Here is a 57671-nt window from a genome sequence, read left to right on the forward strand (position 1 = left end):
GCAGCATCACTTGAGTTGCCTGCTCCACTGGTACAGCTATCATCCCTCATATAGTCCGTAACTGGGCGCTGTCCTGAACCTTCGCCAACCCCGTTAACGTCTTGACCCCAAAGTAAAAATTCAATAGCGTGGTAGCCGGTTGTCACATTAGCCTCACTACCACCGATTTCATTCATCTCAGCAAGCAGCTCAGGAGTAATGTCTTTTGTATCCTGCTTAATACTACCGACAGTAATACTGTCAGAATTTATGATATTGTCTACACTATTGTATTCTCCAGCATAACCTTCTGAGACATAGTCAATCAGAGCTTCATCAAGTGGCCATGCATTCACTTGACCTTCCCAACCATCTACACTTTGAATCTCACGCTTATCATTAGCGCTTACAAAACCTTCATCAAAACGGAATACCTCAGTTTGCGAGTATGGGCTGCGAGCTTCTTTATAAACTTTTTTAGACATAGCTAAATTTTCTTCAGTTGGCTCTTTGACAAACTTATTGACAGCTTCTTGTAATCGTTTGGCTTCGCTCAATGAATCCTCATAAGCGGCTTGTGCCATATTAGCGTAGCTAGTGACTAATTTTTCAGCAGGTTTGCCTGTAAGCTCGCCGTCAGCTACTTGAGTGTTTGCTGCTTGAGTTTCGGCCGAAGTCATCTCTTCTTTTGTCGTGTCTTCTTCTGACTTAGCGCATCCTGTTATGACCAATGAACCAATAACGATAGCGGTTAGAGCTTTTGAAAGTTTAGTTTTGAACATAGTGCATGCTTTATCTGAGGACATAATAGATTCTCAATTTTGTGAATTTATATTATAAACGTGTTACTGCTTATTACAGATTATAATGCTATTGATAACTATTATCAATAGCATTCATTCTTATTCATACCTGTATCTTTTAATAATAACTATTGATTTCAACGTTATTTAAAGAGTCTAAGATTAATCCTTCATATAAAATCAAAAAGAGCCAGCATATTATTGCTGACTCTTAAACATATACCCTGACAATAAAACCAACTAACGGTTTAGTTATCTAATTAGTTCACGCTCTTAGGAGCATTAATTTGAATTTCAACACGGCGGTTTTGTTGTCTTCCTGATTCAGTGCTATTAGCAGCTACTGGACGAGTCTCGCCATAACCATATATACGAATACGATTACCTGATACCCCTTGGCGTACTAGATAGTTTGCAACTGACTGAGCCCGGCGCTGAGATAAATCTTGGTTATATGCTGCATCACCAGTACTATCGGTATGGCCCATAACATCTAAAGTTGTTTTATCATATTCAACCATAGTTGCAGCAAGCTTGTTAAGGGTATTATTAAATGATGGGTTAATGTAAGTACTATCATGAGCGAAAGTAATATTACCTGGCATAACCAAGTCAATGTTACCAGCAGAATCACGCTCAACAGTCACGCCAGTACCTTCCATTTGCTGCTGAAGTTTTTTCTGCTGATTTTCCATATAAACGCCTACTGCACCGCCCAGTGCAGCGCCAATCGCAGCATCGCGACCAGTATGATCGCCGCCAGTAGCTTTAGAGATACCTGCACCAGCGGCAGCGCCAGCCAATGCGCCTAGAGCACCTTTATGTAAAGTTTGTTGTCCTGTTGCAGGATCAGTGGCACAACCAGCAAGCGTAAGACCAGAAGCAAGAGTAGCAATCATTAATGCATTTTTCATAATATTTCCTCAAGGTTAATCAATAAGTTTTTTATCTATCGACTATTCACTGCTCATCTTAATCTAACTCATTAAACAATATTTAATTTATAAAACGTTGTCTGCAATGAATGTACGACAATAATTATAATAGAAAGTTTTGCTTAATAAAGTTAGCAAATGTTTCAAGATTATTATGCGGTTTTAAACCTTCACCTGTGTAATAATTTGTGGTTTTGCTGTATAGCGTATATTTAGAGAGTAATGGATTTAGTCACAATAATAAGGTTTTAAGACCACATATATCATAGATCAATCAGAAGTTTAAAAAAACCTAAAATAGAATGAAATATAACCCTTCTTATTTGGAAATTTTCCTGTCATCATCTTTAATAAAAACCTACTATCTTATTAGACGTTATCTATTATTGCATTATAGCTTACTGATTAATAGAGAGTTAAGTTTAGAGTATAGGTTGCTTGCATAATACAGATTAGAAATATCTGTGTCTTATGGGTGTTTTAGTCCTAAGTAAATCCTAAACGATCAGATATAAGACATAGGTAGATTGAGATTGATACCTACTTTAACAGCACAGCATTAACAGGACTGCATTGATTTAAAGGCTCATGAATAACAAGTTAAATATATCAGATTTCTGATACTAGCTTAGTTAAAATAGTGGCATAAGCTTGTCGTAATATCTGTAACCCGTTGTCAGGAAACTGTAGACTGGTTTACAATCGTAAACTGTTAAAAGCGTTTTAGCTTACCTTATTCTTACTTCTTTGTTCTTACTTCCTTGGCATTTTTTAATAACTTGGCATTTTTTAATAAATTGGTACATCTTATGAAAATAAAAAAAATATATCAACGCTTACACGAAAAATCTCCATTGCTGGGTAAAATGAGTTCTTTTACGACTGCAGCTGCCTTGATTGGGGCAAATACACTGACTGTCGGTTTCCCTCTATGGCTATTAGGCATAACAAAAGTAGCCACCGGTTCAAGTGTTGCGGATAGCTCAGTTATCAAAATCGCTAAACACTGGATCGCCACTAACAACAACTTGATTGACAATGTACTACCTGAGCGGGATTGGCGTATTGACTTGCCTGAAGGACTTGAAAAAGATAAACAGTATCTACTTATTAGTAACCATCTATCTTGGGTGGATACCAGTATCGTCCAATACATCAGTCAAGACCGTTTACCCCTTACTCGGTTCTTTACTAAATATAATTTGATTTATATCCCATTTATTGGACAGGCCTTCTATTTTTTAGATTTTCCTATGATGAAGCGCCATACTAAAGAAGAAATTGCTAAAAACCCTGAATTAAAAAACCGCGATATTTTAGAAGCCAAACGTGCCTGCGAGCTCCTCAAAAATAAACCCTTTGCTTTACTTAATTATTTAGAAGGTACTCGTTTTACTCCCGCTAAACGTGATGCTCAAAAATCGCCCTACAAGAATCTTCTTAAACCAAAAGCAGGCGGTATCTCACTGGCTATTCAAGCGCTAGGTCCTCAGATTGATGGTATTCTAGACTTGACCATTGTTTATCCTGACGGCAGCCCTTCTTATGCTGATTTGTGGAAAGGCGATATAAAGCGCCTTGGCGTACATATGAAACGCATTGATATTCCACAAGAACTATTTAATGCGATTGAAGATGGCGATTATAATAATGATGAGGCCATTAAGCAGACTATGTATGATTGGTTAGATGAGATTTGGCGCCAAAAAGACGAACAAATTTCTCTAATGCTTGCGGAATTTGAGAATAACAGTAAAGGAATTGGCTAAGATAAAAACCCTCAGGGCACCAACACAGACTATTAACGTAAATATATCGCCCCAACTTTAGAAAGCCGAATTATTGATCATTGCGTGGTATTCTAGTAAAAATAAATTAACAGCATATAATAACCGTCGCATCTTGAGAATGTCATACGCTTTCGCTAACATGGTGTACCTCAAAATATCTAGAGAAGCCTACTGCGATGCGTTCATCAAAAAAATCAACGACTAACAACAGCCGAATTACCGAAAAAGAGTTTATACGTTTGCAAGGTGTTGCTAGCAAAAGCCTGCCTACAGACTCCCCTCAGGTACCTAAATCAACCAGCAAGTTAGAACTGACTTATGATATTACCATGCTCATCATTATCGTGATTGATTTGGCAATTATTGGTATTGATTTAGTGCTAATGAGTAATTTTGCAAACCAAATGGCTAACTGGTTAGGTGTGACGCATCATTTAACTTACTACACCCAAGAGATTCACATCCCACTACGTATTTTAGGCAGTTTTTTTACCATTTTCTTAATAACTGAATTAGCCATTCGCTGGTTACTCTCTATACTAAAAAAAGAGTACATGCGCTGGTTCTTTTTTCCTTTTGTGCACTGGTATGAAGTATTAGGCTGTTTTCCTCAATTGCGTGCCTTACGTTTGCTTCGAGCCCTCTTTATTGGTCGAAAGCTGTATCAAATGGGCTATCAAGTATTGCCAGAAAAGTGGATTACTACTGGCAAATTTTACTATGGACTTATACTTGAAGAGCTTTCAGATCGGGTTATTTTGACTGCGACAGGTAACCTCCGCCATCAACTGGCAGGCGGTGACACTCGCCAACGTTTGATGGAAAAAACGCTGAATAAAAATCGCCCTGCCATTCAGGCTATGATATCCTCAATGCTTAAGCAAGAATTGGTCCCTAAGCTTAAGCAAGTAGCTCATGGTCCTGTGGCTCAAGAGCTATCGAGCCATGTCGGTGCTTCTGTTCATGATGCTCTAGCCAATACACCTGAGCTGCGCCGTTATTTAAGAATGATACCCATTGCTGGTAAACTGATTGAAAATGAACTACATGCCATTGGCGAGCATGTTGGAGAAAACCTAGTAAGCTCTTTAACCTATCGCCTTACTCAAACTGAAACATTAGACTCACTTATTGACGCCATTGCTGAAGCGATATCAGAAATTGACCTTCATAACTCCGAACTTGAATTATTAATGACTAACATTGTTGATGATAGTTTGAACGCGTTTGAGGAGCAGGTAAAAATACAACAATGGAAACACCAACAATTTTTGCATTTATAATAGTGCTATTAATCAATTATAATCACTAACAGCTGTAAATAATTTATAACCCGTTATTTGAGCTATATATCATTAAAATAATCTCATAAGATAATAATATAATACCGTAGCAACTTGTTACCACGCATGTTTTATAACTAAGAAAAAAGCATAACAATAAGACTCTGAACAACTATACACTTAACAGATGATATAAAAACTTTATCGTTATTCCTCAAGGATTTGCTATGACTGCCTCTACCGATGCCAACACCCCTGCGTTAACTTTATATGGCAAAATGCTTACCTTTACCCGCATAAAATTGACCACAGCTGACCTTGAAAAAATCTCGACACAACTTGAATTAACGCTAGGCAACAAAACTAGCAAAATCCCAGTAGTCATTGATAGTGATATAGAGCAAGACTTACCTGCTTTAGTAGACTTATTTTGGTCTTGGGGATTGCAGCCAATTGGTGTCGTCACTGGCGTACTGGACGAAGCCGCTAAAGCACAAAAACTGGCTATCTTCCCCAGCGATGGTAAAAGAATTGAACGTATTATCCCAGCAAAACAGGCCATACAAACGAAGCCTGTCGACCAATTGCAAAACGATGATACGTTAGTTCAGGAACAAGCTAATGCTGAGCCTATTATAGGGTCTGATAGAGTAACCAGTATGATTTACGATCAAATGGTACGCTCAGGGCAAAGTATAAATCATGTGGGCGGGGATCTTATTTTAACCAATAGTGTTAATGACGGTGCCGAAGTTATTACTGACAATAGCCTACATGTCTATGGGCGCGCTCAAGGGCGCTTGGTTGCAGGTGCAACAGGAGACAAAGACGCACGTATTTTCTGCCAACGTTTCAACCCGTCACTCGTATCTGTGGCAGGTACCTATTGCTTGCATGATAGTATCCCTACAGAGATGCTGGACAAACCTGTTCAGGTTAGCTTTAAAGAAGAAGTGGGCTTAGTTTTTGAAATTATGAGCAACACTTAAATAATGGATAGGTAGGATCGACAAACTAATTTTAAAGACTATTTTTGGCTTTAATGACTATGTAAGAAGTATTATGTAAGAAGTATTATCAAAAGCTAAACTGTTACTTTAGTAACAACTATGGTAATCTAGCCATATTAAAATTTGACTTACCTAGTATACTTGTGCTTCTGTTTTTACAATTCTGAAATAAGCAGTCCACTCGGGCTAACGTAAGTATAACGTTTCTAAAAGACTTAACTTTGTCAGACTCGCAAGAGCTATTTTTATAGTTTATGCACTCGATTAAATTGTTGAGTTAACTTTTAGATTTTATAAAAACTTAAACATTGGTAAATAGCTATGGGCAAAGTTTCTGTCCATTATATAGATTTATAGGAGTATGCCATTGTGGCAAAGATCGTTGTAATTACCTCTGGTAAAGGTGGCGTCGGTAAGACGACGACCAGTGCTTCATTTGCCGCAGGGTTAGCATTGCGGGGTTACAAAACTGTTGTTATTGACTTTGATGTTGGTCTACGTAATTTAGACTTGCTAATGGGTTGCGAAAACCGCATTGTTTATGACTTTGTAGATGTTATTTCTGGAAATGCACGCCTGTCTCAAGCCTTGGTAAAAGACAAGCAGTTGGATAATTTGTTTATATTACCAGCGAGCCAAACTCGAGATAAAGATGCATTGACCGATGAAGGTGTTGCTGAAATTATGGACGAACTGTCTAAACAGTTTGACTATATTATTTGCGATTCACCAGCCGGTATTGAGCGTGGGGCACAGTTGGCAATGTACCATGCTGATGAAGCTATTATCGTAACAAATCCTGAGATTTCATCGGTTCGAGATTCAGACCGTATTATAGGTGTATTACAAAGCCGCACTAAAAAAGTCATCGAAGGAACAGGAACAGTCCGTGAACATTTAGTCATTAACCGCTATAATCCTGAGCGCGCTGCTGCTAATGAGATGATGGATATTGACACAATCTCCAATGATATCTTAAAAGTTCCACTACTTGGCGTGGTACCTGAGAGTAATACTGTACTTGAAGCGTCAAACCAAGGCGAGCCCGTCATTCACTCGTCCGACTCAATTGCTGGCCAATGTTATGATGACATTGTGGCTCGCTTTTTGGGCGAAGAAAGAGAGTTACGTCATATTGATGTTAAGAAGAAAAGCTTCTTACAACGCTGGTTTGGAGGTTAAGATGTCAAGAAAAAAAGGATTTTGGAGTAATTGGTTCGGTACCGAAAATAAAAGTACGGGCAGTGCAAATACTGCGACTGAAAGACTAAAAGTTATTGTCGCAAGCGAAAATAGACTTAACTCTCGCTTAACGACAGATCGTATCGAGAAGATGAAACGAGAGATATTAGATGTGGTTAATAAATATGTAAATGGCGTACAAATTGATGATGTTAATATAAATCATCGCCATGAAGATAATCTAGATGTACTCGAGATGAATATTAATCTTCCTGAAAAGCCTTAACTTTTACCGTTAACCCCAGCTACCGTAAGCAGATTTAATTAATAAAAAAGCCCTAAATATTTAGGGCTTTTTTATTAATTATTCTAGTGTTGCATCAGCGCGTTTAATCAAAACCTGTCTATTTAATTACTTCATTCTAGCTATCATGTTATCTTTTTGAATAAACTGATGAAATAGCGCGCCTACTATGTGAATCGCTGTAAATATCAATAGAGCTGGCCAAAAGACATCCGTATGCAAATTATTAAAAAAGCGCGCTTGAGACCGGTCCGTTTCTACCATAGGAGGTATTTCGAATAAACCAAACATATCGATGCCGTGCCCACCATACCATGACATCAAGATACCAGCGATGGGCATCGCAAACAACAAGATATAAAGTACAAAGTGCGTTAAATGTGCTATCGCTTTCTGCCAAATAGGCATTGGCACTGGAGAAGGTGTTTTGGAGAACATTCGATTAATGACTCTGGCAATCATCCAAAATAATAAGCTGACACCAAACGCTTTGTGTAATAACAAATAAGTTGAACCTTCCGTATTACTATCTAGCACGTGCATTACCCAAGTTAACACAAGTAAGATCACACTTCCCCAATGAAAGAGCCTAGCCAAACTAGACCACTTCTCTACTGAGTGGGGTTTAGAAAAACCACTATGACCATTATGCTTAGAGGAAAAATTTGACATAATATACCTATAGATATGATAACTAGCTTACGTTGTCGATTATATTAGGGTTTAGCCCACTTATAGCTACTAAGATAGTCGCTTAGAACGTCTAAATCAGGCACACTATAAACCCTACCATCAATCTCAATCATTTGGAAAATAAAAGAAATATTATTTGAAATATCAAAGTTATAAGTATTTTCTGGCTTCTCTAAATCTAAAGAGGACGAAGTTGGGTTAATACTTAAATCTTCATAATAATCAATATCTTTAGCATCTGAGATCTTGACCTGCTGTTGGTTAAGTTCACCATGAATGAGTAGGGCAATTCTATGGTTAACAGTCTCTCCTTCAAGTATTACCACCTTATTGGGTCGCTGATCGGCTGAGAGAAGTGAATAAGCGGCAATGTTCTGATCTTGCCATACAATGATATCCTGAATTTCAGTGAATTTATCAACATGAATAATGAGTACTGAAGGCAAAACCCAGTCCGGTCGATTCTTAACAGGAATAAAAGTGACATCAAGCTGACCTTTATCAACAGTTAACATGCTGAGGGTTTCAAATCTATGCTTATCGATTTGCTTCATTATTGGCTCAATACCTCTAATTCCAAAAAATGCACTGTCAAAACAAGCTCTTTAGACTGGCATTCTTAATAACTTGGTTAAAATAAATCTACCGCCAACCCACTATTTTACATAAAAAGCGAGTATACACTCTATAAATTTAGCAGTTATGACAAAGTTAAAATATTTTTCGGAAAGATGGTTCCTTATTTTAATGTGAATTGACTACGTACTCAGTGACACGACTGGCTAATTGTTCTGGTGTTCCAACAAATTGTGTATAACCAGAGTCTATTACAGCTTGAGGTTGACTATTACAGACACTACTGGCAGGATCTTGAGCCCATACTTGGCTGTTATTAGCGTGAACATGTGGTAAATATTGCGTGCAATCATCACTCATTCCAGAAAATATAATACCTATCAGCTCTTCCCCAAAAACATCACTAATATTTTTGAGTATCCCGCCAATATCTGGCTTAAATCTCCCTTCCCATGTGTCTTGAGTGAAAATAACCCGCCCCGTTGAGTCGCAAACTACTTTCTGGAGAATAGGGACAATCAGACACTGCCCTGCTTGCATAGTTTGAGAAGTACTCACCACTTGACAACGCCAATTATTATGCCTATTCAAGATTCGCGGCAACGTATGAATCATATTATGGTTAAAGTGATGGGCCAAAATGATCGTTATCGGGAGATCAGGGGATAAATGATCCAAGAAGTCTCTAACAGCAGCTGTGCCACCCAATGAAGCACCTAGATAAACGACATAACGCCAAGGGTTAGGCTTTTCATAATACACCCTATGACTACGCAGTTCAGGAATACCTAACATAGTTGCTAGCTTACGTCTAAGCTTTCGTTGCCATTTACCATAAAGTTGTGCTTCATTTAAATACGGTGCTTTATCAAAGCCAACCAATATGGTTTTATCCAATGCGCCATTATCGGCAAGCTGTTGATGTAAATGTTCATCATATTGGCTATCTACTAGCCATACATCGGCTTTAGCATTAAGATGTTTTTCACTAACTTCACTCGGTAAAATGCAGTCTATAAGCGTGAAGCCAAGACTTGAAACCGTATCACAAAAAGCAAGCCTTTGCTGTTGTACCTCTGAGATTACCATGACCTGTATATCAGATAATTCTTTCATATTACTGATCACTACACTCTCCTACAACATCGATAATGCCATTAATAACATTAATTAGCTTTGTATCTTCAAAGGGTTTGCCCATATAGCCATTTACGCCAATCTCTATTGCTTTTTGTTTATGTTTATCACCTGTGCGTGAGGTAATCATAATAATAGGAAGATTCTTTAACTGACTGTCTTGACGTATATGAGTCGCTACTTCAAAGCCATCCATTCTTGGCATCTCAATATCAAGTAACATAAGGTCTGGCTTTATGCTTTTACTTTGTAGCATCTCTATTGCATCTAAACCATCACGAGCAACATGAGTATCAAAACCCTGACGCTCAAGCAGGCGTGAGGTAACTTTACGTACGGTAACTGAATCATCAACAATGAGTATTTGTGGCCTACCTTTAGTGTTTTCTTTTATATTGTGCGCTGTACTTGCTTGACGTATCGGTGCGTTACGCATCAGTGCTAAAGCATCTAAGATGAGCATGACTGAACCATCACCCATGATAGTTGCAGCTGATAAAGCACTAATATGCGTTAGCTGGCGACCCAATGGCTTAACAACTACTTCTATACGAGAACCAATAACCTCATCTACTTGAATCGCAAGATTTTGACCAGTTTGGTTGTTAATAATGATAATAGGTAAGCTAATATTGGTATTTACTGTGGCCACATTCAACGAAACACCTGAAAGCATTTCATCCAAGTACCTTAAGCGATAATATCTCCCAGATATTTTAAAAGTATGATGCTCTGATTGATAAAACTCTATTAAAGCTTCGGCATTGACACGCTCAACACGCTCAATCTGCATTAATGGAATGGCATAATACTGATCGGCAACTCGTACCCTTAAAGCATCGGAAATAGCGACGGTTAGGGGAACACGCATAGAGAAAACGGACCCCCTATTGCGTTTTGAGTTAACAGATACTGTGCCGCCAAGCTGACGTATTTCACTCCTAACCACATCCATTCCAACGCCACGTCCTGATATTTGGGTAAGTTTATTCGTAGTTGTTAAGCCAGCATTAAAGACATATTGCATCACATCAAGTTCGGTTAATGTGTCATCTTTCTCATCAATAAGTCCTTGACTAATAGCTTTGGCTCGTACGGCTTCGATATCTATACCGCTGCCATCATCACTAAGTTTTATGACCACCTCACTACCATCACGTGTGACTTCCAAAATAATACGACCTTTTCTTAATTTACCAAGAGTTTCTCTTATCTCTGGTAGCTCTATTCCGTGATCTACTGCATTTCTTAACATATGTTCAAGAGGCGATGTAATGCGCTCTAGAATGATTCTATCCATCTCATCATCTGCATTAATAACTTCCAACTCTACTTCTTTTCCAAGCTCCTTAGCGGTTTGACGGACAATACGTTGCAATCGAGGTATTAAGCGAGAAAACGGCACCATTCTTGAGCTCATCAGCGCATCTTGCAAATCAGTGTGTGTACGTGACAACTGTAATAATAAATCTTCAGCGTTACGCGTTTTATCACGCATCGTGTTTTTTAAATCTAACAAGTCAGAAGCTGATTCAGATAGCGATTTGGATAATTGGTTAAATGACGAATACTGATCCATTTCTAGAGGATCAAACGCTTCATTATCAAGCAAGTCTTTATCATTAATTTGTGACAATATCTGTGCTTCAAGCTCAATATCCATTCTTCTAAGTTGATCTGCGAGACGGCGTACCGTTATTGCCATCTCATCAACCGTGTTATTTAAACTTGCTATATTCATATCAATTCGGGCACGGTTAATGGCAGACTCACCAGATAAATTTATCATGTGTTCCATTAAACCTGAAGATACTCGAGTCATCTCGTTGTTATATTTGGGCTTATTATCTGGCTTACCAAAATTACCTGATGAGGATGGGATTGTACTTATATCGTGCTGAGTCGAACGAGACGAACGCCATGTCTCATAGTTGTTTGTTGCCTCAATATAATAATGTAGTGATGATTTTGGCACGTTTAATATGATGTCAGGATCCTTATAGAAGCACTTTAAACCTTCTATCAACTCAGATGGTGTAGGTGGATTGACACCTTTTCTGAGTAATAATATGGCTTGAGTTAACCAATCTTGACAAGCTAGCAGTAGCCGAGTTATGTATGTAGTAGCCAGATTATTTTGTGTTAATAAACTCTCTAATACGGTTTCCATGTGGTGCGTAAGATCTGCAACACCGTTTGCTGATACCATACGGGCGCCACCTTTCATGGTGTGGAATTCGCGTTGCAACTCTTTTAATGCTGCTTTGTTATTTGGGTCTTTGTAAAATGACTGCATATGTTGGGTACTGCTATCAATAAGCTCCTGTGCTTCTTCCAAAAAAATCGACAAAATATCAGAGTCTGGCTCATTGCCATGCCAAGACTCTAATTTAAGACGATTAAAATCAAGTTGAACGGTGGTTTGATCGTTTAAGTAACCTTTATTATCTAAACGGGCTAGCTTACTTAAGCTTTCAGAATGCTCTTCTGATGTTAAGTCCTTACTACTTATGTTCGCAGACTGCTCATTTAAAAGAGCACTGTTTTGAATCGGAAGCGCTACTGTTTTAGCATCTTTAGTCTGTGTAATCTTTGGAGGGCATAGAGCAAAATTCTCGTCAATCTCTTTAGATTTTGCCAAGCTTCGCAACTGGTCAACAGTGTGGTTTGCATAATAAGAGTTCCCAGTTAATAGCACCTGTTGCACTTGCGAGGTGAGTATATCTTGAACACCTTGCATTACCTCTACCCACTGACGAGAAGGCTGAATATGCCCTTTTAAGAAATTTTCATAAAGGGTTTCAGCTTCGTGCGCTAAATCAGCAATACTACGAATACCCGCCATACGCGCACCGCCTTTAATCGTATGCAGATGACGTTGCAAGACTTCAAGCAATTCTACGTCTGTTGGTGTTTGTGACCACGCGCTGAATATAGCACTGATTTCGTCATCAATCTCTTGTGCTTCTTCTAAAAAAAATGCTAATAGTTCGGGTTCAGTTCCGATTTGCTCAAACTCAATATCTTCTAATTGCCTAGGGGTTGCGCTTAACTCGGTAGATGAGACCTGTTTTTCCTGATCCTGTTGACAGTCTAAATCAACACTATTCTTTAAATTGGAGCTGTCATAATCCGCCCTATCTATCAAACATATATGTTCGCCTTTCTCGTCACTTTTTTTTTCAGTTAACTCATTATTGACCAATGCCTTTACTGGCTCATCAACTGTGGAATCAACCTCATAATTGGCCATAACGGTTTGATAGTCGAATTGGCTTTGCAAATTTTTACTGAATGCATTAGCGCAAGCTATCCACAATGGCATTTTTTCAGGATAGTTATCTGTACCGTGTTCAAAAGCCGATATCATAGCAGGATAACTTTCTAATACGTCTTCGACCAATAACTGCATATCAGACGTCGGTTCGATGGTGTTATCTAAAATACGATTAAGCATATTTTCTATCGCCCAAGCGACTTCTGCAGAGTAGTTAGCACCCACCATCCGCCCTGAGCCTTTTAAAGTGTGAAACCCACGCCTTACCTCTATAAGGTATCTCCTATCGTGAGCCCCCTTCCATTCATTGAATTGGGGTATAATCTCGTCCAATACTTCACCGGCCTCTTCAACAAAAATATCTTTAATATCTTGGTCGGCGTCGCTTGTATCTTTTGCAATAATGGCATTGGCCAAATAGGGTAGCAACACGTCTGGCAGATTCGGCTCATTTCGCTCATTATTTGACTCATAAGCTTGATTTAATTGAACATCATGAGCACTAGTACCCTTAGATTGTTGTACGCGGTCTCTACCCTCATTTTCAATAGATTTGTCCTTCATAAAAATCAAAGAGTCATTACTTTGAGTTGCCATAAACTCAGCATTATTAGGGTTGAGTTCGCCTACACCCTCATTGATAGGGCGACCTTTTAGTAGATTTTTCGCTTTGAATATAACCAAAGCCGTATCTATTGAGGCAGGTCGCTGATTTGCAAAGTCGTTGACTAGAATTTGGACATGTGTACGACTTTCCCCAATAAAACCTATCATCTCTTCGGTAACCGATATTGTCTTATCTAATATACGGTTGAGCATACTTTCAACAACACATGCAATGTCGCCGGCGCTATGAGCGCCTACCATACGTCCTGAATTTTCAAGAGTATGAAATCCACGTCGGATTTGGCTCAGAGCTTCTGTATCTTCTGGATCAGCTTGCCATTCTGGTAAATACTTATCTAGTGCTTCAAGAACCTCCTTAGCTTCCTCTACAAAAACATCACGGATAACCTCATCCATATCAAATGTGTCTTCTTTAAGGGAGTCTTTTAGGGCATTTAGCGATTCTGATTCTTGAGGTGTAGTAGACACAACATGAGTAGTTGCATCATTTAAGGTAATCTCTCCATTATCATCATAATGAATAACATTTTTGTTTTCTTGTAATCGCTGAACCTTTAAAGTCGCCCAATCGCCTTTTTCAATATCTGGGTCATCAATTAGCTGAATAACAAGAGATTCTGCTACAATCATGCGATCACTAATTAGCTTTAATAGTTGGCTATCAAAGGTGTGCAGAGCCAGAAAGTCCATAAACAATTCAAGCAGAGCCAATGAGTCAGTTATGTTTTCGGCAAGAACCCATGTAATACGATTAAGGTCATAAGTGAATATGTTCTCAAATAAACGCTTTAAACGAACAACTATTGCTATCAGGTCATCACTGAGCATCACGCTAAATAACTGACGTAACTTAGCGAGTGATTCTGTGTTGTTTAATAATTGAGCGTCATGATGGTATAAATAGTCGCGATAGGCATTTTTTATATTATCAAGTGCAATACGTGCTTCATAAAGTGACGGCGTACTAACAACATCAGTAATAGACGCTTTATTTTGATTGGCTGGTAAAGAGGCGGGCTCTGTTAAATCAGTGTTAAGACGGGTACCTTTAATGACACTACTATTAGTTATAGATATGTTAGTTATAGATATGTTATCTAGATAGTTTATGTTTTTATCTTTCTTTTTATATAAAGGGGGCGAGTAACTGGCTATTTGCTGATCAACCTTCAAATCAATCATCTTATACATGTTTTCGATTGTGCTATACAGACTGTGTAGCGCCTCTGTTGCAATTGAATTAGAGGCATCGTTAGCAGGATGACAACATTGATCTATAATCTCCTCTACCTGCTGCGATAGCTGTCTCCATCCTCGACTCATTAGTTGTGATTGCACATCTTTCAACACTACCTCAACGTCTTGCCGCGACTCCAGCTGCTCTATAGCGAGATTGATCAGTAGCATAACTCGTGGTAATAATGCATGGTCATGTTCAGTCCCATTATTAATGCTGGCTAATACATGCTCAGCCTGTTTGGTCACTGAACTTAAACTTGAAAGATGGATATAAATATCAATTAGGCAAGTTTCAGCATCTTTATGACTTACCGAATGACTTACCAAATTAGGACTTGCCAAATAGTCATCTGTTACAATACTGGTCTTCCCACTTACACCACATTGAGCACAAATCAAATTATCCAAGTTTGCCAATACCTGTGTGTAAGCAGATACTGGAACATTATTTACCGGTAAGCTCGCTAACCATTGCTTAACAACATACCACAACTTGGCACGATCTGTAGCATTCCGGGCATACGCATCATTTATTAAGTAGTGAACTACTTTTTGCAAATAAGTAAGACATACCTCAAATCTGTCATCATTTTGACTACCCCTACTAAACAAACTATTCAGCGAATAACGCCATGCGGTTAGCAGCATGCTACACTTTTTAGAAGATAACTTGACGTTTTCAATATCTTCTGGCAATTCAATATATTTATATAGATAGCATGAATTAACTGTTTGGTATGGCACGTCATCCATAAACGTTGAGGATAATGGCTGCTGGTTTGGTACAGCCGCCTCATTCTCTATTACCAATCGATGATCTTGGCTCACAAGCCATACATGATTAGCAACTAATAAGTCTTGCAATTTTTTTTGATGCTCTACAATTAATGTTTTATGATAAGACCCCGTTTGCACAAAAAAGGTTAGCTCATTCAGTAACAGATTGCTGGCGTACAATGATTTATAAATATATTGCGACGATAGTTGCTCTTTTCCGATAGCCTTGAATGTCGATTCAATCATCAGTGCTAAATTAGCAAACGTAGCCAGCCGAGCTACTTTAAAGGTATCATAAAGCCTGTGATATTCATCAGCTACTAAAGCTAGCTCATGGACGTCCAAGGAAAGCTTCAGCTTATTATGGAGTGTCATTAGCTGCTCTTTTAATACTGGGAACAACCACTCTGTTGTAACCAATAAATTAAGCTGATTAGTCATTATATTTTCCTAGTCATATACTACTTAATAGGTAATCAAGCTGCACCGCTTGTTATCTAAGGCATTTCCAAACATGAACATGCAAATTATGCTAATGCTATGTAAATCCGAATACCAAGTTATAAAAAAAGACATTATTCTCTCAATAGTACCTCATCAGTATGATCCAATTTAAAGCCTGATACAGACTCTTGCAAAGAAGATGCCATTTCGTTAAGCTGACCCACCGAACGAGCAGTCGCTAGTGTTCCTGAAGACGTTTGTGAGGTAATATCTTGAATGACATTCATCGTCTTAGAGATATGACCGGCAGATGAGGCCTGTAGCTGTGCAGCATTGGAGATGTTTTGAATTAACTCTGCTAAAACATTTGAAACAGTTTGCACCTCTTGTAACGCTTCACCTGCATCTTTAGCTAAGCGAGCCCCTCTAACCACTTCTGTTGTCGTTGACTCCATAGAGATAACGGCGGCATTCGTATCAGCCTGAATGGTTTTAACCAGTGACTCAATCTGTTTGGTAGCATTAGCTGAGCGTTCCGCTAACCGCTGTACCTCATCAGCAACTACAGCAAAACCACGTCCAGCCTCTCCAGCCATTGATGCCTGAATGGCCGCATTTAGCGCTAAGATATTGGTTTGATCTGCAATGTCAGTAATCAAGCCAACGATGTCCCCAACTTCCTGTGATGACTCTCCTAACCGCTTAATTCGCTTAGATGTTTCTTGAATCTGCTCACGAATATTGTCCATACCTTCAATGGAACGCTGAACTACCTCTGCACCATTATGAGCAATGGCAACAGAACGCTGAGCAACAATGGCTGATTCCGTCGCATTAGAGGAAACCTGTTCAATCGATACCGCCATCTCATTAATAGCAGCAGACACGCCAGCTATTTCTTGGGCCTGATGCTCAGATGCTTCAGCAAGCTCAACGGCAGTAAGTTGAGTTTGTTCAGAAGACTGAGCAACTCTTATGGCCGTTTTATTGATAGCCAAGACGAGTTGCCGCAGTTGATCAATGGCAAAGTTTACGGATTCTGCAATTGCTCCAGTGAAGTCCTCAGACACCGTTGCACTAATCGTCAAATCACCTTCTGCTAAGTCTTCTAGTTCACTTAAAAGCCTGACAATGGCCGCTTCATTTTGCTCATTCTCTTCTTGGATTTTACGCGCCCGCTCAGATTCAATCTCCATATTTTGGCGTTGTCGTAGTGTCTCTTTCTCAATCAATAATCGCTGAGTTTCGCCTCTTACTCTATATAGCTGGTATAAGGCAAAAAGAGCACCAATAAAACTTAATAAAAACAATACCGCGGGGATAACAACTTCTGAATGGGAAAATAGATTAACATTGGCAACTACGCTATTTAACGAAAAAATGAGAGCTATTAAGATAGTAAATGCCAATATGGACAATGCCCCTAAGGTATAAAACCATTTTTTATGCTCGCCATCAACTTCAAAAAGTGTTCTTCTTTCTTGGGCATGGTCAGTATTTATTGCAGGTGTTTTAGCTGCATTATTCATGGGAGGGTATCCTCAAAAGAAATAACTTAATGCCTTTATATAGGCTATCAAGCTGATGTATTTGTTCTCAGCCTTATTTTTCAATCTAATAATGGCTAACTAAATCGCTGCCTCTAAGTATCGAGCATCTTTGGTTAACAAACTGGGCAAAAAAACGGCCCACTCTTCACCCTCTTTTAAAAACTTACCATGGTTATACGGTAAAAAAGGCGAGTCCGAAGGTAAAGATTCAGCCACATAATCACTACGATCAAACTGTTTAATGCCTAACACTTTATCGATCAGAATGCCTGAAAAAATCTCAGGCTGATCTATAACTAAAACTTTGCGATGTCTTAGTCTAATAGCTGAAGGCTCAAGGTTCAAAAATTGAGTTAAATCGGATAAAGGCAATAAACGACCTCGAACATTTGCAATCCCAACTAACCAAGATTGAGATAGTGGGATTTGGGTTATTGCTATTGGCATCGCAAGCACTTCAGCTACCTCACCAATTGGGGCAACGAAACACTGCCCGGCAACCTCAAAGCCCACACCTAGCCACTGTGCATGGTTTAAATTGTGATGACCACTCTTACGCGACTCAGCGAGATCTGCAAGACGTAATAATTCAATAAACCCTCTTGAAGCCAAGGCGTTACTCCACAATAAAAATACAACTGTTATGACAACTTCGTATTTAATGACTTATATAATTTGACCAAAACATACCGTTCGACCAAAACCAAAACATAGTTAAGTGGCTTTAGGGATATTGTTACTTAAACAGTACTGCATTTCTCATTCACTAAACTGTATTTTTCATTTATTGATACTGCTGTATGGCTTCAAATAACTCATCCTTACTGAAGGGCTTGGTTAGATATTCGTCAGAACCGACAATTCGGCCACGCGCTTTGTCGAATAACCCATCTTTAGAAGACAGCATAATCACTGGCTTATCAGAATATTTTGGATTATTTTTAATAAGTGCGCAGGTTTGATAGCCATCTAAACGTGGCATCATAATATCTACAAAAATAATATCTGGATTGTGATCAGCTATTTTTGCTAAAGCATCAAAGCCATCAACCGCAGTAACCACCTTGCATCCTACTTTTTGTAGTAATGTCTCTGCCGTACGTCGAATTGTTTTAGAGTCATCAATGATCATGACTTTAAGACCGTCAAAATTAATGTCCATTCGGGTTTCCCTATCATTTAAATGCTTTGATGCTTAAGTGTTAGTATTTATGGAATGTTTTTAACATATCTTATACTATTTATCTAGAAAAAATAAGGCGCAATGCCTTGAACAAAGGACTTATAAGGTACCAACGGTATTTAGACTGCTACACAGCATTTAAAGGCCTAGTCATAAAGTTATGTTAATTTCAAAAATCAGCTTTTCAAACTGACTAGACCTATTGTCATCAAGGTTTTGAATCGCCTCTTCAAGACCCTTATGATTTGCTTAGTTAATTAGAAGTTAAATTAGTTACTTGTATGAGTTATTTGAATACTTAATTGACTTTAGCCCAACTATTTAATGTTCTCATTACATGTCTTTATTAGATTTAGTCTCACTCAATATATATCACATTTAATACTGTAAAATTTCACTGACACGTTTATACTAAAGGTTATAATTAATGTCACAATGAACACTGTCAAAAGCAACGGCACAAAATAGAGATGTCTTATACCAATCCAACATCCTAAACCTAGTAACATCAATAGAAAGGGATCTTTTTACTACCCTACCTATCTTCTATCTTTGCTATAAAATATAGGTTACAAAATCTAATCAATAGGGTTTAGCGTAACATTAGCCAAAAATAGTAACAAACAGTGTCTTGTTAGTATGGCTACTAATTAGGCATTATAAACCATACAGTCAGTCAAATTCGGCTGTCATATAGTTATTCTAAATAAATCGATAAAGGATTAATGCTGTGTTGACTACTTTGCCCACAATTTATCATTTGATAATATTGTCTCGGCATCCGTTAGAATTAACGATAAATACAGTGATAGAACTAATCAGCATTTTATACCTCGAAAAATGAAAATTTAAGGTTTCTTATGAGCAAGCAAATATTATTAATTGAAGATGATCCTGACTTAGCTGAACTTATCAGCGACTATTTATCGATGAACTACTATGAGGTTCATCATGCCCTGACAGGTACTGAAGGACTTGAAATTTTAGATACTAAAGAGCGTGGCATCGACCTCATTATTCTAGATTTGATGTTGCCTGATATGGATGGTATGCAGGTATGTCAGCACATTCGTGGCAGCAAAAACAACAACACCAATAAAGTTCCCATTATTATGTTGACAGCTAAAGGGGATACAACTGACCGTGTATTAGGGCTTGAGATGGGAGCTGACGATTACCTAGCTAAACCTTTTGAGCCACGTGAGTTACTGGCACGTATCCGTGCAGTGCTACGCCGTCATGAACAGCCAAACCAAGCCGATGGTGAATCCGACAGTCTGACTTTTGGACGTTTAAGCGTGTTTCCAGATAGTCATGAAGTCACTATTGATGATAAGCCTGTTCGATTAACGACTCACCAGTTCCAGCTTCTGCACTACTTTGCGACTCATTCAGGCAAAGTACTAAACCGTGAGCAACTATGGCAAGCAATGCCAAACGACGATAGCTCAGACAACATCGACCGAGCCATTGATGTGCACATTTCAAGATTACGTGCATTAATAGAAGACAACCCTCGCCAGCCCAAACGTATTATTACGGTACGCGGTGTAGGCTATCAGTTTGCTACTGATCAAGTGTAATACCTATTAATATGAAGGTTAACATCGCTTATAATGATGCTTCTGTGAGCATTAATGTGGCAGCATGCTAATATGACTATGCAGCGGTTTGGTCTTAAAACAGTATTTAGTAAACTATTTGCCAGTGTCATGATGACACTGGTTTTGTTTGCTGTGTCTATGATTGCCTTAACTCACTTAGTCCATGATAACTCAGCGAATACACGTTGGCAGGTACTAGCCACACAAATCGTTAGACAAATAGACCCCTTTGTTGATGAATTAGATAATGCCATCACTATGAACGAGCGCTTACAAGCTCGTTTTATGCTCGCCGTTATCAAAAAAAGCCTAGATATTTTTGATGAATCTCTACAAGCTAAAATGGGTTTATACGATCGTCACGGCAAACTGCTTGTTCAAACTGATGATAGTGACTTACCCACAATGTTGCCCAAAGATCCCGCTTGGGTACTTCGCATGTTGCCTACTTTTTCTCCAACTGAGCAAGTAAGTGTGCAGTCTATGGGCGACCGCGGTTATATTCTGCTCTACGAACCCCGAGACCCGCCAAAGCGTTCAGAGATATCAGCTATGCTGAACCTATTTACTGGAACCTTGGCATTATTAGTTATTATGACTGGCGTACTTTGGTGGATAGCTCGCTCCATGACATGGCGAATCAATAAGATGAGCGGTCAAATGGCGCAGTTAGGTGAAGGTGATTTTAGCGTTCGAGTACCTGCTAATGGTACTGATGAAATTGCAAGCTTAGCTAAAGGGTTTAACCAAGCGGCGCAGAAAATAGAGCAATTAATTAATGCCAATAATCTTTTATTAGCACATGCATCTCATGAATTACGCACCCCTATTACACGCATTCGCTTGCAGATTGAAATGATGGAGATGTTAGTAAAGCAATTACCAACAGAGTCTCAAGAAAAATTTCACAAACGTGCACAAGCGGTCAATCGTGATTTAACCGGCTTGAACGACTTAGTAGAGAGCATCTTGCTTGTCAGTCGTCTTGATGCTGGTCATGTTGCACAGCAAAGCGAGCGTTTTGACTTATATGAATTAGTCAATCAGGAATGTCAGCATTATCCAGAAGCTAAGCTTTATGGTCAGTCTATTGTTTTAGAAGGTCAACCAAAGCTACTCATTCACCTCATTCGAAACTTATTGAATAATGCCATGATCCACGGCACGCCGCCCATAGAAGTGCATTTATACGGGGCAGTCAGCGAATCAGAGGCACTAATACCGCCTAAGCACTTGATTGAGGCAATGGATGCCCTTACTCTCACATCAAATAGCTTAGCAATTGAACCTGCCGCCGGAAACGCTGATGGAAGCGATAGCGATAACCAAAGGGCTAATGACGCTCCTACTTCAAAAATAAACAGTCAAAGCGATAGCCAGAGCGTAATCAACACACCCACTAAAGAGAGTGGCTCGTCTCTAACATCCGAAGACACCTCTTATGTTGAGAATAATGGAAAAGTTATTGCAGATTCTGACCCTAAGATCGATAAGGATAAAAAGTCTGCAGTGACCCCTCAAATAGGAGAAGGCGATTTCGCAAAAGAAAGCAAGAAAAATGACAGCTCATTTACCAAGCGCTTGCGTCGCCCTAAACCTGCTAAGCTTGAGCAAGCGGTCGCACCAAACTTTGCCGTGATTGCCGTCATTGATCACGGTAAAGGCATCCCTTTAAACAAACGTGCCGAGATCTTCAGCCCATTTGTACGGCTGCAACAGCATAACAAAGGCTCTGGATTAGGATTGTCGCTTGTATCCCAAATTGTAGAGGCGCACCATGGAAATATTCTTACTGACACCTACAATGGTCAAACCCGTTTTCTTGTGATACTACCTACTAAAAACAAGTCAAAAGCTTAGCGCGATCTCTAATACATTACTCAACAGGCCATACATAATGGTATCTTGCTATGGCCTATCATTACCTCCTATCAAAATCTTCTGGGTTATTTAACAAAGCTATTCAAAACTTATTTTACATAGGCTCAACACACTATTTAGCCGATAAAATAAAAAATATCGCTTATTGCTCTAAAGTTTGCATTGAGTGATTTCCCATTTCTGACTTTTTCTTTACCGGTATAGCTGGGATAAATTGTTCAGAATCTGGAGAAACTCCCTTGTCGACATGCTTATTCTTTAAAGAAGCAGCCACTTCAGGCGGCATATAGTTTTCATCGTGCTTCGCTAATACCTCACTGGCAACAAAAACATCTCCCTGCATTTTTCCAGTGGCAACCACCCCTGAATTTTCAGCGAATAAATCTGGCAAAATGCCTTGGTAAGTAACAGGGACAGTGGCACCAAAGTCAGTAATCTCAAACTGTACTTTTAAATCATTGTTTGGATCACGTTTAACACTATCTTGAACAACCATACCACCTGCACGAATTCGTTTATTTTGTGGTGCTTCTCCAGACGCAATTGCAGTTGGATCATAATAGTAGTCGGTTTGTTGATCAATCGCATAAATAACTAACACGACGGCAATGATAGCGCCTGCCAATGTGGCAGCGACCCAAATAAGTTTTTTACGGCGAACAGCATTCATAGGATTGCCTATAATATATAAAAATTGGTTTAATTAGTGAGTTAACTGCGGGTCGACTTTTGACGTTGTTGTTGCCGTGCTTGCTGAATATTCAACGTTTTTATTAAACGACGACGCTGCATTACGCTATGTATAATAAAACCGATAACAACAACAAAAGTAAGCCCCCACGTGCTCCACACGTAAATACCATGCTCTCCCATGGCGATAAATTCTTGAACACTATAAAAATAGGGCTGCACTGCTCTCTCCTATAATTAGACGTTAAGCGGGTTAAATACGTCAGATTTACAACCTCTCGTATGCCATAGCTTTTACATCTTTCAAATACAATGTAACTTTAAAATGATCTAGCTATGACCTTATTCAAACTCGCTTATTCTGTTTTTTGGTGTCCTCTGTTATCTCTGTTCATATTAGCTGTTAGAGTTGTTTAATAGACATTTAGAGAACCTTTAGCAGATTTTAGGTTTGTTTTATCATTGCATACGATTCAAAATACTCACTGATGGTAATGACATATCTCATTGACCAAAGGGATGGCGTTTTCTAACGAAATTGACGCACATATTCTTTTACCCATGCTTTATTCTGATCACGATTTAAAATCAAAGTATTGGTTCGATAGATAGCTAAGGCCGCAACCAATATATAGGTACCGAGTATCATCAGTAATAGGGGCGCTAGCATATCTAGAGACATCTTTGGCGCTTCGGTAATTGTAATGGTTGCACCTTGATGTAAGGTATTCCACCAATTAACAGAATATTTAATAATAGGCAAATTAACCGCACCTACCACTGATAAAATTGCTGCCGCTTTACCTCGGTTAGGCGTATGCTCAAAAGCAGCAAATAAAGCCATGACACCCGCATATAAAAAAGCCAGAATTAACATCGATGTTAATCTCGCGTCCCACACCCAAAAGGTTCCCCATGTGGGTTTAGCCCAGATAGAACCCGTAATTAAGCTTAAGACGCACAACAGAAAACCGATAGGTGCAAGCGCTTGGGCAACTAAATTAGCTGTTTTGATTTTCCATACCAAAAATATCACCCCTAATATTGCCATCGCAAAATAGATAGATAATGCAGCACCAGCTGCTGGTACATGAATGAAGATAATACGGTAACTGTTACCTTGTAAATAGTCTGGTGGAGCAAAACCTAGCCCCCAAATACTACCCATAGTAATAAGTATTGCCGATAATCCAGCTAACCACTTAACCCAAGGCGAAAAAATGCGAAAAAACTCGCGTGTGCCTACGGTTATCAAAAAACCTTGCCACAAGCGAGATAAAAAGCTGGGTTTTGACGTCGGTTTGGCATTTGGCATAATAAACGACCTTGTAAGCCAGAATACAATAGTTAGGTTATAGAGACGCTTTAAGTGCACCTTCTAAGATGCCAGCAATAAGATAAAAATTAAGGTAATTAAACCCGTTATCATCGTGAACCATTGTTGTAATAATCTACCTAATACACGCTTAGAAGTTTCTCTTAAGCTTTGTAGGTAAACTATTATAGCAAAAAAAGCACCTAGTTAAGCCATGACATCTTAAGCGTCATGGCAATTACCCAAGGCATAATAATAATTGAGGCAATACTACCCGCAGCAAGTAATGCGAAAACAGGCAAGCCATTTAATTCTGACGCATATAAATCCACTGCCCCCGTCGCAAATATCAAAACGGGCAATTGCATTGGTAAGGCAATAAGTGGCACCATTACTGCACCATTTTTTAGAGATAACGTTAGACTACTTGCAATTGCGGAGAGCATGAGTAACATTGGACTACCCACTATGATTGACATCAATAATACTGCGGCATTACCCCAAGAAAGACCAAATAGTGGCACGGCAAGCAAACTTAATACTGCCACCAAGCCACTACTAAAAATCCAATGAATGGTCAACCTTACTAATACCCAAATAGGCAGCGATGCCTTGGATACCACAAGCTGAGCCAAGGTACCATTATCAAAAGTCGGTTTAAATAGATCCTCAACACCCATTATTAAGGATAATAAAGCAGCTATCCATACCGCAGGCACGGCTAAACGCTGTAACAATTGTGGCTCACTACCAACCGCTAATGGAAATAAAGTAATAATGACTAAAAATAGCACTAATGGATATAGCCACTGTACAGCACCTTGTTGTTTAACTTGCCATTCACGCCGCCATAATTGCCGTGTTCCAATACCTATGTGATGATGCTGAGAGGTGCCCAAAGATGTTTGCTCTGTCATTTTGAGACCTCTCGCCTGTTATTTAAGCTCTCATTTACCTTCTTATTTACTTTATCAGCGTTATTTAATGGCTCATTGATATTTACCTGCTGACGGGTATGATGAGTTATGACAGTTGGACTATTGCAAAGATCGCTATTTGTGCTCTGCTCTAAATCTTCATTACCCTTGTATGGCATATAGTCTTCATCTAACATATATTCAGGCACAAAATCAGACAAATTTAATTGTTTAGTCGCGATATTAACCTGTTGATGGCTGGTCATAAACACAGCCCCACCTAAGTTTGCAAACTGCTGCAAGCGTTGCCCCATTCTATCTACCATACTCACATCTAAGGCAGTAAAGGGTTCATCAAGTAACCAGATAGGAGTGTGTTGCGGGGTCATTAAATAAAGGCGGGCTAGCGTTACTCGGCGAGTTTGGCCTGCTGACAGCTGATTGCTACTCATATGCTCAAATCCAGTTAAACCTACCCAATCTAAAGCATCATTGATCTCATCTCTGCTAGGACTAATTCCGTAAAGATTCAACAAAAAAGTAAGGTTTTGAGAGACTGTCAGACTTGGATGTATGCCCAATTGATGAGAAACATATAACGGCGCATTGGGCATCTGTTCAATACCTTGATAAAACACTTTACCCTCAATCAGCGGTAATAAGCCTACTAACTGCATCATCAATGTTGTTTTACCTGTGCCATTTGCACCAATTAGATGGCATATATCTCCAGAGTTTAGACACAAATTTACCTTCTGACAAAGCGGAAAGTCGCCACGTTGTACAGTCAACTCTCTTAGCTCTAATATACAACCCTCATCAGGCTTACCAGCCTCAGAATTATTGAGTTTACTGGATCTTTGGTCAATTTGTTTAAGTGTCAGTGGCATTTTTTGGTTTACCATACATATTTATCAAGCGGTATAAGAAAGGAGACTTAAAGAGCAGATCCCCATAATCTACAGCTGCGAGATGACAGCTTGCATTCACTGGCTTTTTTTTGTGACTTATCCACTATTGCAATATGTTTTAACGACGTCATATAAGTGAATAGCACATTGAAAGTAATAGTATAACAAACCCCGACCCATAACTAACCTATTGTCCTATTATGAGTTCAAATAAACCGAAAACACTATGGCAACGTTTGAAAAAAATATTTACTATTAACCAAAAAAAGACGGTTAAGAAGGCCTCCTCTTACTCTGATGCTTCTTCTCGCTCTAAGACCTCTAACTCGTCTGATCCACTCTCAGCATTAGTAGAGATACAGAAGGCAGACAATGATTCACAAGTGAACCAGGGTCGCTTTTTTTTGAATAAACAGGATGATGTTAGCCAGCCTACACCCCTATCCCGTCAATCGGCTACTCAGAAAATAGCCTCAGAATCAGTAAATTTTAACCCTGACACCTCAAGCAATTTAATTCACAATCAAAAACAACGTAAACCCTCTCAGCAGCCCATTACCGACGCTGTTTTAGAGTTTTTAGAGACCAATAACCTATCGTATCATTATCATAAACCGACTAGCCAACAGACTCGGCAGCGTGACGATGACTTCATAGCTGATTCCCTAACGAATGATACAAACCAAAATACAGCACAAGACAGCCACTCACGCCGTCATAATGTGCACCATATTTCGATGGCGATGAAACATTATAGCGAGCCAACCAACAACCAGTCTGGTCATAATTTTCAGCTCGAAAATGAGGATGATTCTCATAGCAGCGCCAGTATTATGGAGTGGGGATGCGTCATTCGTATTCATGAACATACCCAACTACTCGCTATGTACGGTATTTTGCCATTTCATTTGCCCAAGTCACATTTAAGTGCTGGATTAACACTGGCAGCACAGATTAACTATGACATGATGTTAGGGAATGTTGAGATCGACATTCGCGATGGCGAAATTCGCTTTAAAAATGCTTTAGATTTGGAGCCCATTATCGATACCAACGAGGGGAGCATTCCACCTAAGGTTATTAATTTCTTATTAAAAGGCGTCATAGCGATGACCTCGTCGTTCTCGCCTCTATTTAGTGAGCTGGTTATGAGTGATGCCGCAAAGTTTGAATTGGAAAATACCCTTGAGCAGCTGTATAAAGCACAAAAAGAACATACTTTTTATATGGTAACCGATACTATACAGTAACCCATACAACCTGATTGTTTCTTAGGCCACACCATAATACAGTTGTCTTGCAACTGTATTTGTAAAAACGAACTGTATTGATAACGCTATACTCTTTATAACTATTCTCTTTAAAACTATACTCCTTGAAATCCTATTGCCGAAAGCCCTATTCCCAAACCCTATGCTAAAAGTCGCCTACTCGCCTATTTATAAATATAACGTACCTGAAAATCATCGTTTTCCAATGCAAAAATATACCCTTATTCCAGAACGTTTAATCAGAGAAGGTACGCTCACAGAAGATAACTTTTTTGCTCCCAAAAGGCTGAGTGAAGCAGAGATATTAACCACCCATACTTCAGAATATTGGGATAAGCTTAAGCACCAAACACTCACTCGTAAAGAAGCCAGAGCCATTGGTTTTGAGATGACGCCTGAGTTGGTCAACCGAGGCCGTTATATTGCGCATGCCACCTATGAGTGTGCGCTGTTTGCAAAAGAGTATGGCGTGTCATTAAATATAGCAGGCGGTACACATCATGCCTTTGCTGATCACGGTGAGGGGTTTTGCGTGTTCAATGATGTTTGTATTGCAAGCAATCTTCTACTGGCGCGCGGAGAAGCCCATAAAATACTGATAGTGGATTTAGATGTTCATCAAGGTAATGGTAACGCCTCTATCATGGCGCAAGAGCCAAGAGTGTTTGTCTTTAGTATGCATGGGGATAAAAATTATCCGTTTCGTAAACCGCCTTCTGACTTAGATATTGCTTTACCGAATGATACCGATGACGAAACCTATTTGAATACATTAAAACAGACGTTACCCCGACTTCTCAAGCAACATCAGCCCGATATGATATTTTATCAATCCGCAGTCGATGTGTTAAAAACGGATAAGCTCGGTAAGTTGGCACTGACCTTAGCGGGGTGTAAGAGACGTGATGAATTTGTGTTGAATCAAGCAAAAACCCATAATATTCCCATTGCAGTGGTCATGGGTGGCGGTTATTCAGCAGATATTGAGGATGTCATCGAAGCTCATTGCAATACCTTTAGATTGGCTAAAGCAATTTTTTCGAAATAGAGTAAGAATGAACTGAGTAAGTAAAAATTGAGTCATCAAATAGCGTCTATTTAACATATTCCCCGCTCAGCATACGCTCCACTAAGCATAAAAAGGGCTGTATCATTGATATACAACTTTGCCATACACTATTTTTGAATACAAAGCCTTTATAAACAACCGCTTTATACATAATCCTGCCATTAAGTAATCGCAGGCCATAAGTCGCAATTAAGGCAGACAAATGGCTAAACAATATTAGAGAATATTTGCTAATAAAACAGGCTGTAAAAAAACCGCATAGCGCTTATTTAACGATCCAATACAGAGGGATCATGCAAGGCCATGATGCTGGAAAAATCTTTATCACCGTGCTCTTCCATATGCGCTTTATATACTTCAGTTGCACGCGCTCCCATTGGTAATTTTGCACCTGATGCTTGCGCAACCTGTAACGCTAAATTTAAATCTTTGTACATATTAGCACTCGAGAAACCATTCATATAATTACGATTCGATGGAACACCCACTGACATCACTTCTGGATATGGGTTATAAACTTCTATCGCCCAATTGCGACCAGAGTTGTGAATCATAATATCGGTCAAAACGGCAGGATTAACACCGTTTTTCTGACCTAAATTTAACGTTTCAGCAGCGCCGCTCATCATAATACCGAGCATCATGTTATTACAAATCTTAGCCGCTTGACCTGCACCGCTAGGCCCTGCATGATGAACTTTGGTGCCCATACACATCAAAATAGGCTTAACTTTAGCATATAAAGCATCATTGCCGCCCACTAAGAAGGTTAGCTTAGCAACTCTTGCACCGCCAATACTGCCTGATACCGGAGCATCCACATAATCAATCCCTAGCTTATTGGCTTGTGCGGCTAAACTTTTGGCCTGCTCAACTGCAATCGTGCTACAGTCAATCACTAAGGTACCTTTTGAAAGCTGTTCAAACACCCCTTTATTTGGGTTGTTATTATCCTCGGTATCTGTACCTAAATAAAGTGCTTGAACATGTTCGCTGGCACTCAGCATACTGACAACCATATTGGCACCTGATAAAGCCTCTTCAAGTGAAGATACCACTGTCACACCTGTTTTTGCCACAGAATCCCTAACGACACTTGATATATCATATGCTCGAACATCATGGCCACGCTTGACGAGGTTCTGCACCATAGGTGCGCCCATATTACCCAAGCCAATAAATACAATTTTTGCTTTAGCCATTTGTCATCTCCCTACGACAGCAACTTACCTATTTTTAATTTTATGATCATTCAATCATCATATTAACTCAGCTCATTTTAAGATAAGCATTAGAAGCCAACCTCTCAATTTACTTTAGAACCTATATTTATAAGCTAAAGTTAGGGGGTTTTTAGAATAAAATAAGTCAATACGAGGCATTATCGAGTTAAAAGCTCGGGTTGAATAGTCACTTTATTTAATCCAATTTTAACGAAGTAGTGGCTTATTTTAGGCGAAAATAGCCAATTAGCGGTTATAAATACAAATTCTTACTTCTACTGCCCTACCGTAACATATATCGCAATGCTAGTAATTAAATAGTCATTAAAATTTTGGCATATGCGCTCAAGTAATTAAAAATAATCGTAATCAACATAGTCCGAAGCTCAATGAGGCAATACTGGAGCCTGAGTAGGGTCTGTCGTTAACCAGTGATTACCTAAGAAAATCTAAACAGTTAAGCAGGCAACATAAAGCATTTAGCATTTAGCTCTACTTATCGTATCAGCAGGACATTCAGTCAAAATAAGGTAGAGCATGGTAAAGGGGTAATGAGGCATAAATAGCTCACAGATGGAATGCTATTACTTAACGAGGGCGCCATCTCAGCCAAATCTCATGTGCGATGAAAAACATAATAGCAAGTAGAAAAGGTAGGATGTAGTACAGTATCCGAAATACCAGTAATACAGCAAGTAGATAAGCTTTATCCACTTGTGGCAAGGAGGCAATCATCGTCAACTCAAACACCCCTAAACCGCCGGGGACATGACTTAAAATTGCTAATATCATAGACTGTACAAAGGCAGAAAACACCGTTAGATAACCAATGCCGACACCGTGTGGTAACAACATATACAAAACAAAAGCCACACTCGCCAAATCAATAATTGAGATAACAATTTGCTTGACTAGCATCCCCGCAGGGGGTAAGTCAAACCGCCAACCCTTAATTTTAACGTGCCGACCTGCCGTTCCTGACCACGCCACAATACTAACTACTAATAACAATAACCCAATCCCTAATCCGCGAATTGCTCCTGCATCACGAAAAACTCTAGGCACACTAACAGACATTTCGGCCATTTGAACATCAATTTGACTCATCATAATCACAGTCGCCTGTGGATTTATGGCTAAAGATAGAGCCACTAAGGTTGTAATACCAAAGGTAAATGCCATAGATACCAGCCATACCACATTGGCAATGTTCTCAGCTTTAATATTATTGGCCCGATACATTCTAAAGCGCACACCGGACGCCGACAATACTGCCAATCCAATGGTATGCCCAATGGCGTATGCGACAAATGAGGTTAAGGCAACTTTACGAAACGGTAAAGTTATTTTCATATGTTTGAAGGCAATCGCATCGTATAAGGTCAATATCAAATAACCAAAAGCGACGATGAGGGTAGCAAGAAATATATCTGTGTTAGGAATTTGTTCTAGCGCTGATAATACGTCAAAAAACTTAATACTCTGCGTTAATCCATATAAGGTCTTGATAGCCAGTATAAATATCGCCAAAGTGACTAAAAATAGTGCACTTCGCAATAAAATAACTTTAGGGGTCAAGACTGTTTTTAGGTTTAATGACATATTTTTAGTTTAAACAACACTCAGGCTTTATCATACCCGATTTTGCAGTAAACTGCGCTATTCGTTTTTACGGAATAAGCATTAATTTAAGATAAGGCAGCTGATTTAAACATGACATAATACACGAATCAAAAGCCTTTAAGCTAGGGCATGCCCTGTTATTAGAAAAAAACTTTAAAACATAGTATGATTGCTGTTCGAAAATTTTAAACACGAAAGTGTAAACCAAAAAAAACGAGCCAATGGCTCGTTTCTTTTTGACTGATTTAGAGTCGTTTCAATAAATTGATATGACTCTAAGTTGTCTGGCTATTAGATAGCTGTGATACCGTGGGCTTGTGGGCCTTTAGCACCTTGAGTTACTGTGAACTCAACTTCTTGGCCTTCCGCTAAGGTTTTGAAACCTGAGCTAGCGATTTCGCTATAATGAGCAAAAACGTCTGCGCCAGTTTCTGGAGCGATAAAGCCAAAACCTTTAGCTTCGTTAAACCACTTTACTGTACCTTTAATAGTATCTGACATATATATATCCTAATTTTAAAACATGATGGTCATATTGACCGGTAACGCTTGGAGCTACTGAACGGTAAATCTTAAAACGAAGGATTAATGCTAATACTACGAGGTAATGATTTGCTGCAGGACTTCTCTTAAGCAGGAGCACAGTATATGCTGGGTTTAGGATTAACGCAAGCTTTATTTTTAAATAACTTTAATGGTTTTAAATTTTTGGTAGAATAATATTCTATAGTTATCCTCACTGCTTACTGTCGAAGGCCTGGAATAAATAAAATAGTGAGTAGTTCCATTGAATTGTCCCTCCTATTGACAGTAAAGGTATGTTCATGGAATATTGACTAAATTAGTTAAAGTCATCATTGCCTTTTAATACATACCAACCAGACATACTAAAGGCAGGTTAAATTCAACTCTGTATTGCTTAGATACTATTTGTTTTACTTACTAGATACTATTTTTTTTAAATACTATTTTTCTAGATGCTATTTTGCTATACACGACTTGGCGACTTAGCTATACACGAGCTGCATTTGTCATATATTATAGAAACGAGTCTTTAATAGGACTTACCGCCTCTCCTACTCCAATCCTTTTTTATTCATTTATAGGTATCACTATGAACTATCAACATATTCTGTTAGTTACTGACCTACGTGCAGATGCTGATATCGTCGCTAGAAAAACCAAATACATTCATTCGCGTCAAGATAACGCTCATCTTTCTGTACTACATATCGTAAAAGACACCGTTGTTGGGTTTGGTTATGAAATGGTGCCTGCTGCGAGTCTTTACGATGAAATAGACGATGAACGTTGTGAAAATGCGAAAACTAAAATGGTCAAGTTTTTACAGCGCAATGGCTTGGATGCAGATAGTCAGGAAGTAACGACTGCTATTTCGAGTAGTGAAGGTATTATTACCTACTGCACAAAAAACAATGTAGATTTAATCATCATTGGTCGACATGAGCGTCATGGCTTGTCTGCTTGGATTAACGGGGCAACAGTCGATAATATTATGCCTAATGTACCTTGTGATGTGTTGGTTGTTAAACTTGATAAACCTGTAAAAGACTAAATTAGCAAATAGCTCATAATTAGTGCGTAGCGTGGCTTATAATACTTCAATAAATAAAGTTTATTGTCCGCTTCCTGCTATTAATTGCTCAACATTAGCAATGAATAGCCTTTTAGGTCTTTACTCAATCTTTTTGTTCGGTACTCATAGCATTGGGGAAGTCAGGCATCAGGGAAGCGCCATAAATAAACACCCACGCTTAAGCATACCAAAGCGACCATCCATGCCACCCAAATATACTTATCGGGTATGGTAAAGAAGAGCATGGTGCCTGAGATAGTCATCATTATACACGCCAGCCATTTCGCTTGGCGTGGCACTGCTCGATGATCCTCCCAATCTCGGACATATTTTCCCATATATCCATGATTAATCAACCAAAGATAAAAGCGTTTAGACCCCCTAGCCCAACAAGCCGCGGCCAGCAAAATGAATGGCGCCGTTGGCATGACTGGCAATACAGCACCGATAACGCCTAAAATAAAAAATAAAAATCCCAATACTAAATATATCCAGCGCATGTGCGCGTATTTGGAAGGGTTAATCTTGCCAGTGTATTGAGTTTTGTTGGGTTCGGTCATAAGTCCTCAGGATTAAATTCAAACTTAAATAGCGCTCTTTAATATATTGGCAAAATCTACAATATATAAAATCGAACACTGCTGCACTTTCTTTTTTCTATAAATATGCTGAAAGGCTCAAGCAGCACTGTTATACATTCTAAGCAAATCTTTGAGATTGACCCTATCTATATTAAAAGTTATTATTTAGAACAGATACCTCAAATAGACACTACTGTAAGAAACTCTTAACAAGATTTCTATCAAGCAGTTGACTTTGATTTTATCGTCATTAGGGTCTACTACTTATTAGTGTGGCCTACTGGCGCTATATGCAACTAAAGACTCGATAAGCCTCTTCTCTTAACCCTACTTAATAATAAAAGATAGACTGATGAATAAATTTAATATACTAACAGTAAGTATTATCATAGCAGCACTTAGTTTGACTGGCTGTGGTGGCGATGACTCAAGTAATGCCAAAATCAACCCTGATATTGGTACTCCCAATGATGGTACTCCGGATGATACAGTAGATTCTAAAGGCATATCATTGGAAGGTCAGGTCACTAATAACTCGGGGAATCCGCTAGCTGGTGCCACTATAAAATTTGGTAATAAGACGTTAACCACCGATAATAACGGTGGTTATTCCACAATTCTAGATGCTGACGACGACAATGACAATATAGTGGTACTGGTTAAAAAAGCGGGGTATTTAACCACGGCACGAGAGATAGCTGCGACTAAAGAGGGCGCTTACAAACTCGATATACAGCTGTCAGCAGATCAAGTAACGACTGCTTTTGTGGCTAGCACAGGTATCGATAATTTACCTGTGTCAGGCGCTAAAGTAACTATTCCTGCTAACAGTGTAGTGGATGCTGATGGCAACCCCTATTCTGGAACCGTTAACATTGCCGCTAACTACTACAATCCAGACTCTATCGAGGGTGCGCAAGCATTTGCCCAGCCTTTTGCAGGTCAGAATGCTGATGGTAGTAATGAGACAAGCTTAGTCACTGTTGGTGTCATTGATGTTAAATTGACTAACCCAAGTACAGGTGCAGAGTTAGACCTTAAAGATGGCGCAAAAGCAACGCTAGAGTTCCCTGAAGCTTCAACGGATCAAGATTTAGAGGCTATACCATTATGGTATTACGATGAAGACAAACTAATCTGGGTTAAAGATGGTGTCGCAACGCGTCAAGCAGACGGTAGTTATACCGGCAAAGTATCTCACTTTACTTTATGGAACCTAGATATTCCAGTGGGCCTATACCCTGCTTTGGTCGAAGGGTGCTTTATTGACCATGACACTAAAAAACGTAGAACTGCAGGAGTGTTCGCTACTATTAAAGGTCGGGGTTTTAAAAACTCTGGCAGTATTGACGCTAAGGGTAACTTTAGCGTGCAAGTGCCTATGAACACACCTCTAACCTTAGTACCTGCCTTTGACAACAACAGCTTTAATGCTATTAAAATCCCTGCTCTAGCTCAGAATGCCGTATATAAAATTAATGACGGTAATTGTATTGAGGCTACTAAAACCAGTTATGATAGCTTCTTCACTATCACAAATGACTTTATGTCATCACTACCTGCTGCGCCTATAGTTGTCACACCCGATCCAAAGCCTATTACACCTAAAACCCCATTCCGACCACCATTAGAACAAAATAAAGAGGGTATCATTGGATATGCTTTTGAGATTGATACAGACTCTGATTCTAAGCTTGAAAATGTATATTTTAATACGTTTCGTGCATTAACTGACAGTGTTGCCTATTACCTTGAGTCTTTATATACAACAGTCAACTCCGAAAACATCGCCGAAGATACTTCATATGATGGTCAAATACTTACCCGTCAGGGCTTGAGTCAAGAAAGCTCAGTATCTGTTGTCGATAATAACAAGATTGAATATCAAATACTGGGTACAACCGTTAGAGGCAACCAACTTGTACATACTCTAGATAACGGCTTCAGAAGCGTACTTACCTTTAACGATAAGTCGCTATCTGGTCTAAAAATTGGTGATGTATTATCTTACAATACTGATATAGAAGACTTTCCTAACTCTATTGTTACTACTTTAAACAACTTGCCTTTTTCCAAAGGTACTTTCAGTGGCAATGCCAGTTGCAAGGTTATACGTTCTATAAATAATAATATGGATCACATCTCCTTCTCTGAGCCTGAATACAATAGTGATTTTGATAAAGAAGCCAGCCTCTTAGATATTAACCCCATTAAAGGTACATGGGCAGGTATCCCTTGGGCTGCTGGCAGAGAAGCGGATGATGACGGCATATTTGAAGCCATCGTTGAATCTAATGGCTTAGTATATAGTGGCGAATATACGAAGAGTGGGTTTGAAAATCTGAGTGTTGAGGATCAAAACACTTGTGCTTACTATAACGAAGCGGCTAAAGATCAAATTCTAGATGCCTTGCGTACCGCCTATCCCACCCTTTAACCCTCTTTAAACAGTCTTACTTATTAAACCAACCGCCCATAGCATAGTATGGGCGGTTTTTCTTTGTCATACAAAATAGAATTAGCGTATAAGAACAATAGAAAATAGAGTTAGGGTTTAAGAAATGATGAATTGTATCTTTCGACCTTCTTTATCGCTAAATAAGCCAATCATAGAGGATTGATTGACACGATATAACCTTGAAAAATTAATTTAATATCCATTTAATTACTGTCATATTTCTTACATGTTAATTTAATATATTATGCTTGCTGTATTGTTATATTAATATTTATTGAAAGTAACTACTCCTACAGTCTACTCGGAGAGAAGTATACGTCTAGCTTTAAATCACGTTTTTAATAGTTTTATGTGAGTGTTAATTGTTAACGAGACTTAAGCAACCTCAGACATTTCAATTAAAAGGACATTTTCATGAACAAACTTATAAATTACTCAGGAAATAGGCTCAGTAAAACGCTTTTAGCCACGTTTATATCCCTCTCTTTAGCAGCCTGTGGTGGGGATTCAGGCGGTGGTTCTGATGGCGGAAAAACCGTACCTAAACCTGACCCAACTAATCCAACTAATCCTAAAAACCCAACGGATCCAAAGCCGACTAATCCAAAACCAACAGATCCTAAAAACCCTACTAACCCTAAAAATCCAACAGACCCTAAAAATCCGACTAATCCAAAAGCGGATATAGCTGATGTCTATGATGCAAGCAAAATACCTGCACTACCAACGCCTGCGCCTAACTTAATTCAAAATGCCAGCTTTGAGCAGCCGATTAAAAATAATTGGCGTCGCTGTGGCAAGCTTGCACAAGTTGTGACGTTAGCAGATGCGCCAACTGGTAAGAAGGCCGCCCGATTTACCAGTTATGATCCCGAAACGGAAGAACAAGCCAGTTGTGTCGAGTTTGATGGTCAAGCTATCTTTGAAACCGATTTTAACCTTGACCCCACTGCTGATGAGTACACCTTGAGCTTTAAAGCCAAATCTAATGACATCGAAAACTTAGAGAAGTCAAAGCTTAGCATTCATATCAGTTATGATAGTAATATAAAACCTGAGTTTTTTAGCGGTATGAAAATAGGCGAACTGCCATTGCATATTCATGGTTGGTCAACATTTAAATATACCTTTACCCGTGCCGATCTTGAAAAGCTGATGAAAGAGTATGGCGTACCGGTAAGCTACGACAACCTGAAACTGACATTTTATAGCGAATTCCTAGATAAAACTGAAATCTATATTGACGATGTCAGATTGGTTAATGGGCGTGAGCTCTTACACCCTTTTAAGCCTATGCCGGCTGATTTACGCAATAGCCTAGATCGTGTGCTTATCTGGGATAGTAATAAACGTGCCATTGCGTCAATGACTGTTGGTGGACGTGATCTATATTACGAAAGAGATGCTGGAAAAGCATTTGATGTCGTCGGTAAATACAGTGATGACTTTGAACTGCTTGGTAGTACCTATTATTATAATCCTGCCACCCCTACAGATAGCAGAGTACTGCCTGCAAAAGGGTTTAATCTTTGGTCGTTTAATTTATTAAAACCAGAAGTTAAGCCTTTCCCAACTAAGTTTGAAGGTATACCTGGGATGTTTTATGCCGATGGAGATGGCGAAAGCACTTATGCGACCGGTTACGAGCTCAGCAAAATATCTGCCAACAAAGCACAAGATCGCATCGCCTTTAGTGCCGGTTCAATGTTCTGGACGCCTAGCGGACCCGTAGGCACTTCCGCTCATACTTTTGTCGATATTTATGACCATAGTGGTAAAAGAAAAATTGGTAACATAAGCGGTACAAGAGGCACTTTCGCTCCTGATGGCAAACTGGCGGTTATCAACTATGACCGTAGCAAGTACGATGAAAACGTTGTCTTTGCCGATAAGGATGGTAAGCCCAATCTCGATAAATCATTCAACTTTAGTGCCAAAGATATCGCTTGGTCGCCAGACAGTAAAAAGTTAGCAATGATTGCTGAACCTACTCTTGATGACTATGACAATGGTCACGACAACGCAAAAAATTTACAGTACACTGCGATGTACATTGAAAACTACGATAAGCAAAGCATAGAATACGCTGGCATGCTTGAACAAGGGGGAGACTTATTAGGTATGCAGTGGACACAAGACGGTAAATATATATTGTATTCAGTGCAAATAGGTACTAAGAAGAAGCCTATATACCAGATTCGTTGGATGAATCCTGAAAATGGCGATGTCGGAGTGGTCACTCATAATATCTCAGCGTATATATTGAGTTAAAATCTTAAGTGGTATGATTATGAGAAAACCCGCCCATAGCATACTATGGGCGGATTTTAATTTGAGGGTTAACAATTAACTAGATTTGGGCGTGACTGGATTGAGCGTATCCAGTACTTGATAGCTCGTCACTCAAGTTGCTGTGATCAAACTGAGTACACATTTTTTAAACCCGTGTTAGTGAGATAGTGATGTGAACATTATGACGTTAACAGTGTATTTAGATACTATTAATCTTGCATAAATATCTATCAATAAGTGATTAAAAACTATCTTGCTCAGTGGGTCAATGAACCGCTTAAGCCACAGGGTTAGTATCTACCTCAGGGTTTTGTTTTTCCCACTTATCTGCTGCTGCCAGCATCTTTTTAATGAGGTAGGACGATAAAAAGGCAATAACAGTAATACCTGCTGCAAATAGCGTTAACATCATGAAAAATCCACCATAGCTTTCAACCGCAATGGCTTGTGTTAACTTGGTGCCTTTGTCTAGTGCAATTGATGTCGATAATACCGCACCAATAATGCCACTTACCGCCATCGCTACCATAAATAAGCTCACTGAAAAGCTAGATATATTTTTAGGAGCAACGGACAAAATATAAGCAACTACCAAACTCCCCACAATCACTTCTGAAAATGCTTGGAAGAAATGCACAACTAAAAATATTTCTGGACTTAACACAGCCTCTTCGCCTATCGTTTGCATGGCCATTGTCAAAACAGCAAAAGATATGGTGGTAAAAATAAAAGCAAACCCAACCTTGGTTGGTGTACTAAAAAACATATTACGCTTCTCTAAGCGATTAGTAATAAAGGCAATGACCGGACCAGCAACCGCACACCACAACGGATTCATTACCATAGAGCCCTCTGGCTGAATGGGGATGATGCCGAATAAATCACCCCGCATAGTGTTGATTGCCACTATATTCATCGAGGTCATGACTTGCCCATAATAAACAAAGAAGGCAATCGTCAAAAATATCATGATTAAAATAGTGCCCATCCGTAGCATGGTTGAGCGCGCTGCTTTAAGCATCAAAAAGATGAAATAACCAATGGCAACCGTACTGATAGCATACACAATGTATTGCCCTGTATCCATATCGTTGAACATATAGAAAACAACCGCCAACATAGCGGTACTTAAACCAATAAATTTTATCCAGTTGCTTATAGGTACAGGCGTTCTATCAATATCATCTGCGCCAGCAACCAACGGCTTACGCACTAACAGTAAGGACAATACACCCAGCCCACACATAAGCGCCGCCAGCATAAAGTTGCCTTTATAAGCGATAACTAAGGTTAAGAAGGGAAAAATATACTGACCCAAAAATGCGCCCACATTATTCACAGAATAGTTTATGGGGTACACTTTTTCAAAGTCTTCTTGAGAATTAAAGGTCGTTTTAAATAAGGTTGGGTAGTTTGTCGACATAAGACCACGGCCATAACTGGCAAGTGCTATACCCATCAAACTCATGGGAATGTTTGTACCGAGCGCACTAATCGTTAATAGCAAATAGCCTGCTGTAAAAGTGACATAGCCAATGGTTAATGAGCGATAAGCCCCGAGCAAACGGTCGCCAATCATGCCGCCTGCAATAGAGAATAAAGTACCCACTGCAGAAAACGCACCAATGACCATTAAGGTATCAGCTTCGCTATATTTTAATTCTTCCAAAAAAAATGGTGTTAAAACAATCATAACACCGTAAAAAGATAAGCCAAATGCCATTTGGCAAAACATCATGGCTAAGTTTCTTTTATTAAACACACGCCACCTATTTTATTATCTAGTTATTCATTTCAGGCGGCATTATAAGCCTAAAACCTCATAAACTCACTGATAAATAAGTGTTTTTTCGTGAGTCGTGTCTCCAGAATGACTTCATCCCTCTAGACACCGACACCTGCAAGCCCTGAAACGGTGCAAGCTGTTAATAATAATGGACTGGTTAGAATTAAGGCTAGTGCCAGTTTAATAGTTGTCATCATGCGTTATCCTTAGTTATTTATTTAGATGACACTTATATTGACCGATATAGCAATGGTGATAAATAAGAAAACCGTTACAACTTCTTGCTCTTGTATGCATACCAACATGCTCACGTACCTCCATGCTCATGACTGTCTTAAAATTGATTAAGGGATAGTCAATATGATTATAAATAAGGCATAATTAATAAGCTCGGTAGTTAACTCGATATTTGTTAATGAATCAAATCATTGTTAAAGATATTTTGAGTGATTAGAAATAAATCGCCATAGTGATACACAAGAAGGATAAGTATGACTTTTCAAACTAAAAACCCTATCAAAAATTTGATGTTACCACTTGCATTAGCCACTATAACTGCCTTAAGCGGTTGTGCAACAACCTCAACTCCACAATCCCGCTTGGCTTATAACAACACCCAACAATCTCTAAAGTCGCAACCTGTTAGTATCGTCAGCGATGGCTGTTTGGTGCGTATAGAAATGGGCAAAGATGACATTTTATATCAGCAGTCAGATTTAGCCTCAATTGCAATGATGCATACGGTAAGAGAGGCACTCAGTGAAAAAGGACTGACGGTTGCAAATACGGTTGCGCCATTCGTATGCGGGACTATATCTAAAGAGGATTCAACTAAAGTAGATATTTTGGTAACCGCTGATGCCAAGGATAAGCTGAACACCGAGTATCCGCTGTTAGGCTCAACCAATACGTTTGATGCCGCCACCAATCAAGCCTATTTAAACTTATTTAAGGTGCTAGATAAGGATAAACGTAAAGCCAGCATTGAGGCAAAGGGTACCAGTATTAATTTAGGTTTGGATGCAGCGACGTCAAATAAATTGCAAAACTTGCTTGGCACAAACAAAGTTTTCGTGTCAATGGTCAGTGGCTCTAAACCTTCGTTTGGCTATTCAATGGCAGTGGGTGTTACTACAGCCATCGCTTCAGCAGGCACGGGGTTTTCAACGCCGCAACAAGGTCAATATCATAGCTTGTATTTAATCAATTTGGCGGATAATACGATTGAATGGGGTAAATCGACGCCGTTTGCGGGAAAAGTGTTTAAGATGCCTGTTGATGAACGTTTTAAGTACAAGGAGATTCTTATGCCCTTATATGAGTCAGAGTAAGCATTTAGATATAGCTTGGCAGACAAATTTTAGGTATAAAAAACCGTTACAGCGTATTGCTATAACGTTTTTTTAGCCCTAGGCAAACTAAAATTCTGATTATTTAATACATGAGTTTTAGATACTAAGGGGAAGTTGTGTAGGAAGTTTAGCTATTAAGTAAGGGCTATTCAAATCTAAAACTGTTTATCAAGGATAGCTTTCCCAATAGTCGGCAATAACGGCTGGGAAACAATAGTCTTTTGGCATAACAGTAATCGCAATCGGGGTTAATATTGATTTAGTGACCCCGCCGACGCTCTCGCATTGGGCGCTATCCTCGATATCGTAATGAACGACTCTCAGGGTGTTCTCGGGACACAAATCTGAACAGTGAAATTCTTCAAGGACATTCACGCCATTATGGACACCTATTACTGCACTTGATGTATTCGATGCGGGTTGGCGATCGTCTTGCTTTGCAATAGCGACAAGCTGTGCGTCTGATAAGGTATCATTATCTGTGGTCGGATGATTGGGGGTTGTTAAGCATGCTGATAGACTTGCAAGCATTAGGCTTGCTGTGAGTAGTTTGAGGGTGTTTTTGGTAAGGCTTTTAGTGATGGACATAAGCATTTCTCTATTAGGTGTTGTTTTACACTATAGCAGAATCGATAAACCACTATGGACTTGGGCTGTGGCAGGTTTTACTTATCGTTAAATAGGGTTATTGTTGGATACTAAACGACTTACTCTATACTCTATAAACTTAACTATCAAAACAATTAGTTAACGATAAGTAAATATTACTCTAAGAAAATAATAATGGCATTTACCTTTAAGGCCTTCAAAAAAATGCATCTGATGATTTTAGCCAGCGCACTGGTATTTGGCTGCTCTCAAATTAACGACACTACACACCATCAAGTCTTAAGCTAAAACAATAATTATGACTCTACCTCTCCCCTTCCTATCACTCATTTTCCAACTACCTTACCTGATGACTGTCTAGACGGTAACGCAAAATTGTATGATGAATGTGGTGACCAAGTAGATATTCTCAACTCTGCCATTGCACAAGCTTAAATAGAGTCTAAAAATGTACTCATTGTTTATGGGGGTGAATGGTGTATTTGGTGTCATGTTATAGATAATTATTTTAAAGGTCAATTTCAAACTTTTGATGATGAATGGCGCTACGCTGACGGCGATATTCAAACGTGGGCGATGCGTGAAAAAGTAATACCCAAGGATATTAGCGATGCCAAAGCTTTAAATAAGTATGTGGCGAATAATTTTGTTGTCGCTCCCATTGATGGTAGTTATGCTAATGGTAATGAGGCTATAGCTACGACAGGATATGATATAAACCAGCTATATTACGCTCCCATTGTGCTTGTACTAGATAATAAAGGGAAATATGCAGGTACAATGCCGTCAAGTGATGCCATTGAAGGGTTTGAAATTCGTGAGAGTGGTGGGGAGGAGTTTAGAGGCTATAATCGTGAGATTTTATTAGAACAGTTAAAGTTACTGAAAGCTAAGACGACAAATTAGCCGTTTTTTATCACAAGCTTTAAAAATTAAGATAACCTTACAAGATGTGGGGTTCAGTCCATTAAAGCTACCTTTATAAAAGTGCATTGGTAAACTTTAAATTTTAATGTATTGTTTAATGCTTCTCAAAGATTGGCGACACAATCTTTTAATTTAGCTTACACTAAATAATCGACTAAACCATCGAGTAAAGTGGACAATACAACACTATATAGTTTAATAAAGTAGCCTATAAATCAATGATTGTTAGCTGGTGTTAGCTGGTTATTCATACTCAGTGTCATAAAACTATGACTATGTCTATTAATTAACAGTAATATTAGATAAACTATTGAGTTTTCACTTGTTCTATTTCCTTTATCTGCAACTCAAACTTCTCTATTAAAGGTCTTCCCTTATATGAACATACTGATGAATAAACCCACCCTCTTAACGTCTAGTCTCTTAACGTCTATTTTAATGCTGACAGCATGTGGTGGTGGTGGAGATAGTAGTAGCTCTAATACGACATCGCCCTCTGTTGAAAACCCTCCCATGACAGTGCCACCAAAACCAGAAGCGACTGAGTTAAATGTGCTTAGCGGTGTGGTGACAGACAGCTATGGTACCCCGCTTCAAAACGCCAAGGTTACACTGGATGATAATACGATTGTAACCGATAAGTCTGGCAGCTATAAATTTGATATAGATGCTGCTAATGTTACTGGAACCGACACCCGTATCGTATTGGTCAAAAAGCCAGGGTATCAAACGCTGGTAAAAGAAGTCTCTTTTGTGCCTAACAAAGCTTATGCATTGGACATTGCTTTGGCTGAAAATCAATATACGGAACTGGTTGAATCAACTGATGATATTCTTACCCATCTTGATTCCGGCGTTAAGGTTTATAATTTCTTTGACACTTTATACGACAGCATCATTAATACCGACGGTAGCGCTTTTAACGGTACAGCAAAGCTATCCATAAATTATTATAACCCAGAGACGGCAAAGGGTATGCTTAGCCTAGCCAAACCATTCTCTGGTCAAGATAAAGATGGCAGTAACAAGATCGACCTTGCCAATGTTGGCATGATTGAAATGACATTGAATGATGCTGATGGTCAACCTTTAGCGATTAAAGACGGTAAGGAAGTGGAGCTGACGTTCCCCAGTACACTAACCGATCAAAACTTAGATACTATCGCGCTTTGGTATTATGATGAAGCCAAAATGTCTTGGATAAAAGAGGGCGTAGCGCAGCGTAATGACGACGGAAACTATGAAGGCCGAGTGACACATACTGGAATTTGGGCTATCAATATACCCTTGAATGAACACTCTGCGGTGGTAACTGGCTGTGTTATTGATAGTGATTCCAACCAATCTCCTACCCTGTTTGACGCTATGATAGGCGGTCAAGGTTATATAAAACATGCCAGTTTGGAGGATGGGACGTTTAAAGTTTCGGTGCCTATTAATACGCCTCTACTACTTGCGCCTGTAGGCCCTATCGTCGATTTTGACAACGTTATCATACCCGCGTTAGCACGTAATGAGGTTTATAATATCAATAATGGCGCATGTATCGTGACTTCTAAAGGGGATACAGGCGAGCAAGTCACTTTAACCACTCAAGAAAATGATTTTATTGAGCAACTCGCTAATTTACCGACGATTGTTAAACCTTCTATAATTTCAGCCGTATTTAAGCAACCGTTAACCCTACCGATCACTCAAGATGACTTAGTGGGCTATCAGTTTGATATCGTTACTGATTCAGAAGTTGATGAAGATAACCCTTCGGCTACGTCCGTTACAGATATCGTTTATAAAACGTTAAAAGCTGATGTTGATAACAAAGATAGTAACTACGACTCCGTCAACTATTTTATGCAATCTTTGTTTGCCGATAACACGCAGTATGTTGACAAATATAGGTTTTGGTCGAGTCACATTATTACCCCTAACGGGATTTCTGCTAGTAGCCAACAAGGGGGACACTATAAAGGCCCCTACTTAGACAATATGGACAATTACCAAACAGCCATTGCAGCGGTTATTAGCTATGATACTACGTTTAAAAATAATCAGTTAATTAGAGATTTTTATGACACTTTACGCATTGTGACGACTTATAAAGATAACTCTTTAGCAGCTCAAAGCATTGGTGAGGTACTGTTTAAAAGTTTACCTAAAACGGATACTAATTCTGACATTATTAACGCTTTAAATCGTTTACCTAAAGCCATCAGCACTTTTGATAATCAGGCCAGTTGTAAAGTAATAGCCAATAGAAAAACCAATAGTGACTATATTGAATATTATAGTATTAGTGGACAGTCTGCAAACTATGCTTCTATACAGAAGCCTTTGGTCAATACGGTAAGTGGCTCATGGTTTGACAATAACCCGCTACATTGGACGGCTGAAATGGCCACTGATGCGTCTGGTATATCTAGAGCCGTCATCAATTATGACAATGGCACTTATAACGAAGGCATTTATGTGAGAGCAAATGCGTTAACGGTCAGCAATGCTGAAAAGCAACACTGTGATATTTATAATAAAGCAGCTAAAGATCAGATTTTAGAAGCCCTTAGTAAGATTACTTTGCCTAAGGTTTAAGGTTATGGAGGGTTTATACTAAAGACCCATTCAATTTGATTTGAACCCCCTAAGTTAGGCATAGCTTAGAGGGTTCATCTCATTTTATAGTGGCGTTTTTTTACTCCAACTAGAGTAAAGATTAAAGTCTGGGTCTTAAATTTTAATGACTAAGAGTAAGCTGTTGATTAATGATTGCGGGTTACTGATAGTTATCTAACAGGGGCTATTTAGATTTAAACCACTTATTAAGGATAGCTTTCCCAATAGTCGGCAATAACGGCTGGGAAACAATAGTCTTTTGGCATAACAGTAATCGCAATCGGGGTTAATATTGATTTAGTGACACCGCCAACACTTTCGCATTGAGCACTATCCTCGATATCGTAATGAACGACTCTCAGTGTGTTCTCGGGACACAAATCTGAACAGTGAAATTCTTCAAGGACATTCACGCCATTATGGACACCTATTATTGTACCCGATGTATTTGATGCGGGTTGGCGATCGTCTTGCTTTGCAATAGCGACAAGCTGTGCGTCTGATAAGGTGTCATTATCTGTGGTTGCCCATATTGTCATTTTTTTGCCATGAGTAAACTAATATTAGATACTAAGAGCTCGTTTTGATTCAATCACATCAATACAGCGTCAATCATCCATCATTTATCAAACAATGTTGGGCAATTAATTTGATAATTTTTGCTAAACAATGCTAAATTAAACTCAAATTGTATTAACAGATTGAACCTATGAGCAAATTACTGCGAAAACATTTAGAAGACCGAGAAATAAAAAAAGGATTAGGACAAGTCTCTGCCTTTACTGCCTTGGCTTTAGGTATCCTTACCTCGCTTACCGCGCTGTGTTTTTTATTCCCTAATCTGCTCACCACGCCAGATTTTAGACCCTTATATGATACAAATATTTTACGAGGCATGTTGTTTGCCAGTATCGTTATTGGCTTTGTCTCAGGTGTCATTAGCCTACTGCGTAATCCGTCAAAACGGTGGGGCATGGCGGGTATGTTTCTCAATGCCCTTGCAGCGCTGCTCGCCTCAGGACAGATTGAACCCAATTACTACGACCGTAGTGTCTATGCAGGCTTGGACTATTTTATTTTGACCCTGTTAATTTCGGCGTTGGTGTTTATTCCAATGGAGCGGTTTTATGCTAAATATAAAGAGCAAAAGCTGCTACGATCTGGCTGGGTAACCGACATTAAATACTTTATGTTTAGCCATTTGGGTATTCAGCTACTCAGTTTTTTTACCATCATTCCTGCACAGATGTTATTTAACCAGTGGCTCAACCCCACATGGCATCAGCTCGTCAGCGGTCAGCCTTTAGTGCTGCAATTTATAGAAATTCTAATTGTAGTGGATTTCTTTAGTTACTGGATTCATCGCACGATGCACGAAGTCCCGTTTTTATGGCGCATCCATGCGGTGCACCATTCTTCGCATCAAATGGACTGGCTGGCAGCGAGTCGGGTGCATGTGTTTGAGCTGATTGTAAACCGTTTTGTGGGTTATATACCGTTATTATTTATGGGCTTCTCTCCAGCGGCAACTTATGCTTATTTGGTATTCATCTCTTTTCATGCCATTTTTATTCACGCTAACGTCCGTTTCCGTTTTCCCTATTTTCGCTGGCTGCTTGCAACGCCAGAGTTCCATCATTGGCATCACTCGTCAGAAAAAGAGGCGTGGGATAAAAACTTTGCCGCATTTTTACCCATTTATGATGTGATATTCAAAACCGCTCATCAGCCCGCTCACCTACCCAAAAAATATGGGACGACATCAAATACAAAAGTACCTGAGGGTTTTGTGGCGCAAATGGTCTATCCGCTGCAAAATGAAAAGCGTAAGACAAATTGATTTAGCTATCCTAGTTTAAATACAGGGTAGCTGTTCCCGCTTGTATGTTAAAAAAACCATAGATAAGAGTTAACCATAGCTATGGTAGCAGGTAGAGTGAGCTAGTGATCCCGCTATAGCCAAAGAGCTCGACGCAAAGATAAAGCCCTCTACCTGTATTTCTTTAAATTGAATGGTATCAAAGTGCCTTAGAAATTGAAACTAAGAGACACTGTATTCACAAGGGAAATGCAAAGAAATGACCTATCAAGTATACGTTGGAATTGACATATCCAAAGCTAAATTTGACGCAACATGGCTAAACAGAGACGGTAAAAAAGTTAAAAACAAAGCCCACAGCAAAACCTTTACTAATGACGAAAAAGGCTTTGCAATCTTTACCAAATGGCTAGCAAAGCAAAGCACAAACAAGAAACCGGATGAGTGTCTTATCGTCATGGAAGCCACAGGCATATACTATGAGAACCTAGCCTATGATTTACATAGTAAAGGCTACACAGTAGCCGTTATTAATCCGGCATATGCCAAACAATTTGCAGGTGCCATCGGCAGTCATCATAAAACCGACAAACAAGACGCGTACGTACTCGTGCAATACGCCTATACAAGGCACCCTAAAGCATGGGAGCCAGAACCTGAGCACGTCAGGAAGCTCAAGTATCTGCTAGACCGTTTAGACACGCTCAAGGCGGATAAAAAGCGAGAAAGCAACCGTTTAGAAAAAGTTGAATCTAGAAAAAGCTATGACAACGATATCGCCCAATCTATACAACAAGTGATAGACACTTATAACGAACAAATAGAGATCATCCAAGCCAAAATAGATAAACACATAGATAATCATCCTGACTTAAAGTCAGGCTATGACAACCTAGTTAGCATTCCAAGCATAGGTAAGACAGTCGCACCGAATGTATTGTCGTTACTCCTATCTAAAGACTTTAAGGATGCTTCACAATGTGCCTCATTTGTTGGATTAACCCCTATACATATACAGTCAGGAATCTTTAAAGGAAGAAGCCGTATTAGTAAAAAAGGGGATGGCAACCTACGATCGAAGTTGTTTATGTGTGCTTTATCTGCAATTAGTTGCAATCCTGATGTTAAGCAACTATATGAGCGACTGCTGAAGAGAGGAAAATGCAAAAAAGTGGCTTTGATAGCAGGTATGAGAAAGTTATTACAGATTTGCTATGGTGTGATAAAGCACCAAAGCAAATACAAACCTCAAGTTGCTATTTAATAGTAATTTGAGTTGACATATAAGATGGTATCTTTTTGCTTGTCGTTGGCAGGGCGTGGCGCGCAGCGCCTAAGCCTAGCGGTGTTTAATAAAGTATAAGTAAACTAATTTCGCATTTCAATTAACTGTAACACGTATCTGAAACCCTCTCTATTTAACCAACCATTTCTAAAAACTCCTCCACAGAAACAACTTGAGTCTTAGAGCCAATAAAATAATAACAGGCTTGTGCTTTCTTCCTAAACTTTTCATCTGAAGATAGAAGATAGTTAAAGTGCCAAGCTATTGCAGTATGCCTAGCATCCAACATAGATGCATCATGAAACCCTTTCTTATTAGTAACATTCTGAAATTTATCTGGAAAATAACCTACCCAATTTAATAGTAAGAACATATACTCAATTTTATTTTCAATATTTTGTTCATCATAGGATAGTAAAGTAAAAAAGTTTGGGTCATAGTTAACTAATCGACTCACAATCTCTTTTAATACTTCTGTTGGAGGATACGATTCAATATTATCTAATCTAGAATCATTAACAATGGTTTGAAAATGACTCATCTTCGAGTTCATTGAAGGGATTCAATTTGCTTGTTAAATACTTTGAAGAACGCTCACTTAATTTATCTATAGTCTTTTTTAAAATTGGTAACTTTGAAGATAAGGAAGAGAATGGTGTAACAACAATCTCATTAATCAATGAGTTAAAACTTTCTTGAATTGTTGTTCCAGTATTAATGCCATTCAAGCTTTGAATCAAATTTTTGTGTTTATCTTCAAGTCTTTGAGAAAATGAGCTGTTCTTTACTTCAAAATACTCTTGGTAGATTACTTTTGAGTTAGGAGATTTATTCTTAAATCTAGAATGCCAATATATTCCATGCAATATATTTAATGCATCTAAATGTTCTACTACAAATTTTTCATTTTTTATTTTATTAACTTCTACAAGATTATATTCAGAATAAACGAGTTGATAATCTGGCAGTTTTAATACTTTAAATAGCTTAACAAATTTAAAATCATTTATTTTTATTTTAGATAATCGTAATTCAGATAAAACATTTTGGTCTAAATATACTGTTATTGTCGACATAATTCATCCCAGACTTATAATACTCACCTCTTAACCTTTCTTTTCACCGCTACAACTACCTGCCAAAGTAATATTGAGAAAAATATATAATATAACAAACTAAAAAACTCCATTCCCGTAACCAGAAATCTTGACATAGGTTGAAATCCATTAGCAAATTCATTGGGTAAAAATCCTAAAATCTCCACGAATTTAGGATAATATTCATTTTTATTTGAATAAATACATTTATGAATAAATAGCACAGCTGCATAAGGAATAGTTATGGACATTAATAAAATTATTGGACGAATGTAATTAGTACCAAATCTTGATAAAAATTCATTTATTTCTAGAACGAAGAGTTCTGCTTTAGTTTCTCTATCGTACTTATTTAAGACTATCTTCTCTAAATCTGATTTGTATACCTTCATCTCCATCATAAAAAACCTATTTGCTTCAATTTGGTTACCTATAGAGTCAAACGAGTATTTAATTATACGAAAGGTCTCTCTATTTGTGTTTAACTGACTTACTTTAGCTCTAAGGAAATTGGGATTCTCTTTCAAGTTTGCACGTTCAAAATCTAGACCCGAATGAAACTGAGCCTCTCTAAAGTTAGAGAAACTCATAAATGTCGTATATATAAATTCAGCTATATATTCTTCTTTATAATTATTTTCTACTCCAAACTGGACCTTTTCAAACCCAGCAAAATCTTCAAAAATACTTTTATAGAAACAGGCTTCCTTAAATCTACTACCAAATGCATCGAAAACCTTTTCAACATTAGAGTTTTTAAATAACATTGTAACTATATTTGACTCTTTTATCTCTAGTTTCAAGTTAAATATGGTGTCTTCAATTAATAAACTTGATATTTCAAAATTATTTAGTTTCAAACTTTCATCGAAAATACAATTATTCACTTCTAAAAAATAAATTTTATTAAGATGGTTCCCTTCATCATCTTTTATTTGATAAAACACCTCAGCCTCAAATTTGCAATCTCTAATAGTTATGTCTTTTAAGTAGTTACAATTATAAAAGACTCTATGCTTATATACATTGTCATCAGGTCTATCTCCACTCGGTGCTACAGTAACGTCTCCATTAAAAGTACAATGGGAAAAAACAGTATCGTAAGCATTTTCAAGTAAAAATACAGGATAAATACTATAGGAATTTTCGAAATTACAACTATCAAAAAAAATATTAGTCTCTTTTAAATGCATACAGTTTAAATAAAAGTGACAGTTCAAAAAATGAATACTTTTAAATAACTTTAATGTTTTAAGATAATCAAACCAGTCCCTACTATCTCTTGTAGGGAAGTGGACACTTGAAAATACAATATCAATTCCACTTAAATAACCCTTAATCAACTCTGAATCATATAAACTATTGCTTTTATCCATAAATTCTTTAATCTCATAAACGAGATCATCAGCTTGGTTTGCTGGAACAGGATTGAAATATCCTTCTGCAAAGAAGTCTAATATATAGTTATTCAATTGAATAACAAACTCTGATAATAAACTGTTATGCCAATCCTTTGTATAACTACTCTTCTGACAGTGTAATGCGCATCTACTAAAATCATTGAAAGAAATGTTTGAACAACCTTCCATATTGCACTCTGACTTAATAGTGAAGACTTTGTTAATATTATTTTCTACCCCTATTTCAGCCACTATATGTTCCTTGTTATTTTTTTATGTAATTGGTCTAGTCAGTCATCTTCCCAGAGTTGCAAAAGTATTACATAATTTATTAAAAACGAATATACCTTCATATCGGCAAACTTTAATTATTAACTGAACACGCGTGATAGAACGGTTTAGCCCCGATTGTAGCAGTGGTACTTGCTTGGATACTGCTTTAAAGTAACTTATCCCATCCCCTCTAATCCCATTCATCAAAGTCATGCCACAGACTAAAATGGGCGAATGAATAAAGTAAAACAAATACAATCTCAATTATTAATGCAGCAATCGCATAAAACAAATCCGCTTTAAACCAATAAAATGCGGGAATTAAACAAATAAGTATGGCGACTTTTATACCATGGCCTAGGTTCGCCCATAAACTATCTCGATGAGTAAATTCTTCTTTGATAGATATTATAAAGTCTTTGAACATCTTTTAATCTTACATATCAGCCTTTAACTCTACTTATACCACTATTTAAATTGATTTAATACCATAAAAAATGCCACCATAAATATGGTGGCGTTCTTTTTGCCTTTGCCGAGGGACGAGGCGCGGATATAGCGTTTAAAGGGGAACGGGACTTTGACCCGCATATTTCTTCCTTATGATGGAACTGCGATAATGAAGCCATGCTTTTAAAACTTTTGCTTTTGTCCTTAAAGCTAACACAAGCATTATCTCCACCCTATCACAATTACCTTTAGAGCCTACAACGCCTCCAACTGCGCCATCTGCTCACTCATCACTTTTAACTGACCTTGCAACTCCTCAAGCTTCGCCTTTTCCGCATCCACAACGGCAGGCGGTGCTTTACTCACAAAACCTTCGTTACCCAGTTTGCGCTCGATACCGTCCGCTTGTTTTTGCAATTTTTCTTGCGCTTTAGCAAGGCGGTTCAGCTCGGCAGTCGGGTCAATTAGCCCTTTCATTGGGACTAAAATACGCAGTTTACCGACCATGCTAGATGAAGAAAGAGGAACCTCTTCACCCTCTTTTACAATAGTTAAGCTCTCAACCTTGGCAAGCGCTTTAAACTGGTTTTCGATGCGATTTAGACGTTCGGTTTCATCCTGAGTGATATTCTCCAGTAACACAGGCAAACGCACCGCATTACCCAGCTTCATCTCGCCTCGGATGTTACGCACGCCAGCGATAAGGGCTTGTAGCCATGCCATGTCGGCTTCAACCTGCTCGATGATTTGGCTGTTGTCCGCTTGTGGATAGTCGGCAATCACGATGCTGTCGGTATCTTTGCGATCAAGCAAGGGCGTAATAGTCTGCCAAATTTCTTCGGTCAGATACGGCATAATCGGATGAGTAAAACGTAGCGCTGTCTCTAATACGTTAAGTAGCACGTAGCGAATTTGCGCCTTGCGCTCATTGCTAACGCTGTCATCATTGAGACTGGCTTTGGCAAGTTCCACATACCAATCACAGTATTCATTCCAGATAAATTCGTAAATATCTTGACTGACCATATCAAGGCGATATTGGGCAAAATGCTGATGGATATTGCTGATGGTCGAGTTAAGACGACTCATAATCCATTTTTCAGGCAATTCCCATACGTCGGGGTTGGCGCTTTGGTCGATGGGTAATGCGGTTACCTCTTCGCCTTCTGCCACTTTATCAACACAGTTCATGAGTACAAAACGGCTGGCGTTCCAAATTTTGTTGGCAAAGTTGCGATAGCCCTCAACCCGTTTTAGGTCAAAGTTGATATCACGACCCGTACTAGCTAAGGATGTAAAGGTAAAGCGCAACGCATCGGTACCAAAGGCAGGAATACCCTCAGGGAACTCTTTTCGAGTTTGTTTTTCAATCTTTTTGGCGTCTTTGGGATTCATCATGTTACTGGTACGTTTTTCGACCAGAGACTCCAAGTCAATACCGTCAATCAAGTCAATTGGGTCAAGCACGTTGCCCTTCGATTTCGACATTTTTTGACCGTTGCTGTCACGAACCAGTCCATGCACATAGACCTTTTTGAATGGAACTTGCGGGCTACCATCTTTATTCTTCATAAAGTGCATGGTCAGCATTATCATGCGGGCTACCCAGAAGAAGATAATGTCAAAGCCTGTCACCAACACGCTGGTCGGGTGGAACGTCTCAAGCACTCGCTTGTCATCCGCACTGTTATTAACAAGCAGGTCGCCCCAACCCAAGGTGCTAAATGTCCATAATCCTGAGCTAAACCATGTATCTAACACGTCTTCATCTTGACGCAGCTCTAAGCTGTCAGCTAGATTGTATTTTTGGCGTACTTCCGCCTCATCACGTGCCACATAAATGTTGTCGTCATTGTCATACCAAGCAGGGATACGATGCCCCCACCACAATTGACGGCTGATACACCAGTCTTGAATGTCGGTCATCCATGCCATATACATGTTTTTGTATTGAGCAGGCACAAACTCAATACTGCCGTCTTCCACCGCATCAATCGCAGGTTTGGCAAGTTGCTCCATCGCCACATACCATTGATCCGTCAACCACGGTTCAACAATCACGCCACTACGGTCACCACGAGGTGCTTTAAGTTGGTAGTCTTCGATGTCCTCTAGCCAGCCTTCAGTTTTGGCTTGAGCAACCAATTGCTTACGGGCTTCAAAACGCTCAAGACCTATGTAGGCTTCGGGCGTTGGTTCAAGCTGTGGGTCACGGGTTTGCAGATCTGGATAAATTTCCATCGCTGGCAAAATATGCGCGTATTTATCAAAGATGTTTATCAATGGCGTGTCATGACGACGACCCAATTCATAATCGTTAAAGTCGTGCGCTGGGGTAATTTTAACCACGCCCGTACCAAACTCGATATCGACATAATCATCTGCCACAATCGGCACTATCCGACCTGTTATGGGCAAAGTAATGGTTTTGCCAACTAAGTGCGCATAACGCTCATCTTTTGGATTGACCGCAACGGCTGTATCGCCTAATAAGGTTTCAGGGCGAGTGGTTGCTACGACCACATGATCTTTGCCGTCTTGGGTTTTAACCGATTTATCCGTAAAGAAATAACGGAAGTGCCACAACGAGCCTTTTTCGTCATGGTTTTCAACTTCTAAGTCCGATAATGCCGTTTGGAATTTCGGATCCCAATTCACTAATCGTTTACCCCGATAAATTAAGCCATCTTCATGCAAACGCACAAATACTTCTTTAACCGCATTGGACAAGCCCTCATCCATAGTGAAGCGCTCACGTGACCAATCGACCGAACTACCTAAACGGCGGATTTGACGGGTAATGTTATCGCCCGACTCTTCCTTCCACTCCCATACTTTGTCAATAAAGTCTTCGCGGGTCAGTTCGGTACGCTTAATACCCTCAGCATTAAGGCGACGCTCAACTACCATTTGCGTAGCGATACCCGCATGGTCGGTGCCCGGTTGCCAAAGCGTGTTGTCGCCTAGCATACGGTGATAACGGGTTAAGGAGTCCATGATAGCGTTGTTAAAACCATGCCCCATGTGCAAGCTGCCTGTGACGTTTGGTGGTGGCAGGGCAATAGAGAACGACTCCTTGCTATCAAAGCTGGGTTTAAAATAGCCGTTATCTTCCCAGCGCTGATACATACCTTGCTCGACATCGCTTGGGTTGTAGGCGTTTTCTAATTGTTTTAAGGCAGATTGGATAGAGGTGGTTAGTTCAGTTAAATTTGTATTTGCGTTGGGGTTGTTCATAATTGAATTGTCTTATTTTTGGTGGTCTTTTGAATGAATAGATTGAATAAAGTTAATGATAGAGTGATTTTAACGCAGATTGGGGGATTTTGTTAGCGTCATATCAAATCAACATAGAGTAGAGTTATATATCCCTATTTTATGGTTAACGTTTAGATATGAAAAAGCTCAATCACAACAATGATTGAGCTTTGGAAACCCATCTCGATGATAGAATAACCACATTTAACGAATGACTAAAATCAAACCATCGGCAACGGTGGCGGAATCTTCGGATTATCAATGGTATAAACTGCTGTACCATAAGCAATGGCTTCGACCATACTGCCCGTTGCATTGATACTGGTTACCTCTAAACGTATCCCAAACACTTGATTATAGCCCATAAATTGAGCTTCAAGCTTCATGCGTACTAACGCTTCACGCCTGGCACGATCCAGCAGCGTCTCGTAGGTCACTAGGTTTTTGCCAAATAAATTAAGAATCCCTGCCACAATCATCTTGAAGTAATCTTGCGCAATAACCACACTGCCCATGACCACAGCACCTTCGGTATCAGGGGCAATAGTTGGCCGATAAAACCGTTCGCTAGACACAATGATATAACCCAACTCTTTTTCAGAAACCGCCAATTGACGCAGGTGATCTTGTTCATTATAACGGCCAAAAAACCAGCCAATGGCAAATAGGCCGATAAAAATGAGGTTATTCATTAAAAAGTCGAACACTATATCCATGACTGAAACGCCCTTTAGTAAAATTAAAAAGTAACGTTAATGAGTGTCATTGGATGACGGTTTAGCGGGTGACATGGGCATGGGAGGTAAACGATCCCTCTCAGATTGAGCAGCGTGAGATTGCTCTAGGTCATGATGCGGCTGATAAGGCTTTGGGGGTAAGGGTACCGCTTTGACTGCCGTGCCATAGACAAATAGCTCTGATGCCCCTTGCGCTATGCTTGAAGTAGAAAAACGCAACCCGACGATGGCATCAGCGCCTAAAGCTTCCGCTTTTACTTTCATACGCTCTACTGCTTCTTGGCGGGACTCCTCAAGCAGTTCAGTGTAAGCAGTCAACTCACCACCAACGATATTTTTTAGGCCTGCGAATATATCCTTACCCACATGCTTTGAGCGCACTGTACTGCCATAAACAACGTCTAAGCGCTCAGTAATGGTATATCCCGGTAAGTGCTCTAGGTTTGAAAGTTGCATAGTATTCTTTACCCAATCAAAAAATCAGTCATCCGTGTTAAACAATAAAAACAACTCACTTAAATTGCCTTCAATACTGTTAGCCATTTGCGCCAGCGCGTCTTCATCTCGGCGAATTTCTGCCAATTCCTCATTTTCGCCTGTATTGCCTTCAGCATCAATGGTATCGATACCACTAAAGACCATCATAGGTAGCGTTAACATAGCGACATCTTCGGCAGTGTCTTCATCGTCAAACCAATCTACATTTTCATCACCATACATGGCATCTACAAAGCCAATTGACCATGCAGTTAAATCAGACTCAAAGGAGAAATCTACTTCGCCGCTATCTTCATTGGCTTCAAGAGGTAATTCAACGCCCTCTTCGCTTTTTAACTTTTCAAAAAGCTCATCTCGCCATGCTTCAATAGCTTCTTTTACGCTGTCATCCACTTTATTGTCTTGGCCTTCAAACAATAATGAAGGCCAGTTCGGCAGGGGCTTGCCTACCAACGTCGCCATTAAAAAACCATGGGTGGCGATACTATCTAGACCATGTTCATTGGCATCAGAATCGAGGTAATCTTTTAGGTCATCTAAAGTCATCGTGGTATCTTCTTATAATGGTTGTTTTAAAGAGGTCAAAGATGTGTCTGTATCTGTGTGCTTATCGCTTAGACACTTAATATAGAAGCTTGAAATCAAAATATTGAAACGTTTAAAAATTGGATGAGTTTGGCGGTCGAAGGTCGAATTATCAGATAACACGTATATTCAGTAAATAATTAAACACATGGTTAATAGGGTAAATGGTTAGTTTAATAAAGTAACTTGTAAAAAAATAGCTTGCAAGATAGCAAACCTCTGGCTTGCCTACAAAGCGTTGCCATGGTTAGCAACGCATGATAAATATTGTTAAGCAAATCCCTGTTATAGGGCTATATAAGATTATGTAACCTTATATAATAATAAAGGCATTATAAAATGAGGGGATTACATAATAAGGGTATTAAACGTCGTCATCCTCATCATCTTCTACAAGATCATCGTCAAAATCGTCATCGTTAAGATCAAGGTCGTCATCGTCTAGGTCATCATCAAAATCATCGTCAAAACCATCTTTTAACTCACGCGCCAGACGCTTTTCCTCTAACATATTGTCAATAAGACGGCGCTTCTCTAAACTGGTTAAAACGGCCGTTGTATCTGGCTCATCCACCTTTTTTGCGTCATCATCATCATCGAAGTTATCATCATCGAAATCATCAATATCATTATCACTCACGTTACTGTCCTCTTGATTTGTTAGCTAACAATTAAACCGTTTGAGTGTTGACGGATTTTGTTGGTTGGTCGTTTATTGTCTGAAATTATATGCGAATCATCTTATAAAAATCATCAACCATCAAGTG

The 57671-nt window shown here is 39.1% G+C and carries 46 protein-coding genes and 1 pseudogene (1 of these 47 cut by a window edge); 17 read left to right on the top strand and 30 right to left on the bottom strand.

Annotated elements, in window-relative coordinates:
* On the bottom strand, window positions 1-761 hold the 5' portion of the coding sequence (locus AC2SLN_RS09615; RefSeq protein ID WP_486550486.1) for an imelysin family protein. 670 nt of this gene lie to the left of the window's left edge; the window shows 761 of its 1431 coding nt (coding positions 1-761); its start codon is at window positions 759-761; its stop codon lies beyond the left edge, outside the window.
* Between the two features lie 281 nt (window positions 762-1042).
* Window positions 1043-1696: a YiaD family glycine zipper/OmpA-like lipoprotein gene (locus tag AC2SLN_RS09620; protein WP_486550484.1), complete on the bottom strand. Its 654-nt coding sequence runs from the start codon at window positions 1694-1696 to the stop codon at window positions 1043-1045.
* Window positions 1697-2526: 830 nt separating this feature from the next.
* On the opposite strand from AC2SLN_RS09620, the gene yihG reads away from it, so the two are divergent.
* From yihG to minE, 5 genes are all read left to right on the top strand, one after another.
* Entirely contained in the window at window positions 2527-3486 is a 960-nt protein-coding gene (yihG, locus tag AC2SLN_RS09625; RefSeq protein ID WP_486550482.1) for a 1-acylglycerol-3-phosphate O-acyltransferase, YihG family, read from the top strand.
* Window positions 3487-3683: 197 nt separating this feature from the next.
* Complete coding sequence (locus tag AC2SLN_RS09630) at window positions 3684-4790, top strand: hypothetical protein (RefSeq protein WP_486550480.1); 1107 nt, start codon at window positions 3684-3686, stop codon at window positions 4788-4790.
* Between the two features lie 227 nt (window positions 4791-5017).
* Entirely contained in the window at window positions 5018-5779 is a 762-nt protein-coding gene (gene minC / locus AC2SLN_RS09635) for a septum site-determining protein MinC (protein WP_486531926.1), read from the top strand.
* A gap of 390 nt (window positions 5780-6169) precedes the next feature.
* Window positions 6170-6982 carry a septum site-determining protein MinD gene (gene minD / locus AC2SLN_RS09640; RefSeq protein WP_486531927.1) on the top strand — a complete coding sequence of 271 codons (813 nt, stop codon included), beginning with the start codon at window positions 6170-6172 and terminating at the stop codon, window positions 6980-6982.
* Window position 6983: 1 nt separating this feature from the next.
* Window positions 6984-7268 (top strand): cell division topological specificity factor MinE, encoded by a 285-nt coding sequence (gene minE / locus AC2SLN_RS09645; RefSeq protein ID WP_486531928.1) that lies wholly within the window; start codon window positions 6984-6986, stop codon window positions 7266-7268.
* Window positions 7269-7394: 126 nt separating this feature from the next.
* On the opposite strand, the gene AC2SLN_RS09650 is transcribed toward minE, so the two are convergent.
* From AC2SLN_RS09650 to pilG, 7 genes and pseudogenes are all read right to left on the bottom strand, one after another.
* Window positions 7395-7958, bottom strand: coding sequence for a cytochrome b (locus AC2SLN_RS09650; RefSeq protein WP_486550478.1), 564 nt, complete (start codon window positions 7956-7958; stop codon window positions 7395-7397).
* A 44-nt stretch (window positions 7959-8002) separates the two neighbouring features.
* Entirely contained in the window at window positions 8003-8533 is a 531-nt protein-coding gene (locus tag AC2SLN_RS09655; protein ID WP_486550477.1) for a hypothetical protein, read from the bottom strand.
* A 190-nt stretch (window positions 8534-8723) separates the two neighbouring features.
* Window positions 8724-9671, bottom strand: coding sequence for a chemotaxis protein CheB (locus AC2SLN_RS09660; RefSeq protein WP_486550475.1), 948 nt, complete (start codon window positions 9669-9671; stop codon window positions 8724-8726).
* Window position 9672: 1 nt separating this feature from the next.
* Window positions 9673-16053, bottom strand: coding sequence for an Hpt domain-containing protein (locus AC2SLN_RS09665; RefSeq protein WP_486550473.1), 6381 nt, complete (start codon window positions 16051-16053; stop codon window positions 9673-9675).
* Window positions 16054-16187: 134 nt separating this feature from the next.
* A pseudogene (locus tag AC2SLN_RS09670) lies at window positions 16188-17225 on the bottom strand (methyl-accepting chemotaxis protein); the annotation flags it as partial.
* A 459-nt stretch (window positions 17226-17684) separates the two neighbouring features.
* A complete protein-coding gene (locus AC2SLN_RS09675) occupies window positions 17685-18218 on the bottom strand; it encodes a chemotaxis protein CheW (RefSeq protein ID WP_486530412.1) in 534 nt (177 codons plus the stop codon).
* Window positions 18219-18390: 172 nt separating this feature from the next.
* Window positions 18391-18768: a twitching motility response regulator PilG gene (pilG, locus tag AC2SLN_RS09680; RefSeq protein WP_486530411.1), complete on the bottom strand. Its 378-nt coding sequence runs from the start codon at window positions 18766-18768 to the stop codon at window positions 18391-18393.
* An 881-nt stretch (window positions 18769-19649) separates the two neighbouring features.
* Between pilG and AC2SLN_RS09685 the strand changes: the two genes are divergently transcribed.
* Both AC2SLN_RS09685 and AC2SLN_RS09690 read left to right on the top strand, forming a co-directional pair.
* A complete protein-coding gene (locus AC2SLN_RS09685; protein WP_486550471.1) occupies window positions 19650-20372 on the top strand; it encodes a response regulator transcription factor in 723 nt (240 codons plus the stop codon).
* 54 nt (window positions 20373-20426) lie between these two features.
* Window positions 20427-22253: an ATP-binding protein gene (locus AC2SLN_RS09690; protein WP_495057331.1), complete on the top strand. Its 1827-nt coding sequence runs from the start codon at window positions 20427-20429 to the stop codon at window positions 22251-22253.
* Between the two features lie 163 nt (window positions 22254-22416).
* Here AC2SLN_RS09690 and ccmE read toward each other — a convergent pair whose 3' ends face one another.
* From ccmE to ccmA, 5 genes are all read right to left on the bottom strand, one after another.
* A complete protein-coding gene (gene ccmE / locus AC2SLN_RS09695) occupies window positions 22417-22944 on the bottom strand; it encodes a cytochrome c maturation protein CcmE (RefSeq protein ID WP_486550469.1) in 528 nt (175 codons plus the stop codon).
* 41 nt (window positions 22945-22985) lie between these two features.
* A complete protein-coding gene (gene ccmD / locus AC2SLN_RS09700) occupies window positions 22986-23186 on the bottom strand; it encodes a heme exporter protein CcmD (RefSeq protein ID WP_486550467.1) in 201 nt (66 codons plus the stop codon).
* Between the two features lie 307 nt (window positions 23187-23493).
* Window positions 23494-24279, bottom strand: coding sequence for a heme ABC transporter permease (locus AC2SLN_RS09705; protein WP_486550465.1), 786 nt, complete (start codon window positions 24277-24279; stop codon window positions 23494-23496).
* A 203-nt stretch (window positions 24280-24482) separates the two neighbouring features.
* On the bottom strand, window positions 24483-25196 hold the full coding sequence (locus tag AC2SLN_RS09710; RefSeq protein WP_486550464.1) for a heme exporter protein CcmB: 714 nt from the start codon (window positions 25194-25196) through the stop codon (window positions 24483-24485).
* A complete protein-coding gene (ccmA, locus tag AC2SLN_RS09715) occupies window positions 25193-26101 on the bottom strand; it encodes a heme ABC exporter ATP-binding protein CcmA (RefSeq protein WP_486550462.1) in 909 nt (302 codons plus the stop codon). Before ccmA ends, AC2SLN_RS09710 begins: the two co-directional genes overlap by 4 nt.
* Window positions 26102-26307: 206 nt before the next feature.
* On the opposite strand from ccmA, the gene AC2SLN_RS09720 reads away from it, so the two are divergent.
* Both AC2SLN_RS09720 and AC2SLN_RS09725 read left to right on the top strand, forming a co-directional pair.
* Window positions 26308-27357 carry a type III secretion system chaperone family protein gene (locus AC2SLN_RS09720; protein WP_486550461.1) on the top strand — a complete coding sequence of 350 codons (1050 nt, stop codon included), beginning with the start codon at window positions 26308-26310 and terminating at the stop codon, window positions 27355-27357.
* Window positions 27358-27520: 163 nt separating this feature from the next.
* Window positions 27521-28426, top strand: coding sequence for a histone deacetylase family protein (locus AC2SLN_RS09725; RefSeq protein WP_486550497.1), 906 nt, complete (start codon window positions 27521-27523; stop codon window positions 28424-28426).
* A 290-nt stretch (window positions 28427-28716) separates the two neighbouring features.
* On the opposite strand, the gene mmsB is transcribed toward AC2SLN_RS09725, so the two are convergent.
* From mmsB to AC2SLN_RS09740, 3 genes are all read right to left on the bottom strand, one after another.
* A complete protein-coding gene (gene mmsB, locus AC2SLN_RS09730; RefSeq protein ID WP_486550459.1) occupies window positions 28717-29649 on the bottom strand; it encodes a 3-hydroxyisobutyrate dehydrogenase in 933 nt (310 codons plus the stop codon).
* 609 nt (window positions 29650-30258) lie between these two features.
* The gene (locus AC2SLN_RS09735) at window positions 30259-31272 is read right to left on the bottom strand and encodes a putative bifunctional lysylphosphatidylglycerol flippase/synthetase (RefSeq protein ID WP_486550457.1); all 1014 of its coding nucleotides are present in this window, start codon (window positions 31270-31272) and stop codon (window positions 30259-30261) included.
* 312 nt (window positions 31273-31584) lie between these two features.
* Window positions 31585-31794: a cold-shock protein gene (locus AC2SLN_RS09740; RefSeq protein WP_486530401.1), complete on the bottom strand. Its 210-nt coding sequence runs from the start codon at window positions 31792-31794 to the stop codon at window positions 31585-31587.
* Window positions 31795-32407: 613 nt separating this feature from the next.
* Between AC2SLN_RS09740 and AC2SLN_RS09745 the strand changes: the two genes are divergently transcribed.
* The gene (locus tag AC2SLN_RS09745; RefSeq protein WP_486550455.1) at window positions 32408-32869 is read left to right on the top strand and encodes a universal stress protein; all 462 of its coding nucleotides are present in this window, start codon (window positions 32408-32410) and stop codon (window positions 32867-32869) included.
* A gap of 161 nt (window positions 32870-33030) precedes the next feature.
* On the opposite strand, the gene AC2SLN_RS09750 is transcribed toward AC2SLN_RS09745, so the two are convergent.
* Window positions 33031-33450: a YbaN family protein gene (locus tag AC2SLN_RS09750; RefSeq protein ID WP_486550454.1), complete on the bottom strand. Its 420-nt coding sequence runs from the start codon at window positions 33448-33450 to the stop codon at window positions 33031-33033.
* 373 nt (window positions 33451-33823) lie between these two features.
* Here AC2SLN_RS09750 and AC2SLN_RS09755 point away from each other — a divergent pair, with 373 nt between their 5' ends.
* Window positions 33824-35908, top strand: coding sequence for a carboxypeptidase-like regulatory domain-containing protein (locus AC2SLN_RS09755; protein ID WP_486550452.1), 2085 nt, complete (start codon window positions 33824-33826; stop codon window positions 35906-35908).
* Window positions 35909-36343: 435 nt separating this feature from the next.
* The gene (locus AC2SLN_RS09760; protein ID WP_486550451.1) at window positions 36344-38200 is read left to right on the top strand and encodes a hypothetical protein; all 1857 of its coding nucleotides are present in this window, start codon (window positions 36344-36346) and stop codon (window positions 38198-38200) included.
* A gap of 298 nt (window positions 38201-38498) precedes the next feature.
* On the opposite strand, the gene AC2SLN_RS09765 is transcribed toward AC2SLN_RS09760, so the two are convergent.
* Window positions 38499-39959 (bottom strand): MFS transporter, encoded by a 1461-nt coding sequence (locus tag AC2SLN_RS09765; protein ID WP_495057332.1) that lies wholly within the window; start codon window positions 39957-39959, stop codon window positions 38499-38501.
* 539 nt (window positions 39960-40498) lie between these two features.
* On the opposite strand from AC2SLN_RS09765, the gene AC2SLN_RS09770 reads away from it, so the two are divergent.
* Window positions 40499-41338: a hypothetical protein gene (locus AC2SLN_RS09770; protein WP_486550448.1), complete on the top strand. Its 840-nt coding sequence runs from the start codon at window positions 40499-40501 to the stop codon at window positions 41336-41338.
* Between the two features lie 189 nt (window positions 41339-41527).
* Here the strand turns inward: AC2SLN_RS09770 and AC2SLN_RS09775 are convergent, their stop codons facing one another.
* Window positions 41528-41947 (bottom strand): hypothetical protein, encoded by a 420-nt coding sequence (locus AC2SLN_RS09775; protein ID WP_486550446.1) that lies wholly within the window; start codon window positions 41945-41947, stop codon window positions 41528-41530.
* Between the two features lie 597 nt (window positions 41948-42544).
* Between AC2SLN_RS09775 and AC2SLN_RS09780 the strand changes: the two genes are divergently transcribed.
* Entirely contained in the window at window positions 42545-42874 is a 330-nt protein-coding gene (locus AC2SLN_RS09780) for a hypothetical protein (protein WP_486550444.1), read from the top strand.
* Window positions 42875-43273: 399 nt separating this feature from the next.
* A complete protein-coding gene (locus tag AC2SLN_RS09785) occupies window positions 43274-45481 on the top strand; it encodes a carboxypeptidase-like regulatory domain-containing protein (RefSeq protein WP_486550442.1) in 2208 nt (735 codons plus the stop codon).
* 227 nt (window positions 45482-45708) lie between these two features.
* Here the strand turns inward: AC2SLN_RS09785 and AC2SLN_RS09790 are convergent, their stop codons facing one another.
* Entirely contained in the window at window positions 45709-46041 is a 333-nt protein-coding gene (locus tag AC2SLN_RS09790; protein WP_486550440.1) for a hypothetical protein, read from the bottom strand.
* A 170-nt stretch (window positions 46042-46211) separates the two neighbouring features.
* Between AC2SLN_RS09790 and AC2SLN_RS09795 the strand changes: the two genes are divergently transcribed.
* A complete protein-coding gene (locus AC2SLN_RS09795; protein ID WP_486550439.1) occupies window positions 46212-47342 on the top strand; it encodes a sterol desaturase family protein in 1131 nt (376 codons plus the stop codon).
* Window positions 47343-47580: 238 nt separating this feature from the next.
* Window positions 47581-48585, top strand: coding sequence for an IS110 family RNA-guided transposase (locus AC2SLN_RS09800; protein WP_495057330.1), 1005 nt, complete (start codon window positions 47581-47583; stop codon window positions 48583-48585).
* A gap of 154 nt (window positions 48586-48739) precedes the next feature.
* On the opposite strand, the gene AC2SLN_RS09805 is transcribed toward AC2SLN_RS09800, so the two are convergent.
* The 9 genes from AC2SLN_RS09805 to AC2SLN_RS09845 all read right to left on the bottom strand — a co-directional run bounded on the left by AC2SLN_RS09805 (window position 48740) and on the right by AC2SLN_RS09845 (window position 57544).
* Complete coding sequence (locus AC2SLN_RS09805) at window positions 48740-49147, bottom strand: hypothetical protein (protein WP_486549102.1); 408 nt, start codon at window positions 49145-49147, stop codon at window positions 48740-48742.
* A complete protein-coding gene (locus AC2SLN_RS09810; protein ID WP_486549103.1) occupies window positions 49122-49682 on the bottom strand; it encodes a hypothetical protein in 561 nt (186 codons plus the stop codon). Before AC2SLN_RS09810 ends, AC2SLN_RS09805 begins: the two co-directional genes overlap by 26 nt.
* Window positions 49683-49705: 23 nt before the next feature.
* Entirely contained in the window at window positions 49706-51355 is a 1650-nt protein-coding gene (locus AC2SLN_RS09815) for a hypothetical protein (RefSeq protein WP_486549104.1), read from the bottom strand.
* A 211-nt stretch (window positions 51356-51566) separates the two neighbouring features.
* Window positions 51567-51803 carry a hypothetical protein gene (locus AC2SLN_RS09820; protein WP_486549105.1) on the bottom strand — a complete coding sequence of 79 codons (237 nt, stop codon included), beginning with the start codon at window positions 51801-51803 and terminating at the stop codon, window positions 51567-51569.
* A 278-nt stretch (window positions 51804-52081) separates the two neighbouring features.
* Window positions 52082-55063, bottom strand: coding sequence for a valine--tRNA ligase (locus AC2SLN_RS09825; protein WP_486549106.1), 2982 nt, complete (start codon window positions 55061-55063; stop codon window positions 52082-52084).
* Window positions 55064-55305: 242 nt separating this feature from the next.
* Entirely contained in the window at window positions 55306-55800 is a 495-nt protein-coding gene (locus tag AC2SLN_RS09830; RefSeq protein ID WP_486549107.1) for a YbjQ family protein, read from the bottom strand.
* 36 nt (window positions 55801-55836) lie between these two features.
* Window positions 55837-56277 carry a YbjQ family protein gene (locus AC2SLN_RS09835; protein WP_486549108.1) on the bottom strand — a complete coding sequence of 147 codons (441 nt, stop codon included), beginning with the start codon at window positions 56275-56277 and terminating at the stop codon, window positions 55837-55839.
* 24 nt (window positions 56278-56301) lie between these two features.
* Entirely contained in the window at window positions 56302-56865 is a 564-nt protein-coding gene (locus tag AC2SLN_RS09840) for a UPF0149 family protein (protein WP_486549109.1), read from the bottom strand.
* Between the two features lie 403 nt (window positions 56866-57268).
* A complete protein-coding gene (locus AC2SLN_RS09845; protein ID WP_486549110.1) occupies window positions 57269-57544 on the bottom strand; it encodes a PA3496 family putative envelope integrity protein in 276 nt (91 codons plus the stop codon).
* Window positions 57545-57671 lie beyond the last annotated feature (127 nt).

The sequence above is a fragment of the Psychrobacter sp. CX90 genome (genome assembly GCF_057396305.2).

Coding starts and splice junctions, on each gene's coding strand:
- ccmA (WP_486550462.1), bottom strand. CDS start 26,101: ATGGTAAACCAAAAAATGCCACTGACACTTAAACAAATTGACCAAAGA.
- mmsB (WP_486550459.1), bottom strand. CDS start 29,649: ATGGCTAAAGCAAAAATTGTATTTATTGGCTTGGGTAATATGGGCGCA.
- AC2SLN_RS09650 (WP_486550478.1), bottom strand. CDS start 7,958: ATGTCAAATTTTTCCTCTAAGCATAATGGTCATAGTGGTTTTTCTAAA.
- AC2SLN_RS09770 (WP_486550448.1), top strand. CDS start 40,499: ATGACTTTTCAAACTAAAAACCCTATCAAAAATTTGATGTTACCACTT.
- AC2SLN_RS09825 (WP_486549106.1), bottom strand. CDS start 55,063: ATGAACAACCCCAACGCAAATACAAATTTAACTGAACTAACCACCTCT.
- AC2SLN_RS09725 (WP_486550497.1), top strand. CDS start 27,521: ATGCTAAAAGTCGCCTACTCGCCTATTTATAAATATAACGTACCTGAA.
- minE (WP_486531928.1), top strand. CDS start 6,984: ATGTCAAGAAAAAAAGGATTTTGGAGTAATTGGTTCGGTACCGAAAAT.
- AC2SLN_RS09660 (WP_486550475.1), bottom strand. CDS start 9,671: ATGAAAGAATTATCTGATATACAGGTCATGGTAATCTCAGAGGTACAA.
- AC2SLN_RS09740 (WP_486530401.1), bottom strand. CDS start 31,794: ATGTCAGATACTATTAAAGGTACAGTAAAGTGGTTTAACGAAGCTAAA.
- AC2SLN_RS09820 (WP_486549105.1), bottom strand. CDS start 51,803: ATGTTCAAAGACTTTATAATATCTATCAAAGAAGAATTTACTCATCGA.
- AC2SLN_RS09655 (WP_486550477.1), bottom strand. CDS start 8,533: ATGAAGCAAATCGATAAGCATAGATTTGAAACCCTCAGCATGTTAACT.
- AC2SLN_RS09765 (WP_495057332.1), bottom strand. CDS start 39,959: ATGATGTTTTGCCAAATGGCATTTGGCTTATCTTTTTACGGTGTTATG.
- AC2SLN_RS09810 (WP_486549103.1), bottom strand. CDS start 49,682: ATGTCGACAATAACAGTATATTTAGACCAAAATGTTTTATCTGAATTA.
- AC2SLN_RS09620 (WP_486550484.1), bottom strand. CDS start 1,696: ATGAAAAATGCATTAATGATTGCTACTCTTGCTTCTGGTCTTACGCTT.
- AC2SLN_RS09685 (WP_486550471.1), top strand. CDS start 19,650: ATGAGCAAGCAAATATTATTAATTGAAGATGATCCTGACTTAGCTGAA.
- AC2SLN_RS09665 (WP_486550473.1), bottom strand. CDS start 16,053: ATGACTAATCAGCTTAATTTATTGGTTACAACAGAGTGGTTGTTCCCA.
- AC2SLN_RS09690 (WP_495057331.1), top strand. CDS start 20,427: ATGTGGCAGCATGCTAATATGACTATGCAGCGGTTTGGTCTTAAAACA.
- AC2SLN_RS09835 (WP_486549108.1), bottom strand. CDS start 56,277: ATGCAACTTTCAAACCTAGAGCACTTACCGGGATATACCATTACTGAG.
- AC2SLN_RS09760 (WP_486550451.1), top strand. CDS start 36,344: ATGAACAAACTTATAAATTACTCAGGAAATAGGCTCAGTAAAACGCTT.
- AC2SLN_RS09630 (WP_486550480.1), top strand. CDS start 3,684: ATGCGTTCATCAAAAAAATCAACGACTAACAACAGCCGAATTACCGAA.
- pilG (WP_486530411.1), bottom strand. CDS start 18,768: ATGGACATTAATTTTGACGGTCTTAAAGTCATGATCATTGATGACTCT.
- AC2SLN_RS09830 (WP_486549107.1), bottom strand. CDS start 55,800: ATGGATATAGTGTTCGACTTTTTAATGAATAACCTCATTTTTATCGGC.
- minC (WP_486531926.1), top strand. CDS start 5,018: ATGACTGCCTCTACCGATGCCAACACCCCTGCGTTAACTTTATATGGC.
- AC2SLN_RS09705 (WP_486550465.1), bottom strand. CDS start 24,279: ATGCCAAATGCCAAACCGACGTCAAAACCCAGCTTTTTATCTCGCTTG.
- AC2SLN_RS09780 (WP_486550444.1), top strand. CDS start 42,545: ATGCGTGAAAAAGTAATACCCAAGGATATTAGCGATGCCAAAGCTTTA.
- AC2SLN_RS09755 (WP_486550452.1), top strand. CDS start 33,824: ATGAATAAATTTAATATACTAACAGTAAGTATTATCATAGCAGCACTT.
- AC2SLN_RS09750 (WP_486550454.1), bottom strand. CDS start 33,450: ATGACCGAACCCAACAAAACTCAATACACTGGCAAGATTAACCCTTCC.
- AC2SLN_RS09805 (WP_486549102.1), bottom strand. CDS start 49,147: ATGAGTCATTTTCAAACCATTGTTAATGATTCTAGATTAGATAATATT.
- ccmE (WP_486550469.1), bottom strand. CDS start 22,944: ATGAATGCTGTTCGCCGTAAAAAACTTATTTGGGTCGCTGCCACATTG.
- AC2SLN_RS09710 (WP_486550464.1), bottom strand. CDS start 25,196: ATGACAGAGCAAACATCTTTGGGCACCTCTCAGCATCATCACATAGGT.
- AC2SLN_RS09735 (WP_486550457.1), bottom strand. CDS start 31,272: ATGTCATTAAACCTAAAAACAGTCTTGACCCCTAAAGTTATTTTATTG.
- AC2SLN_RS09795 (WP_486550439.1), top strand. CDS start 46,212: ATGAGCAAATTACTGCGAAAACATTTAGAAGACCGAGAAATAAAAAAA.
- AC2SLN_RS09720 (WP_486550461.1), top strand. CDS start 26,308: ATGAGTTCAAATAAACCGAAAACACTATGGCAACGTTTGAAAAAAATA.
- yihG (WP_486550482.1), top strand. CDS start 2,527: ATGAAAATAAAAAAAATATATCAACGCTTACACGAAAAATCTCCATTG.
- AC2SLN_RS09790 (WP_486550440.1), bottom strand. CDS start 46,041: ATGACAATATGGGCAACCACAGATAATGACACCTTATCAGACGCACAG.
- AC2SLN_RS09745 (WP_486550455.1), top strand. CDS start 32,408: ATGAACTATCAACATATTCTGTTAGTTACTGACCTACGTGCAGATGCT.
- AC2SLN_RS09840 (WP_486549109.1), bottom strand. CDS start 56,865: ATGACTTTAGATGACCTAAAAGATTACCTCGATTCTGATGCCAATGAA.
- AC2SLN_RS09775 (WP_486550446.1), bottom strand. CDS start 41,947: ATGTCCATCACTAAAAGCCTTACCAAAAACACCCTCAAACTACTCACA.
- AC2SLN_RS09800 (WP_495057330.1), top strand. CDS start 47,581: ATGACCTATCAAGTATACGTTGGAATTGACATATCCAAAGCTAAATTT.
- AC2SLN_RS09785 (WP_486550442.1), top strand. CDS start 43,274: ATGAACATACTGATGAATAAACCCACCCTCTTAACGTCTAGTCTCTTA.